Annotated in this window: 55 protein-coding genes (1 of these 55 only partly in view); 28 read left to right on the top strand and 27 right to left on the bottom strand. The window is 62.6% G+C overall.

Features of this window, described 5'->3' with window-relative positions; translation table 11 throughout:
- Positions 1-136: 136 nt before the first annotated feature.
- The 3 genes from OCA5_RS03770 to OCA5_RS03760 all read right to left on the bottom strand — a co-directional run bounded on the left by OCA5_RS03770 (position 137) and on the right by OCA5_RS03760 (position 1,714).
- On the bottom strand, positions 137-718 hold the full coding sequence (locus OCA5_RS03770; RefSeq protein WP_013912850.1) for a YqaA family protein: 582 nt from the start codon (positions 716-718) through the stop codon (positions 137-139).
- Between the two features lie 50 nt (positions 719-768).
- Positions 769-1,170: a phosphoribosyl-ATP diphosphatase gene (hisE, locus tag OCA5_RS03765; protein WP_012564502.1), complete on the bottom strand. Its 402-nt coding sequence runs from the start codon at positions 1,168-1,170 to the stop codon at positions 769-771.
- 127 nt (positions 1,171-1,297) lie between these two features.
- Positions 1,298-1,714, bottom strand: coding sequence for a hypothetical protein (locus OCA5_RS03760; RefSeq protein WP_012564503.1), 417 nt, complete (start codon positions 1,712-1,714; stop codon positions 1,298-1,300).
- 244 nt (positions 1,715-1,958) lie between these two features.
- Here OCA5_RS03760 and OCA5_RS03755 point away from each other — a divergent pair, with 244 nt between their 5' ends.
- From OCA5_RS03755 to OCA5_RS03735, 5 genes are all read left to right on the top strand, one after another.
- Positions 1,959-3,755 (top strand): glucan ABC transporter ATP-binding protein/ permease, encoded by a 1,797-nt coding sequence (locus OCA5_RS03755; RefSeq protein ID WP_012564504.1) that lies wholly within the window; start codon positions 1,959-1,961, stop codon positions 3,753-3,755.
- Between the two features lie 188 nt (positions 3,756-3,943).
- On the top strand, positions 3,944-5,422 hold the full coding sequence (locus tag OCA5_RS03750) for a D-alanyl-D-alanine carboxypeptidase family protein (protein WP_012564506.1): 1,479 nt from the start codon (positions 3,944-3,946) through the stop codon (positions 5,420-5,422).
- 284 nt (positions 5,423-5,706) lie between these two features.
- Positions 5,707-7,389 carry a long-chain-fatty-acid--CoA ligase gene (locus OCA5_RS03745; protein ID WP_013912849.1) on the top strand — a complete coding sequence of 561 codons (1,683 nt, stop codon included), beginning with the start codon at positions 5,707-5,709 and terminating at the stop codon, positions 7,387-7,389.
- A complete protein-coding gene (locus OCA5_RS03740) occupies positions 7,386-7,940 on the top strand; it encodes a DUF924 family protein (RefSeq protein WP_012564508.1) in 555 nt (184 codons plus the stop codon). The genes OCA5_RS03745 and OCA5_RS03740 overlap by 4 nt, the downstream gene beginning before the upstream one ends.
- A gap of 100 nt (positions 7,941-8,040) precedes the next feature.
- Entirely contained in the window at positions 8,041-9,417 is a 1,377-nt protein-coding gene (locus OCA5_RS03735) for a lipopolysaccharide biosynthesis protein (protein ID WP_012564509.1), read from the top strand.
- 181 nt (positions 9,418-9,598) lie between these two features.
- Here OCA5_RS03735 and OCA5_RS03730 read toward each other — a convergent pair whose 3' ends face one another.
- The 8 genes from OCA5_RS03730 to cysG form a co-directional block, all read right to left on the bottom strand.
- Positions 9,599-10,387: a 3-hydroxybutyrate dehydrogenase gene (locus OCA5_RS03730; protein ID WP_012564510.1), complete on the bottom strand. Its 789-nt coding sequence runs from the start codon at positions 10,385-10,387 to the stop codon at positions 9,599-9,601.
- Between the two features lie 97 nt (positions 10,388-10,484).
- Positions 10,485-10,988, bottom strand: a complete 504-nt coding sequence (locus OCA5_RS03725; RefSeq protein WP_012564511.1) for a CAP domain-containing protein — start codon at positions 10,986-10,988, stop codon at positions 10,485-10,487.
- A 270-nt stretch (positions 10,989-11,258) separates the two neighbouring features.
- Positions 11,259-12,305 carry a sulfate/molybdate ABC transporter ATP-binding protein gene (locus OCA5_RS03720; protein ID WP_012564512.1) on the bottom strand — a complete coding sequence of 349 codons (1,047 nt, stop codon included), beginning with the start codon at positions 12,303-12,305 and terminating at the stop codon, positions 11,259-11,261.
- Positions 12,295-13,173: a sulfate ABC transporter permease subunit CysW gene (gene cysW / locus OCA5_RS03715; protein ID WP_012564513.1), complete on the bottom strand. Its 879-nt coding sequence runs from the start codon at positions 13,171-13,173 to the stop codon at positions 12,295-12,297. The genes OCA5_RS03720 and cysW overlap by 11 nt, the downstream gene beginning before the upstream one ends.
- Before the next feature lie 8 nt (positions 13,174-13,181).
- On the bottom strand, positions 13,182-14,018 hold the full coding sequence (cysT, locus tag OCA5_RS03710; protein ID WP_041559609.1) for a sulfate ABC transporter permease subunit CysT: 837 nt from the start codon (positions 14,016-14,018) through the stop codon (positions 13,182-13,184).
- Between the two features lie 75 nt (positions 14,019-14,093).
- On the bottom strand, positions 14,094-15,083 hold the full coding sequence (locus OCA5_RS03705) for a sulfate ABC transporter substrate-binding protein (protein ID WP_012564515.1): 990 nt from the start codon (positions 15,081-15,083) through the stop codon (positions 14,094-14,096).
- A gap of 118 nt (positions 15,084-15,201) precedes the next feature.
- Positions 15,202-15,951, bottom strand: a complete 750-nt coding sequence (locus OCA5_RS03700) for a phosphoadenylyl-sulfate reductase (RefSeq protein WP_012564516.1) — start codon at positions 15,949-15,951, stop codon at positions 15,202-15,204.
- Entirely contained in the window at positions 15,948-17,372 is a 1,425-nt protein-coding gene (gene cysG, locus OCA5_RS03695; RefSeq protein ID WP_012564517.1) for a siroheme synthase CysG, read from the bottom strand. The genes OCA5_RS03700 and cysG overlap by 4 nt, the downstream gene beginning before the upstream one ends.
- Before the next feature lie 143 nt (positions 17,373-17,515).
- On the opposite strand from cysG, the gene OCA5_RS03690 reads away from it, so the two are divergent.
- The 4 genes from OCA5_RS03690 to OCA5_RS03675 all read left to right on the top strand — a co-directional run bounded on the left by OCA5_RS03690 (position 17,516) and on the right by OCA5_RS03675 (position 23,032).
- The gene (locus tag OCA5_RS03690; protein WP_012564518.1) at positions 17,516-17,833 is read left to right on the top strand and encodes a 2Fe-2S iron-sulfur cluster-binding protein; all 318 of its coding nucleotides are present in this window, start codon (positions 17,516-17,518) and stop codon (positions 17,831-17,833) included.
- A 20-nt stretch (positions 17,834-17,853) separates the two neighbouring features.
- Positions 17,854-18,648 carry a sulfate adenylyltransferase subunit CysD gene (gene cysD, locus OCA5_RS03685; RefSeq protein WP_012564519.1) on the top strand — a complete coding sequence of 265 codons (795 nt, stop codon included), beginning with the start codon at positions 17,854-17,856 and terminating at the stop codon, positions 18,646-18,648.
- Positions 18,649-18,666: 18 nt separating this feature from the next.
- On the top strand, positions 18,667-20,589 hold the full coding sequence (gene cysC / locus OCA5_RS03680) for an adenylyl-sulfate kinase (protein ID WP_012564520.1): 1,923 nt from the start codon (positions 18,667-18,669) through the stop codon (positions 20,587-20,589).
- 280 nt (positions 20,590-20,869) lie between these two features.
- Positions 20,870-23,032 (top strand): malate synthase G, encoded by a 2,163-nt coding sequence (locus OCA5_RS03675; protein WP_012564522.1) that lies wholly within the window; start codon positions 20,870-20,872, stop codon positions 23,030-23,032.
- A gap of 174 nt (positions 23,033-23,206) precedes the next feature.
- Here the strand turns inward: OCA5_RS03675 and OCA5_RS19250 are convergent, their stop codons facing one another.
- From OCA5_RS19250 to OCA5_RS03665, 3 genes are all read right to left on the bottom strand, one after another.
- Positions 23,207-23,365: a Thivi_2564 family membrane protein gene (locus tag OCA5_RS19250; protein WP_012564524.1), complete on the bottom strand. Its 159-nt coding sequence runs from the start codon at positions 23,363-23,365 to the stop codon at positions 23,207-23,209.
- A 117-nt stretch (positions 23,366-23,482) separates the two neighbouring features.
- The gene (locus OCA5_RS03670; RefSeq protein ID WP_012564525.1) at positions 23,483-24,127 is read right to left on the bottom strand and encodes a DUF2865 domain-containing protein; all 645 of its coding nucleotides are present in this window, start codon (positions 24,125-24,127) and stop codon (positions 23,483-23,485) included.
- Between the two features lie 47 nt (positions 24,128-24,174).
- The gene (locus OCA5_RS03665) at positions 24,175-24,972 is read right to left on the bottom strand and encodes a L,D-transpeptidase (RefSeq protein ID WP_012564526.1); all 798 of its coding nucleotides are present in this window, start codon (positions 24,970-24,972) and stop codon (positions 24,175-24,177) included.
- 284 nt (positions 24,973-25,256) lie between these two features.
- Between OCA5_RS03665 and OCA5_RS03660 the strand changes: the two genes are divergently transcribed.
- The 3 genes from OCA5_RS03660 to OCA5_RS03650 all read left to right on the top strand — a co-directional run bounded on the left by OCA5_RS03660 (position 25,257) and on the right by OCA5_RS03650 (position 27,333).
- On the top strand, positions 25,257-26,354 hold the full coding sequence (locus OCA5_RS03660; RefSeq protein WP_012564528.1) for an AI-2E family transporter: 1,098 nt from the start codon (positions 25,257-25,259) through the stop codon (positions 26,352-26,354).
- Between the two features lie 128 nt (positions 26,355-26,482).
- Complete coding sequence (locus tag OCA5_RS03655; protein ID WP_012564530.1) at positions 26,483-26,818, top strand: DUF883 family protein; 336 nt, start codon at positions 26,483-26,485, stop codon at positions 26,816-26,818.
- Positions 26,819-26,913: 95 nt separating this feature from the next.
- On the top strand, positions 26,914-27,333 hold the full coding sequence (locus tag OCA5_RS03650; RefSeq protein WP_012564531.1) for a phage holin family protein: 420 nt from the start codon (positions 26,914-26,916) through the stop codon (positions 27,331-27,333).
- Between the two features lie 99 nt (positions 27,334-27,432).
- Here OCA5_RS03650 and OCA5_RS03645 read toward each other — a convergent pair whose 3' ends face one another.
- On the bottom strand, positions 27,433-27,867 hold the full coding sequence (locus OCA5_RS03645) for a hypothetical protein (protein ID WP_012564532.1): 435 nt from the start codon (positions 27,865-27,867) through the stop codon (positions 27,433-27,435).
- Positions 27,868-27,966: 99 nt separating this feature from the next.
- Between OCA5_RS03645 and OCA5_RS19085 the strand changes: the two genes are divergently transcribed.
- Positions 27,967-28,116 carry a hypothetical protein gene (locus OCA5_RS19085; protein ID WP_012564533.1) on the top strand — a complete coding sequence of 50 codons (150 nt, stop codon included), beginning with the start codon at positions 27,967-27,969 and terminating at the stop codon, positions 28,114-28,116.
- A 22-nt stretch (positions 28,117-28,138) separates the two neighbouring features.
- Here OCA5_RS19085 and OCA5_RS03640 read toward each other — a convergent pair whose 3' ends face one another.
- Positions 28,139-28,942 carry a response regulator gene (locus tag OCA5_RS03640; RefSeq protein ID WP_013912848.1) on the bottom strand — a complete coding sequence of 268 codons (804 nt, stop codon included), beginning with the start codon at positions 28,940-28,942 and terminating at the stop codon, positions 28,139-28,141.
- Between the two features lie 231 nt (positions 28,943-29,173).
- Between OCA5_RS03640 and OCA5_RS03635 the strand changes: the two genes are divergently transcribed.
- Together OCA5_RS03635 and OCA5_RS03630 are read left to right on the top strand one after the other, a co-directional pair.
- Entirely contained in the window at positions 29,174-29,395 is a 222-nt protein-coding gene (locus OCA5_RS03635) for a NepR family anti-sigma factor (protein WP_193372367.1), read from the top strand.
- Positions 29,395-29,943 carry a sigma-70 family RNA polymerase sigma factor gene (locus OCA5_RS03630; RefSeq protein WP_012564536.1) on the top strand — a complete coding sequence of 183 codons (549 nt, stop codon included), beginning with the start codon at positions 29,395-29,397 and terminating at the stop codon, positions 29,941-29,943. The genes OCA5_RS03635 and OCA5_RS03630 overlap by 1 nt, the downstream gene beginning before the upstream one ends.
- A 133-nt stretch (positions 29,944-30,076) precedes the next feature.
- On the opposite strand, the gene OCA5_RS03625 is transcribed toward OCA5_RS03630, so the two are convergent.
- Positions 30,077-31,717 carry a CHASE domain-containing protein gene (locus tag OCA5_RS03625; RefSeq protein ID WP_012564537.1) on the bottom strand — a complete coding sequence of 547 codons (1,641 nt, stop codon included), beginning with the start codon at positions 31,715-31,717 and terminating at the stop codon, positions 30,077-30,079.
- A gap of 902 nt (positions 31,718-32,619) precedes the next feature.
- Between OCA5_RS03625 and OCA5_RS03620 the strand changes: the two genes are divergently transcribed.
- The 3 genes from OCA5_RS03620 (at position 32,620) to OCA5_RS03610 (ending at position 34,888) form a co-directional block, all read left to right on the top strand.
- Positions 32,620-34,158 (top strand): DEAD/DEAH box helicase, encoded by a 1,539-nt coding sequence (locus OCA5_RS03620; RefSeq protein WP_012564540.1) that lies wholly within the window; start codon positions 32,620-32,622, stop codon positions 34,156-34,158.
- An 18-nt stretch (positions 34,159-34,176) separates the two neighbouring features.
- A complete protein-coding gene (infA, locus tag OCA5_RS03615) occupies positions 34,177-34,458 on the top strand; it encodes a translation initiation factor IF-1 (protein ID WP_012564541.1) in 282 nt (93 codons plus the stop codon).
- A 217-nt stretch (positions 34,459-34,675) separates the two neighbouring features.
- Positions 34,676-34,888 (top strand): cold-shock protein, encoded by a 213-nt coding sequence (locus OCA5_RS03610; protein WP_002714433.1) that lies wholly within the window; start codon positions 34,676-34,678, stop codon positions 34,886-34,888.
- A 133-nt stretch (positions 34,889-35,021) separates the two neighbouring features.
- Here OCA5_RS03610 and OCA5_RS03605 read toward each other — a convergent pair whose 3' ends face one another.
- The 3 genes from OCA5_RS03605 to cpaB all read right to left on the bottom strand — a co-directional run bounded on the left by OCA5_RS03605 (position 35,022) and on the right by cpaB (position 37,165).
- Positions 35,022-35,609, bottom strand: a complete 588-nt coding sequence (locus OCA5_RS03605; RefSeq protein WP_013912847.1) for a TadE/TadG family type IV pilus assembly protein — start codon at positions 35,607-35,609, stop codon at positions 35,022-35,024.
- A gap of 20 nt (positions 35,610-35,629) precedes the next feature.
- Complete coding sequence (locus OCA5_RS03600; protein ID WP_012564543.1) at positions 35,630-36,193, bottom strand: TadE/TadG family type IV pilus assembly protein; 564 nt, start codon at positions 36,191-36,193, stop codon at positions 35,630-35,632.
- 153 nt (positions 36,194-36,346) lie between these two features.
- Complete coding sequence (gene cpaB / locus OCA5_RS03595; RefSeq protein ID WP_012564544.1) at positions 36,347-37,165, bottom strand: Flp pilus assembly protein CpaB; 819 nt, start codon at positions 37,163-37,165, stop codon at positions 36,347-36,349.
- Between the two features lie 343 nt (positions 37,166-37,508).
- On the opposite strand from cpaB, the gene OCA5_RS03590 reads away from it, so the two are divergent.
- From OCA5_RS03590 to OCA5_RS03555, 8 genes are all read left to right on the top strand, one after another.
- Entirely contained in the window at positions 37,509-37,673 is a 165-nt protein-coding gene (locus OCA5_RS03590; protein WP_012564545.1) for a Flp family type IVb pilin, read from the top strand.
- A gap of 316 nt (positions 37,674-37,989) precedes the next feature.
- The gene (locus tag OCA5_RS03585; protein WP_012564546.1) at positions 37,990-38,514 is read left to right on the top strand and encodes an A24 family peptidase; all 525 of its coding nucleotides are present in this window, start codon (positions 37,990-37,992) and stop codon (positions 38,512-38,514) included.
- 126 nt (positions 38,515-38,640) lie between these two features.
- On the top strand, positions 38,641-40,101 hold the full coding sequence (locus OCA5_RS03580) for a type II and III secretion system protein family protein (RefSeq protein ID WP_012564547.1): 1,461 nt from the start codon (positions 38,641-38,643) through the stop codon (positions 40,099-40,101).
- Between the two features lie 20 nt (positions 40,102-40,121).
- Positions 40,122-40,865 (top strand): CpaD family pilus assembly protein, encoded by a 744-nt coding sequence (locus tag OCA5_RS03575; RefSeq protein WP_012564548.1) that lies wholly within the window; start codon positions 40,122-40,124, stop codon positions 40,863-40,865.
- Positions 40,862-42,124: a CpaE/TadZ family protein gene (locus tag OCA5_RS03570; RefSeq protein WP_012564549.1), complete on the top strand. Its 1,263-nt coding sequence runs from the start codon at positions 40,862-40,864 to the stop codon at positions 42,122-42,124. Before OCA5_RS03575 ends, OCA5_RS03570 begins: the two co-directional genes overlap by 4 nt.
- A gap of 18 nt (positions 42,125-42,142) precedes the next feature.
- On the top strand, positions 42,143-43,612 hold the full coding sequence (locus OCA5_RS03565; RefSeq protein WP_012564550.1) for a TadA family conjugal transfer-associated ATPase: 1,470 nt from the start codon (positions 42,143-42,145) through the stop codon (positions 43,610-43,612).
- A 10-nt stretch (positions 43,613-43,622) separates the two neighbouring features.
- Positions 43,623-44,600: a type II secretion system F family protein gene (locus OCA5_RS03560; RefSeq protein ID WP_012564551.1), complete on the top strand. Its 978-nt coding sequence runs from the start codon at positions 43,623-43,625 to the stop codon at positions 44,598-44,600.
- 9 nt (positions 44,601-44,609) lie between these two features.
- Positions 44,610-45,587 carry a type II secretion system F family protein gene (locus tag OCA5_RS03555; RefSeq protein WP_012564552.1) on the top strand — a complete coding sequence of 326 codons (978 nt, stop codon included), beginning with the start codon at positions 44,610-44,612 and terminating at the stop codon, positions 45,585-45,587.
- Positions 45,588-45,620: 33 nt separating this feature from the next.
- On the opposite strand, the gene OCA5_RS03550 is transcribed toward OCA5_RS03555, so the two are convergent.
- Positions 45,621-46,424, bottom strand: a complete 804-nt coding sequence (locus OCA5_RS03550) for a tetratricopeptide repeat protein (protein ID WP_012564553.1) — start codon at positions 46,422-46,424, stop codon at positions 45,621-45,623.
- 147 nt (positions 46,425-46,571) lie between these two features.
- On the opposite strand from OCA5_RS03550, the gene OCA5_RS03545 reads away from it, so the two are divergent.
- Positions 46,572-47,945, top strand: coding sequence for a leucyl aminopeptidase family protein (locus tag OCA5_RS03545; RefSeq protein WP_012564554.1), 1,374 nt, complete (start codon positions 46,572-46,574; stop codon positions 47,943-47,945).
- A complete protein-coding gene (locus OCA5_RS03540; protein WP_012564555.1) occupies positions 47,938-48,801 on the top strand; it encodes a C40 family peptidase in 864 nt (287 codons plus the stop codon). Before OCA5_RS03545 ends, OCA5_RS03540 begins: the two co-directional genes overlap by 8 nt.
- A 187-nt stretch (positions 48,802-48,988) precedes the next feature.
- On the opposite strand, the gene OCA5_RS03535 is transcribed toward OCA5_RS03540, so the two are convergent.
- The 6 genes from OCA5_RS03535 to OCA5_RS03510 form a co-directional block, all read right to left on the bottom strand.
- A complete protein-coding gene (locus OCA5_RS03535; RefSeq protein ID WP_012564556.1) occupies positions 48,989-50,626 on the bottom strand; it encodes an ABC transporter ATP-binding protein in 1,638 nt (545 codons plus the stop codon).
- A gap of 5 nt (positions 50,627-50,631) precedes the next feature.
- Positions 50,632-51,804, bottom strand: a complete 1,173-nt coding sequence (locus tag OCA5_RS03530; RefSeq protein ID WP_012564557.1) for an ABC transporter permease — start codon at positions 51,802-51,804, stop codon at positions 50,632-50,634.
- Positions 51,801-52,910 (bottom strand): microcin C ABC transporter permease YejB, encoded by a 1,110-nt coding sequence (locus OCA5_RS03525; protein WP_012564558.1) that lies wholly within the window; start codon positions 52,908-52,910, stop codon positions 51,801-51,803. Before OCA5_RS03525 ends, OCA5_RS03530 begins: the two co-directional genes overlap by 4 nt.
- A gap of 3 nt (positions 52,911-52,913) precedes the next feature.
- Positions 52,914-54,776, bottom strand: coding sequence for an extracellular solute-binding protein (locus tag OCA5_RS03520; RefSeq protein WP_013912845.1), 1,863 nt, complete (start codon positions 54,774-54,776; stop codon positions 52,914-52,916).
- On the bottom strand, positions 54,773-56,650 hold the full coding sequence (locus OCA5_RS03515; RefSeq protein WP_012564560.1) for an extracellular solute-binding protein: 1,878 nt from the start codon (positions 56,648-56,650) through the stop codon (positions 54,773-54,775). The genes OCA5_RS03520 and OCA5_RS03515 overlap by 4 nt, the downstream gene beginning before the upstream one ends.
- 197 nt (positions 56,651-56,847) lie before the next feature.
- On the bottom strand, positions 56,848-57,319 hold the 3' portion of the coding sequence (locus tag OCA5_RS03510) for a c-type cytochrome (protein ID WP_012564562.1). 41 nt of this gene lie beyond the right edge of the window; the window shows 472 of its 513 coding nt (coding positions 42-513); the start codon falls outside the window, past its right edge; the stop codon is at positions 56,848-56,850.

The raw sequence follows: 57,319 nt of genomic DNA, 5'->3' as shown, positions 1-57,319 counted from the left end.
AAAAACGCGCCGCACACCACGAGACCGGCCGCGGCGCGGCAACTGCGGATGCCGAGATATCCGACCCATCGTCTCATGCACCGACCATAGCTTCCCTGCGCCGCCGCGCAAGGAAGTCCGCAACGTTCCGCGATGGTCAGAACAGCCAGAGCGCCGCGACGAAACCCAGCACCAGCACGATGGCACCGATCGTGACCCAGAAACCGAGACGCTTCTCGATATGGTGGCGGATCGTCGCACCGTAGCGGTTGAGCAGCACGGCGAGGACGAAGAAGCGCCCGCCGCGGGTGATCACCGAGAACAGCACGAACAGCCAGATATCGTATCCGGCAAAACCCGAGGTGATGGTGACGATCTTGTAGGGGATCGGCGTCAGACCCTTGAGCAGGATGATCCACGCGCCATACTCCGCATAGGAGGCGCGGAAGGCGTCGACCTGATTGCCGTAGCCGTAGAGCTGGATCAGCCACTGCCCGACCGAGTCATAGAGCAGCGCGCCGATCGCATAGCCGAGCACGCCGCCCGTCACCGAGGCGATGGTGCAGACCATCGCATAGATCCAGGCGCGCTGCGGCCTCGCAAGCGCCATCGGGATCAGCATGATGTCCGGGGGAACGGGAAAGAACGAGCTTTCCGCAAAAGACACTGCTGCCATCAACCACAGCGCGTAGGGCTTGTCGGCGGCGGCGATGCACCAGTCGTAGATCCGTCTCAGCATGCCGCGATGAACCACGCGCGCGCGCATTTGTCCATGCACGACATGATCGATCAGCCGCCAACCCGGCGCGGGAGCACAGGCGCGACGATCGCCTTGTGACGGGGGGCAACCGGAACAGGCCCGCGACCGCCGGCGGCTTTCGACTTTGGCAATTTTTCGGCAATGCCCTGCGCCTGCTCGCGGCGATCCATCTCGTCCCAGATATCCTGCGGCGAGATGCCGGCCTGCGCCCACAGCACCGTCAGATTGTAGAGAAGGTCGGCGCTCTCGCGGATGACCGCATCCTGCCGTCCGCCGACCGCATCGATCACGACTTCGATCGCTTCCTCGGCGAGCTTCTTGGCCATCTTCTCGGGCCCGCGCTGAAACAGCTTCGCCGTCCGCGAAGCGGCGGGGTCAAGGGTGCGCGCGGCGATCACCGCACGGTATAGCCGCTCCAGCGAATCACTCATGTTGTGAAGTTAAACGAACCACGTCGCCACAAGGTTAACGAACGGTGGACGCCGGGCAATGACATCCGGCGCACGATACATCCGGCCGCGACAACCATCGCAGCCGGACGCTCACGCAACGGGCCGATCAATACGGGTAATAGCGGTAGCCGCCGTAATAGCCTGGCCCGCCGTAATACGGACGCCCGTAATAGGGATCGCCGCCGTAGTAGTAATTGTCCCGGTAATAGTCGCGGCGGCGCGATTCCGCTATGGCCGAGCCGATCGCGCCGGCGGCCATGCCGAAGATCGCGGCAGCGGCGGCATCGTTACGGCGATGGGCGCGCCGTGCGGGACGGGAGCGTTTCGCCGCCCGCGCGCTCACATCGGTGAGCGCCGCAGAGGCGCCCGTGATCGCGACCGGCGCACGCGACAGTCCGTCGGACGCGGCCTGAGCCGGGCTTTGCGCCGACACCGCGACGAACATCGATGCCGCCAGCGCGCAGGCTGCGAGCTTGCCCGTCAACGAGATCGATTTGGTCGGAAACGCCATCGGAAATGCCATCTCGGCCCTCCTTCGGGGTGAGCATGATAACGAAACGTCCCGGAATACATGGGGTTCCCAAACCGCCAATCAAGCGGCCGGTCAGGCAGCCCCGTAAAGCGCCCAGAGCCTCGCAGAAGCTGGGGCATTTCCAACGCCCAACGTCGTCTGTCGCTTGTGCGACGCAGGGAGGTTTGTCAAAGTCGGTCAACACCGGCTTTGGCCCTCCTCCCGGGCCCGCATTAAGCCCTCCGTTCAGGCCCTCATGGCTCTTGTCCGTCTTTATCTGCGTGTCCTCGATCAGCTCGGCGACGAGGCCCGGCTTGCCTGGGTGCTGGCGTTCGCGAACCTCCTGCTCGCCACCGCGCAGTTCGCCGAACCGGTGCTGTTCGGCCGCATCATCGACGTGCTGTCCGCAAGCCCCTCGACCGGCGGCATCGCAGCGTCGGTGCAATCCCCGTGGCCGCTCCTTGCCGCATGGGTCGGCTTCGGCCTCTTCACCATCGTCTGCAACGCTATCGTCGCCTGGCACGCCGACCGCCTGTCGCACCGGCAGCGGCAGGCGGTGCTGACGAGCTATTTCGACCACATCATGCAACTGCCGCTCACCTTCCACACCGGCACCCATTCGGGCCGGCTGATGAAGGTGATGCTGCAAGGCACCGATGCGCTATGGCGGCTGTGGCTGTCATTCTTCCGCGAGCACTTCGCGGCCGTGCTCTCGCTCGTCGTGCTGCTGCCGCTCGCCTTCTACATCAACTGGCGGCTTGCCGGCATCCTGTTCACGCTGTGCATCGTCTTCACCGCGCTGACGACGCTCGTGGTGCGCAAGACCTATTCGCTGCAGATGGAGGTCGAATCCCATTACGGCGACCTCGCCGCCCGCGCCTCCGATGCACTCGGCAACGTCGCGCTGGTGCAAAGCTTCGTGCGGGTCGAGGCCGAGGTGCAGGGGCTGCGCGGCGTCGCCGACAAACTTCTCTCGGCGCAACTGCCGGTACTGTCGTGGTGGGCGCTCGTCGTGGTGATGACGCGCGCCTCGACCACCATCACCATTCTCGCGATCTTCGTCGTCGGCATCTTTTTACATCAGCAGGGCCTCGCCAGCGTCGGCGAGATCGTGATGTTCGTTTCCTTCGCCACCATGCTGATCCAGAAGCTCGAGCAGGTGGTCGGCTTCATCAACAGCATCTTCATGGAAGCGCCGCGGCTGCAGGAATTCTTCGACGTGCTCGACGCCGTGCCCGCGGTGCGCGACCGCCCCGACGCGATCGATCCCGGCCGCCTGCGCGGCCTCGTCGAATTCGATAACGTCTCGTTCTCCTATGACGGCAAGAAGCCCGCCGTCGCCGATGTCTCCTTCACCGCGCTGCCGGGCGAGACCATCGCGCTGGTCGGCGAGACCGGCGCGGGCAAATCCACCGCGATCGCGCTTTTGCATCGCGCCTTCGATCCGCAATCGGGCGCCATCAAGATCGACGGCATGGACATCCGCACCATCACGCTTGCGGCGCTGCGCCGGAACATCGGCGTGGTGTTTCAGGAAGCACTGCTGTTCAATCGCTCAATCGCGGAGAATTTGCGCGTCGGCAAGCCGGATGCGACCGACGAAGAACTGCGCGCGGCCGCGGCGGGCGCACAGGCCCTCGACTTCATCGAGCGCAGCGAACAGAAATTCGACACCAACGCCGGCGAGCGCGGGCGCATGCTCTCCGGCGGCGAGCGCCAGCGCATCTCGATTGCGCGCGCACTTCTGAAAAATCCGCCGATCCTCATTCTCGATGAGGCGACCAGCGCGCTCGACGCCGTGACCGAAGCCAAGGTCAACGCTGCGCTCGACACCGTGATGCAGGGCCGCACCGCGTTCGTGATTGCCCATCGCCTCTCCACCATCCGCAATGCCACGCGCATTCTGGTGTTCGACAAGGGCCGCGTGATCGAGAGTGGAACTTTCGACGAACTCGTCGCGCACGGTGGATATTTCGCCGAACTCGCCCGCGCACAATTCATGGTGCAGGAGAATAACCGCGCGGAATTGCCTGTTGCGGACACGAAATCCTGACAAATTCGCGCGATGACGAAATTTGGCCCAGTTCATGGCGGATAGGCTCGCAAAAGGATGCGGACGGGCTTTCTCCCGCGCCCAAGCCGGTATAGGTTTGCGGCACCGTTCCATCCTGACAGGGCCTTCACAGAACCGGGCCTTTTCTCGCGCCCGTCCATTGGCGCATCAACGAACCGGACTTCAGCGTGACTGATCTTGCTCTTCGTCATTCCGGCGCGTTTCGCATTTGGCTGATCGCAATCGCCGCTGCGCTGTCGTTGTCGCTCTGGGCGCGCCCCGCGCAGGCCGAAGCCTATCTCCTGATCGATGCAAGCTCCGGCAAGGTGCTGCAGGCGACCAACGCGACACAGCCGTGGTATCCGGCGTCGCTCACCAAGATCATGACCGCCTATGTCACGCTGTCGGCGGTGAAGCAGGGCCGCATCAACCTCGACACGCTCCTCACGGTGTCGCCGAATGCGCTGTCGCAGGCGCCCTCGAAGATGGGCTTCCCCGCCGGCACGCAGGTCACCGTCGATAACGCGCTGAAGATGATGATGGTGAAGTCGGCGAACGACATGGCCGTCGTGCTCGCCGAAGGCGTCGGCGGCTCGGTCGATGGTTTCAGCGCCCTGATGAACGAGACCGCACGGCAGCTCGGCATGACGCAGACGCACTACGTCAACCCGAACGGCCTGCCCGACGACCGCCAGATCTCCTCGGCGCGCGACCTCGGCATTCTCTCGCGCGCGTTCTATCGTGACCTGCCAGAGTATCAGTATTACGCGCATCTGCCCGGCATCAAATTCGGCCGTCGCATCACGCATAACTTCAACAAGCTGATCGGCCGCTATCCCGGCGCCGATGGTCTCAAGACCGGCTTCATCTGCGCCTCGGGCTTCAACCTTGTCGCCAGCGCCACGCGCAACGACCGCCATCTGATCGCCGTCGTGCTTGGCGCCTCGTCGTCGGCGCAGCGCACGGTCAAGGCCGCGCAGCTTCTCGAGAAGGGATTCAACGGCAGCAAGCTCGCCTGGCTGAAGCCCTCGCTCGGCACCGTCGAGCAGTTGCCGCCGGTCGATGCGCTGCCGCCGAACCTGCGCGATCAGGTCTGCGGGCCGCACCGCAAGCGCCCCGCCGCCGAGGATGAGGACGACGATATCGAGATCACGCTCGACAATCAGAGCGACGTCGCCAATCCGACCTACGCGCTTGCGAAGCTGCAGACCAACATCAAGGCGTCCGACATTCTCTCGGTGCCGGCCGTTCTCGCGCAGCCGGTGATCGTCTACACCGGCCCGGCGCGCACCGGCTCCGCGCTGATTGCAGCGGACGCCGAGGAAAGCGCGCGGCAGGCCGCGAGCATCGCTGCTCACAAGAAGCGCCGCAAGGCTGCGAAGACCGCGAAGAAGCCCGCCGCTCACAAGCCCGAGAAGCAGGAAGCCAAGCAGGACAGCAAGCCGGCGGCATCAAAGCACGCCGCGCCGAAACCGGCGGCATCGGGCAAGACCAAGCATGCGACGGCCTCCGCATCCGAACCTGCTGCGAAGCCCGCGGCAAAACCGGCCGCGAAACCGGCAGCCAAACCCGCCGCTCACCCGGCGCCGAAGCCGGCCGCAGCCGCTCCGGCAAAGCCGAAACCAAAGCCCACCGCCTCGCAAAAAGACTCCGCGCCCAAGACGTAAAGGGTGATTCGTCGCCATTGGATCACCCACCGGTCGTCCCCGCGAAGGCGGGGACCCGGTCTTTGAAGCATGGAGTCTTTGAAGTGTGGATTCCCGCATGCGCGGGAATGACTCGGAGAGAACTCTTCACCTGAGCGATCCGACTCTGAAATTATTCTGAGCGGGACGGCCTCGCCGACGGCGCGGCAAAATGTTGCGCGCGGCATGCGGGCACGTGGGCCATATGCCTTGCTTCGACAGGGCCGCTCTCCGATAGTCGGGCCGTCGCAGAATCGGGGGGAATGATGGAACGTGTCTGGCTCAAGAGTTATCCGCCCGGCGTTCCAGCGGAGATCGACACGAGCCGTTACGCCTCGCTGGTCGATCTGATCGAAGAGAGCCTCAAGACCTACGCTGACCGTACCGCGTTCACCTGCATGGGCACCTCGCTCAGCTATCGCGAGTACAACGCGTGTTCCGCAGCGCTCGCCGCCTATCTGCAAAGCCTCAAGCTCAGCCCTGGCGCGCGCGTCGGCATCATGATGCCGAACGTGCTGCAGCATCCGATCGCCTCAACCGCGATTTTGCGCGCGGGTTATGTCGCCGTGAACATCAATCCGCTCTACACGCCGCGCGAACTCGAAGTGCAGTTGAACGACAGCGGTGCCGAAGCGATCATCGTTCTGGAGAACTTCGCGCACACGCTGGAGAAGGTGCACGCCGAAACCGCGATGCGTCATGTCATTGTCGCAACGCTGGGCGATCTGATGGGCATGAAGGGATGGCTCGTCAATTTCGTCGTGCGCCACGTCAAGAAAATGGTGCCTGCGTTCTCGCTGCCCGGCGCGGTGGGCTTCAACGATGCGCTGACGCGCGGGTGTAAGGTGCCGTTCAAGCGGCCCACGCTCGGCCCGGACGACATCGCCTTCCTGCAATACACCGGCGGCACCACCGGCATCGCCAAGGGCGCGGTGCTGCTTCATCGCAACATCGTCGCCAACGTGCTGCAGAACGATGCATGGCTGCAGCCGGCACTGAAGAAAAAGCCCGTCGACGGCCAGTTTCTGCAGGTCTGCGCGCTGCCGCTCTATCATATCTTCGCGCTCAGCGCCTGTTTCCTGCTGACGCTGCGTGCGGGCGGCGCGAGCCTTTTGATTCCCAACCCGCGCGACATTCCGGGCTTCATCAAGGAATTGAAACGCTACCGCGTTCACAGCCTGCCCGCCGTCAACACGCTCTACAACGCGCTGCTGCATGCGCCGGGCTTCGACGAGATCGACTTCAGCGGCCTCATCGCCTGCGCGGGCGGCGGCATGGCGGTGCAGCGCGCCGTCGCCGAGGAATGGAAGAAGCGCACCGGCTGCGCCATCGCCGAAGGCTACGGCCTGTCGGAAACCTCGCCGGTGCTGACCTGCAATCCCTCCGACATCGAGGACTTCAACGGCACCGTCGGCCTGCCGGTACCCTCGACATTGATCTCGATCCGCGATGATACGGATAACGAAGTGCCGCTCGGCGAACGCGGCGAAGTCTGCGCCAGCGGCCCGCAGGTGATGCAGGGCTACTGGAACAGACCGGAGGAAACCGCGCAGGCGATGACGGCCGATGGTTACTTCCGCACCGGCGATATCGGACTGTTCACGCCTGAGGGTTATCTGCGGATCGTGGATCGCAAGAAAGACATGATCCTGGTGTCTGGCTTCAACGTCTACCCCAACGAAGTCGAGGAGGTTCTGGCAAGCCACCCCGGCGTGCGGGAATGCGCGGTGATCGGCGTGCCGGACGGCAAGTCCGGCGAGGTGGTGAAGGCTTTCGTCATCAGGAAGGACCCTGCACTCACCGAAGACGCCTTGATCGCCTACGCCGTCGAGCGGCTCAGCAAGTACAAGGCTCCGAAGCGCATCGAATTCCGCACCGAACTGCCGAAATCCAACGTCGGAAAAATTCTTCGCCGCGCGCTGCGTGACGAAGAGACTGCGAGGCAATGATCGTGACCACTCCCTTCTCTCCCGATGACGTGATCTCTTTCTGGCGCGAGGCCGGCGCGGAGCGCTGGTTCAAGGCGGACGCGGATTTCGATGCCAGCATCCGCGCGCGCTATCTCGGCCTGTGGGAAGAAGCGCGCGCGGGGAAGTGTGCGGACTGGGCTTCGAGCGCCGAAGGCATTCTCGCGCTCATCATCGTGCTCGATCAGTTTCCGCGAAACATCTTTCGCGGCAGTGCGGATGCGTTCGCCACCGATCCGCAGGCGCGCGAACTGACCGCGCAAGCGATCGCACAGGGTTTCGACCAGCAGATTCCGGCCGACCTGCGCGCGTTTGTCTACATGCCGCTGATGCATTCGGAAGACCCGAAGGATCAGCTCCGCAGCCTCGAGGTGTTCCGCGCGCTCGGCAACGCCAACAATCTCGACTTCGCGCAGATTCACGCCGACATCATCCGCAAGTTCGGTCGCTTCCCGCATCGGAACACCGTGCTCGGCCGGCAGACCACGGCGGAGGAAGCCGCCTTCCTCGCCAGCGGCGGCTTCGCGGGCTAGCCGAACCATATCTTAACGAATCCTTGCTAGCCGAAAGTCATTGCCGCTTCGCGCGGCGGATGACGCTTGGCCGCTTCCGCGGCGAAGGAACGATGGCACCTTGGCTTTCACGAACGCCGATCATCTGACGAACGATCCGTCGAGCCTGATCGACCGGCTGCGTCGTGCGGTCAGTGGCGACAGTGATACGTCGCTGACCAATCGCCTCGCCGGAACGGTGTTCGCCATTCGTGTGCTGAGCGCGGGCCTCGCCTATCTCGTGCTGATCCTGCTCGCACGCTGGATGACGGGTTCGGAATACGGCGTCTACGTCTATGTCTGGACCTGGGTGCCGCTGCTCGGCAGCGTGCTCGACTTCGGCCTCTCCGCCACCGCGCAGAAAGTGATTCCGGAATACCGCACCGACGGCAGCGTCGCGTTGCTGCGCGGTTTCCTGTTCGGCAGCCGCGCCATCGCATTCGTGGCGTCGAGCATAGTTGCCGTAGGGCTCGCCGGGCTCGTCTATCTGCTGACGCCGTGGCTCGAGCCCGAACTTCCGGCGCCGCTTTATATCGGATGCACAATCCTGCCGGCCTTTGTCCTCGCCAACATGCACGACGGCATCGCCCGCTCGCACGACTGGATGCGGCTCGGCCTGATGCCGCAATACATCGCCCGCCAGGGGCTCCTGATCGCCTTCGCCGCCGGCATGATCGGGCTCGGCATGAATCTGAGCGCAGTCGCCGCGATGGTGGCGAGCGCGATCGCGGCCTGGCTTGCGATGCTGGGTCAGATGTTCATCCTGAACCGCCGCCTGCACCATCAGGTCGTGCACGGCCCGCGCGCTTATGCGCTGGGCGACTGGCTGAAAATCTCGCTGCCGATCATGATGATGGAGAGCTTCTATCTGCTCTTGTCCTACACCGACATCCTGATGCTGCAGCACTTCCGCTCCTCGGAGGAAGTCGGCCTCTACTTCGCCGTGGTGAAGACGCTCTCGCTTGTCGCCTTCATCCATTTCTCGATCGCGGCGACGACCGCCCACCGCTTCACCGAATATTTCGCAAGCGGCAACACCGAGCGGCTGTCGGCCTATGTCGCCTATGCGATCAAATGGACGTTCTGGCCCTCGCTCGCGGCGACGCTCTTGCTGCTCGCGGTCGGCAAGCCGCTGCTATGGCTGTTCGGCCCGCAATTCACCAGCGGCTACGGCATCATGTTCGTAGCGGCGATCGGCCTCATCGCGCGCGCGGCGATCGGCCCGGTCGAGCGGCTTCTCAACATGAGCGGCCACCAGAACACCTGCGCGCTGACTTACGCGCTCGCCTTCCTGATGAATGTCGGGCTCTGCATCCTGCTGGTGCCGCGCTACGGCGGCTACGGCGCCGCGATCGCGACCTCGGCCGCGCTCGTGTGCGAGAGCATCCTGTTGTTCATCCTCACTAAGCGCAAGCTCGGTCTGCACGTCTTCGCCTTCGGCGGACGCAAGGTCTCCTGACGCTCGATTTCCAAGTACCTGGATCTAATTTACTTTTAGACGGAATCATCCACCCGTCATGCCCGGCTTTATGCCGGGCATCCACGTCTTAGGACGTTCGATAAAGCAAGACGCAAGACGTGGATGGCCGGGACAAGCCCGGCCATGACGAAATAGTATGTCCAACAAAACATAAAATGCTTTAAGCCGCGGTCCAGCCGCCGTCGATCGAGAGATTGGCGCCGGTGATCTGGCTCGCCTCGTCGCCGCAGAGATAGACCGCAAGCGCCGCGACCTGCTCGACGGTGACGAACTCCTTGGTCGGCTGCGCCAGCAGCATCACGTCCTTGATGACCTCTTCCTTGGTCATGTTGCGCGCCTTCATGGTGTCGGGCACCTGCCGCTCGACAAGCGGCGTCCAGACATAACCGGGGCTGATGGCGTTGCAGGTGATCTTGTGGGTCGCAAGTTCGAGCGCGACCGTCTTGGTGAGACCGGCAATGCCGTGCTTCGCCGCGACGTAAGCCGACTTGAACGGCGAGGCCACCAGCGAGTGCGCCGATGCGGTGTTGATGATGCGGCCCCAACCGCGCGCCTTCATGCCTGGCACCGCGGCGCGGATTGCATGAAACGCCGATGACAAATTGATGGCGATGATCGCGTCCCATTTGTCGAGCGGAAATTCCTCGACCGGCGAGACGAACTGGATGCCCGCATTGTTGATGAGAATATCGACCGAACCGAGCGTCTTTTCGCCGAGCCGAACCATCTGTTCGATCTCATCGGGCCTGGTCATATCGGCGGGCGAATGAACCGCCTTGACGCCGAACTCGCGCTCGATCCCCGACCGCTCCTTCTCGATATCGGCGGGCTCGCCCATGCCGTTCAGCACGATATTCGCGCCGGCCCGCGCGAGCGCCCGCGCATATGCCAATCCGATGCCGCTGGTCGATCCGGTGACGACCGCGGCCTTGCCTGCCAATGAACTCATGCCGTGCTCCTGCGCTCGGAAAATCTGCTTCCGAAACCGTGGAGCGGAAGCGGCGTGCCGTCAATCCCGACCGATGCAGGGGTGGTCAGCGAGATTTTTAGCGGTCCGGCGCGGCGAGGATCATGGTCCAGAATACTTTGTACTTGGAATTCGGCGCATAGACCGCCGCGATGCCCAACCGGTTCACGCCGGTCGCCAGCATGTTGGCGCGGTGCGAGGGCGAATCGCGCCAGCCGGAAAATGCTTCCGCCATGGTATGGTAGCCGGCAGAGATGTTCTCGACCGCCTTCGCGGCATTGAAGCCCGAGGCTTTGATACGCTTGCCGAGCGCGCCCGCGACATCGTGATCGAGCTTGTTCCGCGCTGCCATCGCGCGCGACTGCGCTTCCGCCGCCGCCATCAGTTCGGGATCGATCGTCACCGCGCCGAGGCCGTTGTTCTGGCGGTATTGGGAGATCATCGACGCCGCCGCGTTGGCATCCAGCCGGGCGCTGGCATTGGCCATGCTCGCATAGAACGAGGGCTGCTCGGTCGTGATATCGGCGCCGGAACAGCCCGCAAGCACGAGACAACCGAAAAGGACGACGAGAAATCGCGGCATGATGCAAAGCCCCCGGGAGAAGGCGTTCTTGCACATCAACCGTGGCTGAAAGGTGAACGGAGAGGATTTTTCCTCTTCCCAGTGATAGTGCGCTCCCTCTCCCCGTTTTTTACGGGGAGAGGGGCAAAGAGACGGTGAGGGGTAAAGGACCATGCACCCACAAAAAGGAAACAGCCCCTCACCCGGATCGCCACCATAGCGCGTCGCGAACGCGCAAATACGTTGATGGCGATCCGACCTCTCCCCGTTAGCACGGGGAGAGGTGAAGCGTCACACTCCCGCGAACAACCGGAAGCGGCGCGGCCGCAGGCCGACGATATCGCCCGGCTTGAGATCGCGGTCGCGCGGCGCATCGATCTCGATCAGGGTCTCATTGCCGCCGACATGCAGCGCGATATCCGCCCGCTGGGTCGGCCCGAAAGCGCGCACATGCTTGACGTCGCCCTCGAGCACGCCGCTGCCGGCCGGGCCGATCGCGACATCGTGACGGCGGATGAATAGTTTCGAGGGCCCGGACACACCGTTGGTGGACTGCAGGTCGAGCACCCGGTCGCCGAGGCGGATGCGTCCGTCCTGCACATCGACCGGCAACACGATGGATTCGCCGATGAAGCCATGAACGAACGCGCTCGCCGGATGGTCGTAGACCTCGTCGGGCGAGCCGACCTGCTCGATCTTGCCCTTGTCCATCACCACCACGCGGTTGGCGACTTCCAGCGCCTCCTCCTGATCGTGGGTGACGAAGATCGAGGTGACGTGAATTTCGTCGTGCAACTGCCGCAGCCAGCGGCGCAGTTCCTTGCGCACCTTGGCATCGAGCGCGCCGAACGGCTCGTCGAGCAGCAGGATGCGCGGCTCGATTGCGAGTGCGCGCGCCAACGCGATGCGCTGGCGCTGGCCGCCGGAGAGCTGGCTCGGGTAGCGATCCGCCAGCCAGTCGAGTTGCACGAGATCGAGCAGTTCCTTAACGCGGCTGCGGATCTTGTCCTCGCTCGGCCGCGTCGCGCGCGGCTGCACCCGCAGGCCGAAGGCGACGTTCTCGAACACGCTCATGTGGCGGAACAGCGCGTAGTGCTGGAACACGAAACCGACATTGCGCTCACCCGCGCCGCGCGACAGCGCGTCCTGCCCGTCGAAATGCACCGAGCCGGAATCCGGCCAGTCGAGCCCGGCGATGATGCGCAGCAGCGTGGTCTTGCCCGAGCCGGAGGGGCCGAGCAGCGCCAGCAATTCGCCGGTCTCGACCTTGAGACTGACATGATCGAGCGCCTTGAACGCACCGAACTGCTTGACGAGGTTATTGACTTCAATCGTCACGTGCGGGTCCTTCCACCAACCGGCCTTCGAGAACAGTCTTGGCAACAAGCGTTACGAGCGCCAGCAAAGCGAGCAGCGAGGCCACGGCAAAAGCCGCCATCAGCTGGTACTCGTTATACAAAATTTCCACCAGAAGCGGCATCGTATTTGTCTCGCCCCGGATATGGCCGGAGACCACCGACACCGCGCCGAACTCCCCCATCGCCCGCGCGTTACACAGCAGCACACCATAAAGAATACCCCATTTGATATTGGGCAGCGTGACGCGGAAGAAGGTCGCAAGCCCCGAGGCGCCAAGCGAAATCGCCGCCTCCTCTTCCTGCGTGCCCTGCTGCTGCATCAGGGGGATCAGCTCGCGCGCGACAAACGGGAACGTGACGAACGTCGTCGCCAGCACGATGGCGGGCGTCGCGAACAGGATCTGGATGCCGTGCTGCTGCAGCCAGACGCCGAACAGGCCCTGCGTGCCAAACAAAAGTATGAATACGAGCCCGGAGATCACCGGGCTCACCGAGAACGGCAGATCGATCAGCGTGATCAGCAGCGTCTTGCCCCTGAACTCGAATTTGGCGATCGCCCATGCCGCGACCAGACCGAACAGAAGGTTGGCGCTCACCGAGATCAGCGCGGTGATCAGCGTCAGCCGGATCGCGGCCAGCGTTTCCGAATTCGACAGCACGTCGAGATAAGCAAGCACGCCTTTCGAGAACGCGGTGGTGAACACCAGCACCAGCGGCAGCGCCACAAAGATCGACAGAAACGTGATCGCAAACGCGATGATGGCGATGCGCAGCACCCGCGGCTCCGATCGCGCCTCGGGATGCGCGAGCGGTGGGATGCGATGCGGGGCGAGAGAGAGAATGCTCATCGGCACCTTCAATGGCTTTGCGCGCCGCGGGTCTGCGCCCAGCGCTGGATTCGGTTGATGAGAAAGATGATGAAGAAGGCGACCACCAGCATCACGACCGCAATGGCGGTCGCATCGGCGTAGCGGAACTCGGAGAGGCGGATCACGATCAGCAGCGGCGCGATCTCGGAGACGTTCGGCAAATTGCCCGCGATGAAGATCACCGAGCCGTATTCGCCGACCGCGCGCGCGAAGGCGAGCGCAAAGCCGGTGAGGATCGCGGGCGTCAGACTCGGCACGATCACCTTGGTCACGATCTGCCAGCGCCGCGCGCCCAAGCTCGCGGCGGCTTCCTCCAGTTCGGGCTCGAGGTCAGCCAGCACCGGCTGCACCGTGCGCACCACGAACGGAATGCCGATGAAGATCATCGCGACGAAAATGCCGAGCGGCGTGAACGCAACCTTGATGCCGAGCCAGGCGAGCGGCGCGCCGAGCCAGCCGCGCTCGGAGAACAGCGCGCTCAGCGCGACGCCCGCCACCGCCGTCGGCAGCGCAAACGGAATGTCGACAATGGCGTCGAACAGCCGCTGGCCCGGAAAGCGGTAACGCACCAGCGCCCACACCACGATGACGCCGGCGATGAGGTTGACCACCGCGGCTGCCAACGCGATGCCGAACGAGATCGATAGCGCATGCAGTGTGCGGCGGCTCGTCACCGTCTCGATGAATTCGCCGATGCTCAGTTCGGTCGTCTTGAGAAAGAGACCCGCGAGCGGAATCAGGATCAGGATCGACAACCACGTCAACGTCAGCCCCAGCGTCAGGCCGAAGCCGGGCAGTACATTTCGTTTCGCCAAGGTACTCACGATGTTCGCCTGTTCAGAGCAAAGTGAGCTGCCGGGTCCATCTCGACCCGGCAGCCGACGCCAACTCAACGTGCTTCAGTTCTTGTAGATCTTGTCGAACACCCCGCCGTCGCCGAAATGCTCCTTCTGCGCCTTGGTCCATCCGCCGAACACATCGTCGATGGTGAAGAGATCGACCTTGGCGAAATTCGTGGCATACTTCTTGGCAATTTCCGGATCGCGCGGGCGATAGAAATTGCGCGCGGCGATTTCCTGGCTCTCCGGCTTGTACCAGTATTTCAGATAGGCCTCGGCCACGGCACGGGTACCCTTCTTGTCGACGACGCTGTCGACAATCGCGACCGGCGGCTCGGCCAGAATCGAAATCGACGGCACGACGATCTCGAACTTGTCCTGTCCGAACTCCTTGATCGCGAGATGCGCCTCGTTCTCCCAGGCGAGCAGCACGTCGCCGACGCCACGCTCGACGAACGTCACGGTCGAACCGCGCGCGCCGGTGTCGAGCACGGGCACGTTCTTGTAGATCCTGGCGACGAAATCGCGCGCCTTGTCTTCCGAGCCGTCCTTCTTCAGCGCATAACCCCATGCCGCGAGATAATTCCAGCGCGCGCCGCCGGAGGTTTTCGGGTTCGGCGTAATCACGCTGACGCCGGACTTGATAAGATCATCCCAGTCCTTGATGGCCTTCGGATTGCCCTTGCGAACCAGGAACACGATGGTCGAGGTGTAAGGCGCGGAGTTCTGCGGCAGGTCCTTCTGCCATTCCTTTTTCAGCAAGCCCTTGTTGGCGACGGCATCGATGTCGTAGGCGAGCGCCAGCGTCACCACATCGGCCTGCAGGCCGTCGATCACCGAGCGTGCCTGCGAGCCGGAGCCGCCATGCGACTGCTTGATCTCGACGCTCTTGCCGGTTTCCTTCTGGTAGGCCGCAGCAAATGCCTTGTTGAAATCCACATACAATTCGCGGGTTGGATCGTACGATACATTAAGCAGCGAATAATCGGCTGCGTGTGCGGCACCTGTAAGCAGAACTGCGGTAAGTGCCAGGAAGGTCCGACGGATCATTCAAGTCTCCTTTGAGGTGGAGCGAACGCCCACACCGATGGCGACTAGAGTCCGTGGCAAACGCTATTTCGTCAACGAAAGCGGATTTTTTTGTTAGGCACGAAGTTGGACGAACATCCTAAGAGGACTTGATGACGTGGATGCCGCATTCTGTTTTGGCTTTTCCACGCCAACGACCGGCGCGCGACTCTTCGCCGGCCTCTGTCCGGCTGGTACACGGCATGCAGCCCACCGAGGCGAAGCCGGAGGCAACGAGCGGATGCGCCGGCAGGTGCGCGTCGGTATATATCGCCTTCAGGTCATCCGGCGTCACATTGGCAAGCGGATTGAATTTCAGACGCCGTCCATCGAGTTCGACGACGGGAATCGCGGCACGCTCACCGCCCTGAAAACGCTTGCGGCCGTTGAGCCACGCCTCGAACGGCGCGAGCGCCCGAATGAGCGGTTCGACCTTGCGCAGGTAACAGCAGCGATCCGGATCGGAGAACCACAGATCGCGCTCCGCATCCTCGCGCGCGAGGTCATCCGGTAACGGATGGATCGTGCGCACGTCGCGCAGGCCGAGATACGCGGCGAGCGTATCGCGATAGGCCAGCGTCTCCTCGAACAGCCAGCCGGTATCGAGAAACACGACCGGGATCGCCGGATCGACATCGGCGGCATATTTCAGCAGCGCCGCGGATTCAGTGCCGAACGACGACACCAGTGCAAGCTTGTCGCGCCCGACGGCTTCGATCGCGGCACGAATGATTTCGCCGGGCGGAGCATCGCGCAATTCGGACTCGAGCGTCGCGACCTCCGCCGCCGACCATGCATGATCCGTCACCGCGACCGATGACTTGCTATCGACCAGATCAGGAGAGGTCATGCCACCGGTTCCAGCACGCGGGTGTCGCGCCGTATATCCTCAAGTTCGCGCACCACGCGCGGCCACGGCAACCCGTGCGAGACCACGTCACCGATGATGAGGATCGCGGGGCCGCCATCGATTTTCTCAACCAGATCGGGCAATTCGCTGAGCGTGCCGACCACGGCCCTGGCATCGGGGCGCGTCACCCGCGCGAACACGCCGACCGGCGTTTTCGCCGAGCGCCCTGCCGCCAGCAAGCCTGCGCGGATCGCCGGCGCAGCGGTGATGCCCATATAGACGACGATCGTCATGCCGGCGTCGGTCAGGAGCGACCAGTCCACCGCCGCGGCATCATGAGTCTTGTGCGCGGTGAGGAAGGTGATGCGCGTCGCCTGCTTGCGAAACGTCAGCGGCACCTCGAACTGCGCCGCCGCGCCGATGCCCGCACTGACGCCGGGGATCACACTGTAAGCAACGCCCGCTTCGCGCAGCGCCGCGACTTCCTCGCCGCCACGGCCGAAGATGAAAGGATCACCACCCTTGAGCCGCACCGCACGCTTGCCCTCGCGCGCGGCTGCGATCAGCAGCGCGTTGGTCGCGTCCTGTCCCATGCCGGGTTTGCCAATGCGGCGGCCGACCGAGACACGGGTCGCATCGCGGCGCGCACGGTCGAGCACCTCAGACGAGACCAGATCGTCGTAGAAAATCACGTCGGCATCCTGCAGCGCGCGCAATGCCTTTACCGTCAGCAGGTCGGGATCGCCCGGTCCCGCGCCGACCAGCGTGACGAAGCCGCGCTCGGCTGCGTAACTCTGCGGGTCGCGAATGTCGCGCAACGCGCGTTCCGCCTCTTCCGTGCGGCCCGCGAGAACCAGCGCACCGATCGGCCCGTCGACAATGCGCTCCCAGAACGTGCGCCGCGACGACATCTGCGGCAGCAGTTTCTGCATCGGCTTGCGCCAGCGGCCGATGAATGCCGCAAGATCGCCGATGCGCGCGGGCAGCACGCTTTCGATCTTCTCGCGCACCCGCCGCGCCACCACCGGGGAGGCACCGCCGGTGCCCACCGCGACGACGACATCGCCGCGATCGACCACCGCCGGAAAGATGAAACTGGAATGCGCGATGTCATCCATCACGTTGACCGGGATGCCCGCCGCCCGCGCCCGGCGGGCCACGGTTTCACCCAGTTCCCCCGCCCCGGCGCAGAGAATCGCGATGACACCATTCAGGTCGGCTGATAAAGGATCGCCGGCGCGTTCGACCCGGACCGCAGCCTCGTCATCGAGGCCGGCGTCGTAGTCGCCATCCACGGCAAACCACCTCACCCGCGCTCCCGCTGACAACAGCAGCCGCAGCTTTGCCCGCACCAGATCGCCTGCGCCCACCAGAAGAACGGGCCCGGTTTGAAGGTCGAGAAAGATCGGCAGGTAGCGCATGGCAACTCGGAGTTGAGATTCTTCGATTGACTAGAATTAATTTCTATATATGTATCTTCTAGATGCTTCAAACAGAAATTAATTCTCCTATAAAGCCATCCAGTCGAAGAATTTTTTCCTCCCCAATCAGTGAAACACGGGAAATGTATCTTCTTGTCCAGGACCGGGACGGCAAAGAACACAAACTGGAAAGCCTGGAGGGCTGGCGCGTGATGGAGGTCATCCGCGACTGGGGCCTCTCCATCAAGGCGGAGTGCGGCGGCGCGTGCGCCTGCGCCACCTGCCACGTCTATGTCGATCCGGAATGGACCGCGCGCCTCGCGCCGCCGAGCGACGAGGAAATCGACATGCTCGACGGGGCGTTCTTCGTCGAACCGAATTCAAGACTTGCCTGCCAGATCCTGATGACTCCCGAGATCGACGGCCTGCGCGTCACGTTGGCCCCCGGCACGGAGGAGTAGCGACGAACCAATGAGGGCGCATGGACCATCTCGATGAACTTGAAGCCAAGAGCATCTACATTCTCCGCGAAGGCTTCGCGCGCCTGAAACGACTGGCCCTTTTGTGGTCGCTCGGCAAAGACTCCAACGTCATGATCTGGCTTGCCCGCAAGGCGTTCTTCGGCAAGGTCCCGTTCCCCTGCATGCACGTCGACACCGGAAAGAAATTTCCGGAGATGTATGCCTTCCGCGATCACTATTCGAAAGAATGGGGGCTCGATCTGCGCATCGAGCCGTGCCCGCCGGTCGAGGCGGTCGATCCGACGCTGCCACCTGCCGCCCGCTCTGCCGCGCGCAAGACCGAAGGCTTGAAGCTTGCGCTCGCCAAGCACGGCTTCGACGGCCTGATCGCCGGCATTCGCCGCGATGAGGAAGCGACCCGCGCCAAGGAGCGTGTGTTCTCGCCGCGAGGCACGGAGGGCGGATGGGATGTGCGCGACCAGCCGCCGGAATTCTGGGATCAGTTCAACGCCTCGGTGCCGGCCGGCGCTCACTTGCGCATCCATCCGATCCTGCATTGGACCGAGGCCGACATCTGGGCCTACACCCAGCGCGAGAACATTCCGATCATCCCGCTTTATCTCGCGACTAACGGCAAGCGTTATCGCTCGCTCGGCGATCAGGACATCACCTTCCCGGTCGCATCAAACGCATCGAGCATCGCCGAGATCCTGACCGAGCTCGAAAGCACGAAAATCCCCGAGCGCGCCGGGCGTGCACTCGATCACGAAACCGAAGATGCCTTCGAGCGGCTGCGCGTCGCCGGTTATCTCTGAGAGGGGCTGCGCATCGTCATGAATATCCTCGCCACTCCGAATTCCGTGAAGGGCACCGCCGCGAAAACAACCGAGCGTCCGCAGGTTTCCATTGTGATCGTCGGCCATGTCGATCACGGCAAGTCGACGCTGGTCGGCCGCCTGCTGCATGAAACCAACAGCCTGCCCGAGGGCAAGCTCGAGATGCTGAAAGCCGTCAGCGAGCGGCGCGGCATGCCGTTCGAATGGTCGTTCCTGCTCGACGCGCTGCAAACCGAGCGCGACCAGGGCATCACCATCGACACCACGCAGATTCAATTCCGCACGCCCGCACGCGACATCGTGCTGATCGACGCGCCCGGCCACGCCGAATTCCTCCGCAACATGATCACCGGCGCGGCGCAGGCCGATGCCGCCGTGCTCATCATCGATGCGCTGGAAGGCGTGCGCGACCAGACGCGCCGCCACGGCTATCTGCTGCATCTGCTTGGCGTGAAGCAGGTCTGCGTCGTTATCAATAAAATGGACCGCGTCGATTTCAGTCAGGATCGCTTCGAGGAAATCGCGCACGAAATCCGCGAGCATCTCACCACGCTCGGCGTGACACCCACCGCCGTCATTCCGATTTCGGCACGCGACGGCGATGGCGTCGCGGCGAACACCGCGCGCATCGGCTGGTACACCGGCCCGACCGTGGTCGGCGCGCTCGATACGCTGACACCGATGCGGGCGCTGACGGAGTTGCCGCTGCGCCTGCCGGTGCAGGCGATCTACAAGTTCGACGACCGCCGCATCGTTGCGGGACGGATCGAGGCGGGCCAACTCGCGCCCGGCGACGAGATCGTCATCATGCCGGCGGGCAAGATCGCGAAGATCAAGACCGTCGAGAGCTGGCCCGTGACGCCCGTGAGCGGCGCGCAGGGCGCAGGCCGTTCGGTCGGCATCACACTCGACCGCGAACTGTTTCTCGAGCGCGGCGACGTCATCGCGCATCCGGCGACCGCGCCGCGCGACAGCCACCGGCTGCATGCCCGCATCTTCTGGCTGCACGAGACACCGCTGAAGACCGGCGACACCGTGCTGGTGCGCATCGGCACGATGGAAACGCGCGCAAGCGTCGTCGCCATCGAGCAGGCGGTCGATCCCGGCGAGCTGACGAGCCGCGAGAGCACATCGATCGCCCGCAATCATGTCGGCGAGATCGATCTCGCGCTGGCCCGGCCTGCCGCGGCCGATCCCTACACCGACAATCCGCGCAACGGCCGGCTCGTGATCGAGATCGGCGGGCGCATCGCCGGCGGCGGACTGGTGCTCAGCATCGAAGCCGGCAAGCGTGCCGCGCCGATCGATATCGTGCCGGTGGAATCCGCGCTGCAGCCGGAGGAACGGCTCGCGCGCTACCATCACGCGGGCGCCGTGGTGTGGTTCACCGGATTGCCCGCGGCCGGCAAATCGACGCTCGCCCGTGCGCTGGAGCGCCGCCTGTTCACGCGCGGCGGCGCGGCCGTGCTGCTCGACGGCGACACGCTGCGCGCAGGATTGAACGGCGATCTCGGATTTTCACCGGCAGATCGCCGCGAAAATATCCGCCGCCTCGCGGAAGTCGCGGCCCATCTCGCCCGCAACGGCCATATCGCCATCGTCGCCGCCGTCTCGCCTGCCGCGGACGATCGCGCGCAGGCCCGCCGGATCGCGGGCGATCTGTTCCATGAGGTCTATGTCGCCACCTCCGCGGAGGTCTGCGAGAGCCGCGACCCCAAGGGCCACTACGCCAAGGCCCGCGCCGGGCAGTTGCCGGCCTTCACCGGCATCGGCAATGACTACCAGCCGCCCGCGGTCTGCGAACTCGTGCTCGACACCGCAACACGCCCGATTGCCGAGTCTCTCGCCGAGATCGAGCGCATGCTCACCGCACGACACGTTCTGCGGGAGGAGCCGACCGATTTCGCGGCCAATATCTGAACGGAGGAGCCGGTTTTACCGCCCGAGGGGACCCACGCACCTTTTCCCATGACAAAATTGGTCTACCATTCAGTCATATTGTAAATTTTGTAAAATAAGATTTGCAAAATCGAAACATGAAGTCGTAACTCTGCACCCTTCGTCTAATACTTGATGTGCCGCAAAATGCTTCTCTTTGCGGAGGATTTCGCGTTAGATCGCCCCAATCCAATGCATTTCGGCGTACATTTCCTTCCATTTTCCGGAATGGCCGCCGACGGTTGTTGAGAATGGGACTGAAATGACTCGCACTGACATCGCCGGCCTGAAGATCGCTCCCGTCCTGGCAGACTTCATTGACAAAGAAGCCGTGCCCGGCACCGGAATTTCCGCAGAAACGTTCTGGAAGGGCGTCGCCACGCTGGTGAAGGAATTCGCCCCGGACAACCGCGCCCTCTTGCAGAAGCGCGACGACCTGCAGGCCAAGATCGACGAGTGGCATCGCGCCCGCCGCGGCAAGCCGTTCGACCTCGCCGCCTACACCGCCTTCCTGAAAGAGATCGGCTATGTCGTGCCCGAGGCGCCGACCAGGCTTGTCACGACCTCGAACGTCGACGACGAAATCGCACGCATTCATGGGCCGCAGCTTGTCGTGCCGCTCAGCAATGCGCGCTATTCGCTCAACGCCGCCAATGCGCGCTGGGGCAGCCTGTACGATGCGCTCTACGGCACCGACGCCATTCCCTACGACCCGAACTACAAGAAGAACGGCTACGACAAGAGCCGCGGCGCCAAGGTGATCGCCAAGGCGAAGGAGTTTCTCGACAAGTCGATCCCGCTCGCGAACGGCAGCCACGCCGACGTCACGGGTTACGCCATCGAGAACGGCGAACTGGTCGCGAAGCTCGCAGACGGCACCAGCAAGCTGAAGGACCCCGCGCAGTTCATCGGCCACAAGGGCAGCCTTGAGGCACCCTCGGCGATCCTGTTCGTCAACCATCGCCTGCACATCGAGATCGCGATCGACCGCACCGGCGCGATCGGCAAGGACGATCCGGCCGGCGTCAACGACATCATCATCGAATCCGCCGTCACCACCATCCTCGACATGGAAGACAGCGTCGCCGCCGTCGATGCCGAGGACAAGGTGCTGATCTATCGCAACACGCTCGGCCTGATGCAGGGCACGCTCGAAGCCGAATTCGACAAGGGCGGCAAGACCGTGCATCGCGCGCTCAATGCCGACCGCGCCTATACCGGCCGCAACGGCAAGCCGCTGACACTGCCCGGCCGCAGCCTGATGTTGGTGCGCAACGTCTCGATCCACATGTACACCGACGCCGTGCTCGACGCCGATGGCCACGAGATTCCGGAAGGCATTCTCGATGCCGCGATCACCGCGCTGCTGGCGCTGCACGACCTCAAGGCGCGCCGCAACAGCCGCGCCGGTTCGGTCTACATCGTCAAGCCGAAGCTGCACGGCCCGGAGGAAGTGGCGCTGACGGTGCGCCTGTTCGGCCGCGTCGAGGAGTGCCTGTCGCTGCCGGCGAACACGCTCAAGATCGGCATCATGGACGAGGAGCGCCGCACCACGGTCAACCTCAAGAACTGCATCCAGAACGCCGCGGAGCGCGTCTGCTTCATCAACACCGGCTTCCTCGACCGCACCGGCGACGAGATCCACACCTCGATCGAGGCGGGCCCGCTGGTGCGCAAGACCGAGATGAAGTCGAGCATCTGGATCAAGGCCTACGAGGACTCCAACGTCGACACCGGCCTCCTCAACGGCCTGCCCGGCCATGCCCAGATCGGCAAGGGTATGTGGGCCGCGCCCGACAAGATGGCGGACATGCTGGCGCAGAAGATCGCGCATCCGCAGGCCGGCGCCGCCACCGCGTGGGTGCCCTCGCCCACCGCCGCGACGCTGCATGCGATGCACTATCACCTCGTCGATATCGACGCGCGGCAGAACGAACTGAAATCGCGCCCGCGCGCCAAGCTCGCCGACATCCTCACCATTCCGCTCGCCAACTCGAACTGGTCGTCCGACGACGTCAAGGAAGAGCTCGACAACAACTGCCAGAGCATCCTCGGTTATGTCGTGCGCTGGCTCGATCAGGGCATCGGCTGCTCGAAGGTGCCGGACATCCACAATGTCGGTCTGATGGAAGACCGCGCCACGCTGCGCATCTCGAGCCAGTTGCTCGCCAACTGGCTGCACCATGGCGTGATCGAGCGCGAGCAGGTGATGGAAGCCTTGAAGCGCATGGCGCTCATCGTTGACAAGCAGAACGCGGGCGATCCGAACTACAAGCCGATGGCGCCCGGCTATGACGGCATCGCCTTCCAGGCCGCCTGCGACCTCATCTTCAAGGGGCGCGAGCAGCCGAACGGCTACACCGAGCACATCCTTCACGCCCGGCGGCGCGAGATCAAGGAAGCGGCGCGAAAGCTCGCATCCTGACGCTCTCCTGATTGCTGAAATCAAAAAGCCCGGCTCACGCCGGGCTTTTTTTATGCTCGTGTCATTTTTCATACTCGTGTCATTGCCGGACTTGACCTGGCAATCCATCCCTTTTGCATGATGGATGCGCGGATCAAGTCCGCGCATGACACCCATTGATCTGTGGAGAGAGCTCTACAGCGTGATGTATCGCACCAGCGACAGAATGCCGATGATGATGACGACGATGCGAAGGATCTGCTTCGCGCGCCCGTCCACCGGCAGCATGTTGACGAGATAGAGAACCAGAATAACGATGACGAAGGTAATCAATGCGCTGATGAGCAGGGCCATGAAAATTCCCGTGAAGTCCCGTTGTTGACCGTGGCGGCCCAAACGGCCACCCGCACGTCAACGCCGCCGGGAACCCGCGGTTCCACGCATCAGACGAAGGACTATAAGCAGCGTCCCTTACTGCGCCGCCATCACCGGAATGCCGGTGAAGCGCGACGCCGCGGTCCGGCTCTCGGCCGGGCTCGTCTTCAGGGTCTGCCTGGATTTACCGCCATTGGCGACCAGCGTGCCATCACCGGTCGCAACCAGATCGCCCTTGCGCAGCGTCGGGTCGTTGCTGACATCGATATGCGCGAGGCCGCCCGTGGTTTTGCCGTTGCAGGTGCAGCCGCTCACGAGCTCGGTGCGATAACGGAAGGCATTGGGCAGCGCCGAGTACGGCTTGCCGGTCTCGGTGGCGGCACTGTCGATGTCACGCCCGAACACCACGCGGGTCTCGCTCGCCGGACAGAGATTCTGGCAGGTCTCGGCCTTGCTCTGGCCGCCGGTCGCGCTGATCGGGAAGTAGCGGCCATCGCAGGTCCGCACGCAATAGGCCGCGCCCGAACCCGAGGCGACACGCGGACGCGGCGCGACGTCACCATCGCCGAACGGCAGACCGAACGGCATCGACGGCGCCTGATGACGCGGCGAGGTAAAGCCGCCGAACAGATCCGAGAAGAAGTCACCAGCCGCGGCGGGCGAGCCCGGCAACGCCGCTGCGATCATCAGGCTTGCTGCGGCAAACACCGTGCGCGCGATCCATCTGCGGCTGTCCTGCATGCGACTGTCCTTCAACTCTTTCGTTACCGCGTCCTACAGGCCGATTGTTAATTGAGCGTCGTCAGTTGCAGCGGCTTGAGCGACCTTCCTGTCGCGCTGGTGAACGAAGCCTGCGCGGGCCTTGCGCGTTTTGCTTCAAATTGCGGCGAACTGCCCTTCGGCAGCACGACCACCTTGGCGCCGAGCTTCACGCGGCTGAAAAGATCGGTGACATCCGCATTGGTCAGGCGGATGCAGCCGCTCGAGACGAACTTGCCGATGGTGGAGGGATCGTTGGTGCCGTGGATGCGGTAGTCGCTATGGCCGAGATACATCGCCCGCGCACCGAGCGGATTGCCCGGCCCGCCCGCGACGAAGCGCGGCAGATAAGGCTGGCGCGCAATCATCTGCGCCGGCGGATGCCAATCCGGCCATTCCGCCTTGCGCGAAATGCTCTGCACGCCCGACCAGGTGAAGCCCTCGCGGCCGACCCCGACGCCGTAGCGAATGGCGCGATCGTTGCCGAGAATGAAATAGAGATAGGTGTGGCGCGTATCGACGATCAGCGTGCCCGGTGCTTCGCGGCTCGGATAATTCACCACCGCGCGCCGCAGCCGATCCGGTAACGCGGCGTCTTCGGACATCGTATCGCGCGATTGCACGGCATCCGGCTGCACGCCCCAAGCCGGCGCGCTTTGCGAAAAACCTGACGGCGCGGCGTAGCTCAATGTCTGCGCGGACGCAGGCGTTGCGAGTAGCGCCGCCGCGAGAACCGACGCGGCCGTGCCCGATGCAAACGATACGCGCCGCGTAAAACCCCTGACCCAAACGACCGGATTGCCCGTCTGCGTACTCATGGTACTCATGGCCGCCTCCACGCCCCCGAGGCGGGAGCGGGAAGCCAATGCGCGGATGGGCCCTGTGGTTCCTTAACCCATATAGGTGATGGCCTCACGCGCCGACTCCGCGCGCATGCGCAAGCCACGGAACCATCCCGCCCCGCGCGCCGTTATCACGCCCGCGAGTGCGGCTTTTTCTGTCACCGGCAATGTCGCCGGAGATGAGAGCTGTTGCCCATCGATGAGGTGGCACGCCTTGCAGGCAGTCGAAGCGAAAGGCCCTCACCGGATGTGGAGCGAACGGACCGCCGATGCGTGAGCATGCGATCGAAGCCGCAGGCGAGGCCGTTCCGGAAAGCGAAGCCGCTTCTCCTCCCATCATTCAGCGCGCGGAGATCGTTACCTTCTGCCTCGTCGCGCTGCTCGTTCTGTCCATCGTCGCGGTGCTGTATGTGGCGCGCGGATTTTTCCTGCCCGTCGTCACCGCCGTCATTCTCGGCACCATGCTCTCGCCCGCGGCGAAGCGCCTCGAGGCATTGCGGATTCCGCGCCCGGTATCGGCCGCGCTGATCGTGGTGCTAACCTGGATCGCATTCGTCTTCATCATCGGATTGATTTCCGTGCCGGTGGTCGAATGGTTCGACAAGCTCCCCGAACTGGGGCCGATCCTGAAGAACAAGCTGCACGTGTTCGATCGTCCGCTCGCGATCTGGCAGCAATTGCAGGTGCTGCTCGGATCGCCCGAAGGCGCGGAGCAGCCGTTCCAGTTTCCAAAGGTGGCGTGGGTGCAGCCCACCATCGAATTCCTGTCACCGACCTTCACCGAAATCCTGCTGTTCTTTGCGGTGCTCGTTCTGTTCATCGCAAGCTGGCCGGACCTGCGGCGCGCGCTGGTGATGAACTTTCAGGACCGCGACTCCCGGCTGCGGACACTGCGGATTCTCAACGCCATCGAAACCAAGCTCGGCGGCTACCTGCTCACCGTCACCGTGATCAACGCGGGCCTCGGCATCGCAACGGGCCTCGCCTGCGCGCTCGCGGGTACCCCGAACCCGGCAGGTCTCGGTGCGCTCGCCGCGACGCTGAACTTCATTCCGATCATCGGCCCGATCCTGATGTTCGTGGTTTTGCTCGGCGTCGGCATCGTCGCCGCGCCAACGCTCTCCGGCGCGCTGGTCGCGCCGCTCGCATTCGCGGCTTTCGCTTTCGTCGAAGGCCACTTCGTCACGCCGGCCATCATCGGGCGCAGGCTCGCGCTGAACGCGCTGGCCGTGTTTCTCGCGCTTGCGTTCTGGACCTGGCTATGGGGACCCATGGGCGCGTTTCTGTCGTCGCCGCTACTGATCGTGGGACTGATTATCAAGGAGCATATGCTCCCCGAACGCGAGCAATCGTTGCCGCCGGATTGAGGGTTTTCCCCGATGGCGCATCGGGAACCTTCCGCAGCCACCCTGCGTTTGTGCAGCACACGGCCCCGCTCCGCCTGGAGCATTTCAAAAAACGTCGCGCGTACCGACGGTAACGGGAAAACAATCACATGACCGACCAAGCCAATTTCGACCGCCTCCAGAAAGATTTTGAAGCCGTCAAGAAAGACGTTTCAAACCTCACCAAACAACTCAGCGACACGCTGAACACGCTTGCAGGCACCGCCCAGGCGGGCGCCCGGCGCGGCTATCGCAAGGCCCGCGCGCAGGTCGATGCCGCGGTCTCGGACGCCGCCGAGCAAGGCAGCGCGGCGCTCGACATGGCGCAGGAGGCCGCGAGGTCGATGGAAGAAACGCTGGAAGAAGCGATCACCGAACGCCCGATCGCAGCACTCGGGCTCGCGCTCGGCCTCGGCTTTCTGATCGGCGTGACGTGGCGGCGCTGACGCGCATTCCCTTTCGAGGCGGGCGCCATCGCGGCCGCCTCTTTTCGTTGACCCGATCTTTTCGTTGATTCCAGTGCAGTCCCCCGAGGCCATTCATGCTCGACAAGTTCGTTGACGACCTGAAGGAGAGCGCCGGCACCATGGCGCGCCTCACCTCGCTCGCCGTTGCCGCCGCCGTCTGTCTTTTCATCACCACCGGTTTTCTCTGCGCCGCCGCCTTCATTTTCGTGCTGGAGCGGCATGGCGCGATGTATGCCTGCCTTGCCGGCGCGGCGGTGTTCTTCGTCTGCGCGGCGCTCGCGGCGATCTGTTACGAAATGCGCAAGCGTGCGATCAAGCGGAAGCCGGTGGAAGCGGCGAAATCGTCATTACAGACGGCGCTCAGCGATCCGATCGTGGTCGCGGCCGCGTTGCAGGCGGTGCGTGTGGTCGGCATCAAGCGGCTGGTGCCGCTTCTGGCGATCGGCGGCATCGCACTCGGCCTGATGGCAAAGCGCTCATCCGCGAAAGAGTAACGTGTCGTTTCTGACATATCGCATCGCTAAAAATAAAACGCGCCTGACTTGAAATCAGGCGCGTTTTATATCGTGTCGCTCACCCACGTCGGCAAACGATCAGGTCACGCAGCGCGCGGGCTGCATCAGTTTCGCCGCAGGCGCCAGCACGCTCACCGCAGGCTCGCAGGCCACGCGCTTCTTGCTCGAAGATGCGCGTTCCTTCGGCTCTTGCGCTTTCTCGCTGGTGCCCGTCTTCGGCAACACGATACGCATCACCACGGAACTGTCGGCAGAACCCGGCAGTCCGACCGAAAGCGTGACATGGCCCATCTCGCCGATCACGCTCGGCGATGCCAGGCGATCGCCTTTCGCCGCGCGCGTCACCTGCGGCATCACGAGAGGTGCCTTGGATTGCGCTTCGGATTGAGCTTGAGGTTGCACCTGCAGGCTCGCCGCCTGCAGATTGCTTCTTGCGGAAAGATCGAGGGGCATGGTGCTGAACGCGAGCGCCGCTGCAGCCGCACCTAAAATTCCTGAAGCCAACTGGATCATGGACGTCGTCGCTCTCTACCTGCATCGACGTGCGATGCCTCGAACAACGATTCCCGGAAGGCTTCGTTCCTGCGGCGTGACGGACCGGGGATAGGCTTTTTGGCGCAGGCTGCTATCCGTCTGGCGCAATCCCCGCCCTATCTGGCCCGCCGCAAACGCGCCAAAGCCGGCAGCCATGAAAAAGCCGTGCTAACTCGGCGGGGAATCGAAATGACACAAAAAAGCCCTGCTAAGCAGGGCTTTCCGTGAAATCAGGTTTTCGCTTGAGATTTCAAGCGACTGTCGTGCGCGGATAGCGGTTTCGCGAATTCCGCTGGAAGAACAGCGCCTGGCTCGCCACCGCCGACACCATTGCCGGCTGGAACGGCTTCGAGATCAGGAACGCCGGCTCCGGCCGCTCACCGGTCAGGAAGCGTTCGGGGTAAGCCGTGATGAACACCACCGGCACCTCGAAGGTGCGCAGCAGTTCGTTCACCGCATCAAGCCCAGAGCTGCCATCGGCAAGCTGAATGTCCGCGAGAATAAGCCCCGGCTGTTTCGACTTCGCGAGCGCCAGCGCATCGCTATGGGTGCGCGCAACGCCGATGACGTTGTGGCCGAGATTCTTCACGAGGCTTTCGAGATCCATCGCAATGAAGGTCTCATCCTCGATGATGAGAACATCCGTTGCGATTTCCGCAGCGAGCTCGCGGCCCGCTGTATCGGCCAGCGCGCGAACTTCCGTCACGCTCGTTTCCAGAATGAAAGCAACCTCTTCTTCCGAGAAGCCTTCCAGCGACAGCAACAAAAACGCCTGCCGTGCCGGCGGCGTGATGTTGGAGAGGCGCCGCTCGGACGCCGCCTGCGGCATCGGCTCGCCTTCTTCGTTCAGCGCCACCGAATTCCAGATGCGGGTGAAAAGCCGGAATAACCCGACCCGCGGGCCACGACTTTCATCCAGCAAAGAGGGATCCTGCAATAAAGCTTCCAGCATCGCACCGACATATGAATCGCCGGACGCCTGGCTTCCTGTCAGCGCACGCGCGTAGCGGCGCAACAGGGGCAAATGTTCAGCAACAAGCTGAGAACGGGACATACCCCCTCCATTTGAATCAAATCTCGACATCATGGTCGCAGGCTGATCGGGACTATGTGCCCGAAGCCACGTCCCTATCTACCCCCAACCCCGATTAAAGTTCCCTCGCGTCGGAACTTTCTCTCGGGAAACGCATTACGTTTTGTGAGAATGGCCCCGCAAGGGACCCGGCTGGCTGAAAAAGCATTCTCCCTTAAGGAGTTAACCAATGGCGACAGCATGGATTCAACCATGAAAGACCCCAAGCCGCTTTCCCCCAGGTCAGCCCCTAAAGGTGGCCTCAATTCCGAAATTCAAGCCCGGATCGGCCATCAACTTCGCGCGATGTATGACGACGTCGTCAAACAAGGCGTGCCGGATCGTTTCGCCGAGTTGATCCGAAAGCTGGATGCCGGGGAAGGCCCGCCGGCCGACATGGAGGGCCTGCCGCAAAACAGTGCTGGGAGGGAGTGATGCCTCTCACAAACGCCCTACGCGATGAAATTCTGGCTGCTGTGCCGAGTCTCCGCGCCTTCGCTATTTCGCTGAGCGGAAAGAGCGACCGCGCCGACGACCTCGTGCAGGAGACGCTGCTGCGCGCTCTCGCCAACATCGATTCATTCCAGCCCGGCTCGAATTTGCCGGCCTGGCTGTTCACGATCCTGCGCAACCTGTTTCGCTCCGACTATCGCAAACGGCGGCGCGAGGTGGAGGATGCCGAGGGCAGCTACTCCAAGACGCTGAAGTCGCAGCCGACGCAGAGTTCGCACCTTGAGTTCGAGGAATTCCGCGCCGCGCTGGAAAAGCTGCCGCAGGACCAGCGCGAGGCTCTGATCCTCGTCGGCGCCTCCGGCTTCTCCTACGAGGATGCGGCGGCGATCTGCGGATGCGCAGTCGGCACCATCAAGAGCCGCGTCAACCGCGCGCGCTCGAAGCTCAGCGCCATGCTCTATGTCGACGGCACCGAAGACTTCGGCCCCGACAGCACGGTGCGAGCCGTTATCGGTGGCAGCGGCAACTGACCGCTGCCACCCTTTACCTAAACACGAATCGGAAAAGCGATGGGCCGCTATCTGTTGCTATGGCTACTTGGCATCCCGCTGCCCGTTCTTTTTCTGATCTGGGCATTCGGCGGATTGAACTAATCAATCGTATCTAGCGCGTGGCACGTACGATATAGCTGGTGCGGCTCTTTTCGTTCTCATCGACGACCGTCACCATCGGCGCGGTCAATTCATAGACATAGCTGACGTCGGTGAAGTAGCGCTTCGAGGTACCGCCGAGCGCTTCGGGCGCGACACGGTCGAGCAGCACGATGCCGAAATCGCTCTCGGGGCGGCGGGTCGCGATGCTGGTGTTGAACTCTTCCCAATGGAATTTGAACACTGCCTCCTGCCCCTCACCGGTGACGGTCCAGTTCGCGACGATATGAGGATGCTTGCCGACCAGCGAGAGACCTTCGTCGGAATGCGACGCCAACTCAAAGAACAGCAATGACAGGCTCTGCGCCGCACGCGCCGACACCGTAATATCGGGGCCATCGAGCGCAATGCGATCGCCATGCGGGATCGCCCGTGAATCGAACAGGCCCTTCAGCTTCACGCCCTGCCACTGGCTGTCGCTCAACAGCGTCACCACGTTCGACATCGCATGGATGCGGCCAATCAGAAGCTCGCGGGCGATATCGATATCGGTGCCGTGGCGGAGCGTTCGCGTGACGATCGACTGGATCACGGCCAGGATGTTTTTGACGCGATGGTTGAGTTCATCGATCACGGCCGTCAATCGACGTTCGAAGCCGATGCGGGCCTCGATCTCGCGGCTCAAGCGGACGTTGTTGTAGGACACATAGCCGAACAGCGAACACAGCACGGCCGTTACCGCGAGGCCGATCAGGCCCGCGACCAGCGCCAGATTTTGCGCGCGCTGCGTCGTATCGGTCTTGGCATAGTAGTCCAGCGTCCAGTCCCGCCCCCCGAACGAGACATTGCGCGCCGTGACCAGATCGTCATCCGAGCGCGCTGCAGTGCTGACAATCTCGCCGCCTTCGAGCGCGAGTTCAGTGGATGCGGAACGCGGGTCACGCAACGCCACCGCAAACAACGACAGATCGTCATTGCTGAGCATCAGCGACAGCCGGTAAGACGTCGCGACAAAGCCGAGAAGAGAGTTCGTCTCCTCCCGCATCACCGGCACCGCCAGCACGATGCCGAGCGGCCGATCGGGCGGCAACAGCCGTAACGGATCGGATGCCGTCGGCGCGCCTGTCGCTGCCGCCTTCGCCAGCATCGGCCCGATCACCGGGTCCTGATCGTAGGCCCGGCCCGGCTGGCTCATGGTCGTCGCATCCTGCGGCTCGACATCCATCAGAACGTCGACACCTTTCGCCGCCACAGCAGGTGCAATCGGCGCGTCGTCGAACGATCGGATTTGCGGATTCTGGAAGTCCGCGCTTTTGAGTTCAGCTTCGGCGGCCGCAAAGTCGGACGGCAACAGCCGCGCAATCCAGCCCGTCATGACGAAATCGGTTTTCAGCACATAGATCGACGAGCGCAGCGGCTGCAGCGCGCGGGCCGAGATCGCGGTGGAAGGACGAAACACGCCGGCGGAGACCCGTGCCAGAACCTCGCGCTCGCTGAGGCGCTCCTGAACCAGGCTTGCATGGGCATCGATCTCGCGGACGAGCGCCGTGCGATCGATAACGCTCTCCTGCTCATAGATGCGATAGGACACCAGCCCCGAGACCAGCACTCCGATAACAGCGATGAGACCGATAAAAAATCCGACCCGAAGCACGCTTATCGACTCTCGCAAAATGAATTGTCAGGAAGGTGTCTCAACTCGCCGCGCCTCCTTCAGCCAAGGAACGGGACAAGGAACGGGACGGAAAACAGAAGCCGGGATCGTAGGGAAAAGGCACTTCGAAAGGACGCAAACACCAACTTCAAAACTCCACTCATTTCCGGTTCGGACATTCTGACGGGAAAAACTTTCGCCAACCTTCCGTGCAGGCGACCTGGCACCGGGGCGACGTCATCAATCCCTCAGAAAGCAGCAAGACACTGCCTGAGTCCGGCCGGACGATCCCATCAGGCCTAGGCGGATTAAACCTTTCAAATCAAAATGGTTCCAATCTCAAGACGATCGCACCGCTTTAAGCCTGCCCCGATTGAGGGCCTTCACAGACGACGACCGTCTTTCGACGCCACCGGACAGGGTCTGCGGAGAAAATCACCGGATCGTTGTCGTTATCATCAGCCCGAGCACAACGATGAACAGGCCAAACAGCACCGCGGCGAGCAGAAGGTCGCCGTAATCCACTGATTTCCTGTGAAGCTTCAAACGCATGACTATCAAACCGGGAAACGCGGCTGCAGTTCCGGGCGCTGGGATTCATCCTTTGGACCTGCATTCATCGTAAACGGCATCTTGAGAGCAGCCCGCTTCGGCACGATAATTCTGCGGCGCAGCATCTTTAACCTTGAAAGTGCCGCCTTTGTCCGTCATAGCACTGCACACGACCTTGAGAATCATCAGGTCCTTGCGAGCCGCGTGTTCGGACACCCTCTGCGGTTTCTGGCTTGCCCCTTATCCTCCCGGACCGACACCTTCAGCACGCAGGTGTCTTCAAGACACCAGACAATGCCCGAATCCGTAAAGGATGGCCGGGCCTCATCGATTCATACAGAAAGCGTCCCTTGACCTCTTTTCAGGATTTCGGTCTCGCCGAGACCATCACGCGTGCCCTCAGTGAGGAGAACTACGTCACCCCCACCCCGATCCAGGCCCAGACTATCCCGATCGCCATTACCGGTCGCGACGTGATCGGCATCGCCCAGACCGGCACCGGCAAGACCGCGTCCTTCGCGCTGCCGATTCTGCACCGCCTCCTCGAGAACCGGGTTCGCCCGCAGCCCAAGACCTGCCGCGTACTGGTCCTGAGCCCGACCCGCGAACTGTCGGGCCAGATCCTCGACAGCTTCACCGCCTATGGCCGCCATCTGCGGCTTAGCGCAACCCTCGCCATCGGCGGCGTGCCGATGGGCCGTCAGGTCCGCGCATTGATGGGCGGCGTCGAAGTGCTGGTCGCAACTCCCGGCCGGCTCCTCGACCTCGTGCAAGGCAATGCGCTGAAGCTCGGCCAGGTCGAATTCCTCGTGCTCGACGAAGCCGACCGCATGCTCGACATGGGCTTCATCCACGACATCCGCAAAATCGTGGCGAAGCTGCCGCACCGCCGCCAGACGCTGTTCTTCTCGGCCACCATGCCGAAGGACATCGCCGATCTCGCCGAGCATATGTTGCGCGAGCCGGCTCGCGTGGCGGTGACGCCGGTGTCGTCGACCGTCGAACGCATCGCCCAGCGCATCATCCAGCTCGATTCCAGCGCCAAGCCGGCAACCCTGTCGGAACTGCTGAAGTCGGAGCCGGTCAACCGGGCGCTGGTCTTTACCCGCACCAAGCATGGCGCCGACAAGGTCGTGCGCAGCCTCGTCAAGGCCGGCATTCCCGCGGAGGCCATCCACGGCAACAAATCGCAGAACCATCGCGAGCGCGTGCTGGCCGCGTTCCGCAACGGCGACATCCGCACGCTGGTGGCGACCGACATCGCCGCCCGCGGCATCGACGTCGACGGCATCACGCATGTCGTCAATTTCGACCTGCCCAACGTGCCGGAAACCTACGTCCATCGCATCGGCCGCACCGCTCGCGCAGGCGCCGAGGGCACCGCAATCTCGCTTGTTGCCGGGGAGGAGAATGCCTATTTGCGCGACATCGAACGATTGATCCGCATCACCCTGCCGCGCGAAGACCGCCGGACCGGCGGTCAATCCGAGAGCGCCGGACAGGCCGCTCCCCGGGGGCGCGATAACCGCCACCGCCACGGCGCGCCTCGTAACGGCGGCGCTCCCCGCAACGGCGCCTCCCACGGCCGCCCCGGCGGCTCCCGGCAAGATCACAACCAGGACCGTCCGCATAAATCGGCCGGCCGCCCGGCCGCCGACGGCGCGGGCAACCCGCAGCGCTCGAACCGGCATCGCCCCGGGGCAGGCCCGCAGCAGACCCGGCAGGCCCAGCCGTCCGCTCCCCGGTCAGAACAGACCCGGCATGAGCGAACTCGCCCGTCGCAAGCGGGCCAGGGAGGCGGTATACAGGGCGTCGCTTTCCTCCACCGCGGCAGCGCGCCTGCGCGCCCCGCAGAGCAACCTCGCAGAACCCGGCGCCCGCAGCGCTGAGTCAAACCGGAGACCTGTATGGCTAAAGAAGAACTGATCCAATTTGAAGGATTGGTGACGGAAATCCTTCCCGATGCCCGCTATCGCGTCCAGCTCGATGCCGGCCACGAAATCGTGGCCTACACCGCAGGCAAAATGAAGAAGAACCGCATCAAGACGCTGGCGGGCGATCGCGTGACCATCGAGATGTCACCCTACGATCTTGAAAAAGGCCGCCTCATTTTCCGCCATAAGGACGAACGCCCCGCGGGCGGGCCGCCTCGCTCCACGCCTCCGCGCGGACAATTCCGCCGCCGGTAAGCCTCAGGCGCCCCACGCCCGCCTGCCTCCAAAATCACCGGAGGCAGGATTGTTTTGGGGCCCTATTTCGCCTAACATACGCGCCATCGAATTTCGGCCGGACGACAATAGCTATCCTCGGTATAGCCGGTTAGCGCTGACGACCTCTTCCAAATTTCGATCTCACCAACCCGTGGCGACACGGGTTATTCGACATCTACTTGAGAGGACTACCCACGTGAGCATGGGAACAGTGAAGTGGTTTAACGCGACCAAGGGCTACGGCTTCATTCAGCCGGATGATGGTGGCAACGACGTGTTCGTGCACATCAGCGCCGTTGAGCGCGCTGGCCTCGGCACGCTGCGCGAAGGCCAGAAGATCAGCTACGAAATCGTCGCCGATCGCCGTTCGGGCAAGTCGTCGGCCGACAATCTTCGCGCCGCCGGTTAAGCAGTTCGACGCTGATCATTCTATCGAGACTACTAAGGCCGCGCTCTGCGCGGCCTTTTTAGTTTCATGCGATGCTTCTAACCAGCAAGCCATGCTGCAATCCTGGCGACGCCATTGAAAGACACGCGCCGCCTCAATTGCAGGTCGCAGCCGATGGATTTGTCACCGAATCCGTCTCGCGCGGGCGCGTAAAGGTTCTGTCTTTCAAATGAAACGTCGGCGGCGAAAAACTGCCACCGCTTACTCCCGCAACCGGCGTGTAATCGTAACTCACCTCACTCATGATGAGATAGGTGCCGCCGATCCTGATTCCATCCGGGACAAGCTCGGTCACAACATCGTTGCAGCCGCGCGCTGTCGCGTTCAACGATGCACCCCACTTGACCTTGGCGACCAGCGTCGTCGGCTCGATATAGACTTGTGAAATCTTCGCCTGCACGGGCGCACTCGGATAAGGCGCCATGACCGCGGACGATATGTTGAACGCGTTAGGAATGTCGCTCGCTTCGAGCTTTTGTGCCTGCGAGATCAAATCGGATAGCGTGCGCGTCAGAATGATAACCTTCCGATAGACGGCAACGCCGGTCGAGACACCGATGGTGCCCAAAAACAGCATCAGAATAACCGGGAGAATAACGGCGAACTCGACAGCCGCGACACCACGCGTATCGCGCATGAGGCGGGGCACATTCAGCCGTTCGGCTATCCATCGTATCGACATTCGCACAATCCAAACCGCACTTAAGACGATGATGACGATGGCTCGACGCGAAACGCCACGGTCGAGGTCAGCAACCGCTTGTCCGTCCCGATATTTATCAGCGAGAATCCGAGGTTCGTAAAAATAAGCGGCCACTTATAAAACGCCCGCACTACAACGATGTTGCTGCTGTTGGGGTCAGGCGGCTGATAAAGAAAATTACTGGAGATGGGATTCCCTCCTCCATCGAAGAACGGCGGAACGGTGAAGGGTTGGCCGGCGGGATAAGACCGCACGTCAAGAATGACACCGTCGCATGCCAAAAGAACGCTCACCCGGTTGCACAAATTGGTGCGCACCTGCTCGCCTGTCAGGTTTTGGTCCTGGGCCTGATGAGTGAAGAGAAGGCGCGCGGTGTCCTGCGTGCCCGTCTCGAGAATCTGATTTGCAAAAAACACCAGCGCGACTTCGACAATGGCGAAGATCAAAGCGAAGAACAGCGGCGCGACAAGCGCGAACTGAACTGCCGCGCTTCCCTTCCGGTTCGCACCAAATCTGCGCAAGGCATTGCTCAAACGCAGCCTTCGCAGCGACGGCACGGTCATCGTAATTCCCTCTATCGAGCCACTAAATAGCTACCGTGAAGCTAGCCGATAGAGATTGTCGAATGCTTGCAGGCGATGCCGACAAAGCAAGGGGCGGTATTAAGGAATTGGAAACCAATTCTTTCAGGGGTGGGGTAGCAGCAAAGGCGAAGGCTAGCCGCCTTCGCTGCCGCGCTTCTTGCAGGACGAGGTGCAGTTGTAGATTTCGCGATCAACGCCACGATAGACGGTGATCACCTTCTCGTCCGTGGCTTCCTCGACCTCGTTCTGCTTGTTGGCATCGACGAGGCTGCGCAGTGCAAGCGTCAGCGTTCCGCTCTGGCGTGAGCGCGTCAGCATTTCGGCTTGGGCGGGCTTGAGCTCAAGCGTCGCGGTCTTGCCGACAACGACCTTCTGGCCGTTCTTTTCCTCGATCGTCTGGTCGATCGCGAGCACTCTCACGTCGGACAAGATGATTTCCGAGCTGACCATCTCGCCACCGTTGCTGTCCGGATTCCGCTGGCGGCGTGACAGCATCACGTCGACGCGGTCGTTCGGAAGAATAAAGCCGCCGGCTCCGGTTTCCGGGGAAATCTCGGTCGATACCGCACGCATTCCGCTGGGCAGGATCGCTGCCATGAAGCCCGAACCATTGCTCTTGACGAGCTTGGTTTCGCGGATCGGCTCGCCGGCCAGGAACGGCGAGCGCGCAATGGAGCCTGTCAGATCTGCCACTGCGCTGGCGCGCTCACTCTTGCGAATAAAGCTCGAGCTTGCCGTGGCTGCGGGCCAGGTCTGCCACGTCATGTCCTCGGCTTTAATCGTCTGTCCGAGCGGAATATCGGCCTTCGCGACCAGAACATCCGTCGTTTCCAGTTTCGGCGCGGGTGCTGCAACCTCGGCCGGTTTCTGATCCGACCCGCTCGCAAGGAAGGCCGCAACGCCCCCCGCAGCAACGGCAATAGCCAGCACAACAACACGCGCGGTGTTCATCTGCTTACTCTCTTACGCAACAACACAAGGGCTCACACACAGCCCGGTATGGCAAATCTGACGTTAATTGATGAACGAACTGCAAATATTCAAGAAGGCGCCAAGCGCCCTTTCATCTCACATGCAATGGCGCCAGCATGCCAACCAATCAAATGCGATATATTCCTTTAACGCGACATTTACCGTGCACAACAAGAGCCGGATATCCGGGACTTTCTGCAATCGAATTAACTGCGCTGCAATTCATCGATTTTATTTTCGCAGTCGGCCTCGGCGGCGCCCTACCCGCTCCGGATGGGCCAACTGAGAACGACAGCCACACGTATTTTTTATGGAGTCACCTATGACCAACTTGTTCGCCCGCTTCGTGAAGGACGAATCCGGCGCTACCGCGATCGAGTACGCGCTGATCGCCGCCGGCATTGCCGTTGTGATCATTGCCGCCGTGAACGGCGTCGGAAGCGCAATCTCCAGCAAGTTCGAAACGATCAAGAGCAGCCTTCAGTAAACGAACGGCCGCCGCTTCTGATAAAGGCTTCGGGCAACCGAAGCCTTTATCATTTCCGGCCTTTCACCTGCAGCCTCTCGCCTGCCACGCGGAATCCTAACCCGGCCTTCGTGCACCCATGAAGCCATTGCGGCCGAAAATAGCCACTCTCGAGCCTCTTCGCGCCAGCGCACCTGTCGAGGGCATTGGTATTGTCTGCGCGGCCCTCGCGCTCGCCTGCCTCGTTGTTGCGATCGAAATCGCCCGGATTTGGTGATTGTTCACACCTGACTTCTAGGTTGGTTGGAACGATAAGGCAGAATTCTCACGGGGCCTCATGCTGCTCGATCTCGCGCGTCTGTTCCTGTTTCCCGCGCTCATGGCCTTTGCCGCCGTCAGCGACATCCTCACCATGACCATCTCGAACCGCGTGTCGCTCCTGCTGATCGGGGGCTTCTTCGTTCTCGCCGGTCTCACCGGAATGAACCTCGAGACGATCGGATGGCATGCGGCCGCGGGAGCGACCGTCCTTGTCGTCGCCTTCACCTGCTTCGCCTTCGGATGGATCGGTGGCGGGGACGCCAAGATCGCGGCCTCCGCCGCGCTGTGGTTCGGGTTTGCTCACCTACTTGATTATCTCGTGGCGGCCTCGATCGTCGGCGGCGCCCTCACGCTCATTATTCTTCAGCTTCGTCGTTGGCCGATGCCGGCATTCCTCACCTCGCAGGACTGGCTGGTGCGGCTGCACGACAAGGCAACCGGCATCCCCTACGGCGTCGCTCTCGCGGCGGGCGCGATGCTTGTCTATCCGAACACCGAGTGGGTCAGGTTGGCCGCTTTCGCAACAAGCGCCTTGCATTGAGCGAGGCGCATAAAGCTCCCGTTAACTCGATTTAGATACGCCTCATTAACCATGCTTTGACGAATAGCTGGTCAAATCCCCACACAGCGACAGAGCCGTCGCCGCGTGATGTGGAAAGTGAAGCGTATGAAGACCGCCCCCTGGATTGCCCGCGCATTGTCGGCTGCGGCCATCTCCGTTTTCATCCTTGGCTCCGCGCCTTCATCGGCTCTCGCAACCGATTACTCCGCCAGCTCGGCAAGCACGTCACATGCCGATTCCCTGAATGCGCGCGCGCTGCGGCTTGGCATCAGCAAGTCGCTGGTCGTCGACCTGCCCCGCGACGTCAAGGACGTGCTGGTGGCGGACCCCAAGATCGCCAATGCGGTCGTCCGCTCCTCGCGGCGCGCCTATATCATTGGCGCTTCCGTCGGCCAGACCAACATCATCTTCTTCGATGCCGACGGCCAGCAAATGGCGGCCTATGACGTCGCCGTCACCCGCGACCTCAACGGCATCCGCACCGCGATCCATCAGGCTTTGCCGCAATCCGACATCCAGGTCGAAGGGCTCGGCGACGGCGTCGTTTTGAGCGGCACCGCGGCCAACCAGGCTGAGGCGCAGCAAGCCTACGAACTCGCGGCGCGACTGATCGGCGGCCCCTCCAAGGCGGGCGAATTGATCGTCAACAACATCGCCGTGCGCGGCCGCGATCAGGTGATGCTGCGGGTCACCGTCGCAGAAGTCCAGCGCAGCATCATCAAGCAACTCGGCGTCGATCTCAGCGGCAGCTTCAACTACGGCACGGCCGTGGTGGACTTCAACAACACCAATACCTTCACCGCACTGGGCCGCCGCCTTGTCGACAACAATGCGGTCTCCGCCGCGTTCGGTAACGGCACCGTTCCGTCGGTGAAAGCAACGCTGCGTGCGATGGAAAGCGCGGGCGTGATCCGCACCCTCGCCGAGCCGAACCTCACGGCGATTTCCGGCGAGAGTGCGACCTTCATCGCAGGCGGCGAATTTCCGATCCCGACCGGCATCACCTGTCAGACCGCGGCCGGCGGTTCGACCGGACCCTGCCAGCCCTCCATCGCCTTCAAGAAGTTCGGCATTTCGCTCAACTTCACGCCGGTTGTTCTGACCGAGGGGCGAATCAGCCTGCGGGTCATGACTGAGGTTTCGGAAGTGTCGAGCGACAATTCGATCTCCGTCAGCGGCCTCACCATCCCCTCGATCAAGACCCGCCGCGCCGAAACCACGCTGGAAATTCCCTCGGGCGGCTCAATGGCAATGGCCGGTCTCATCCAGGACCAGACCAAGCAGGCGATCAACGGCCTGCCAGGCCTCGCGCAGGTGCCGGTTCTCGGCACGCTGTTCCGCAGCCGCGACTTCATCAACAACCAGACCGAGCTGATGGTGCTGGTAACGCCGTATGTCGTGCGCGCTGTGGCGCAGAAGGATCTGTCGCGGCCTGACGACGGCTTCGCCTCGGCTTCGGACCCGCAGTCGGTCCTGCTCGGCAACATCACTCGCATTTACGGCGTACCCCGCCGCGGCGGCCCGGTCGCCAGCTATCGCGGCAAGTACGGCTTCATCACCGATTAAGGTTGGACAGGACGTCGACCATGAGCAAACGCGTATCCAACCTTGCTTCGACCACGGCACTCGCCGCGCTGACGCTGATCGGTGCTGCCGCACTCGGCGGCTGCACCCATCGCAGCCAGGAGGCCGAAATCGTCACCGGCTCGCTGCCTGTCGATTATCGTGCGCGCCATCCGATCGTCATTCAGGAAGCAGCCAAGACCACCGAGATTTTCGTCGGTCACGCCCGCGGCGGACTGACCACGGCGCAGCGGACCGATATCGCGGGGCTCGCCCAGGCATGGCTCAGCGAAGGCACCGGCGCCATCACCATCGATACCCCCACGGGAACGCCGAACGCGCAAGCAGCCAGCGTCACCGTTCGTGACATCCAGAACATGCTCGTCGCGGCTGGCATTCCCGCGCGCGGCGTCAAGGTTCAACCCTATCATCCGAACGATCCGCGCCAATTCGCGCCGGTGCGCGTGCGCTATGCCCGCATCATCGCCGATGCCGGCCCATGCGGCCTGTGGCCGGAAGATCTCGGGCCTTCGGTGAAGAACAAATCGTATTTCGAAAACCGGCCCTATCAGAATTTCGGCTGCGCCTATCAGCGCAACATGGCCGCGATGGTGGCGAACCCCGCCGATCTTGTTCAGCCGCGCGCGGAATCGCCGTCGAACTCGGCCCGGCGCTCGCAGGCCTTTACCAAGTATCGCAACGGTCAGCCGACGTCGATCGATTACCCGGAGGCTGAAAAAGCCAAGCTCAGCACGGTAGGCAAATGATCAGTTACGCGCGTCAGGGTCAGCAGGACGACACCACCGAAGCCGGCGGGGAAGAGCACATCGCTCCCGCGCCGCGCGTGTCCGTGCAGGCGTTCTGCGAAACCGTGGAGACGGCCGCCGCCGTGCAGGCGGCCTGCGAAGACCGGCGGCTTGCCAAAGCCCACCTCAAGATTCAGATGGGTGGCCTCGCCGCTGCAATCGAAGCCTATCGCACGGCGCCGACACCCAACGTCATCCTGCTCGAAACCGACAACCAGACCGACATTCTGCCGGGGCTCGATCAACTCGCCTCAGTTTGCGATGCCGGCACCCGTGTCATCGTTGTCGGCCGCATCAACGACGTCACGCTTTATCGGGAGCTCGTCCGCCGCGGCGTCAGCGATTACATCATCCTGCCGGCCGGGCCGCTCGATATCGTTCGCTCGATCTGCAGCCTGTTCACCTCGCCGGAGGCGAAGGCCGTCGGCCGCGTCATTGCCATCGTCGGCGCCAAGGGCGGTGTCGGCGCCTCGACTGTCGCCCATAACGTCGCGTGGGCCATTGCGCGCGACCTCGCGCTCGATTCCGTGGTAGCCGACCTCGATCTCGCCTTCGGTACGGCCGGGCTCGACTACAATCAGGACCCGCCGCAGGGCATCGCGGATGCGGTGTTCTCTCCTGATCGTATCGACACTGCGTTCCTCGACCGCCTGCTGTCGAAATGCACGGATCATCTCAACCTTCTTGCGGCGCCCGCGGCACTCGACCGCGTCTATGATTTTGGCACGGATGCGTTCGATGCAATTTTCGACACGTTGCGCACCACCATGCCCTGCATCATCCTCGATGTTCCGCATCAGTGGTCAGGCTGGACGAAGCGCGCGCTGGTTGGCGCCGACGATATTCTAATCGTTGCCGCGCCCGATCTCGCCAATCTGCGCAACACCAAGAACATCTTCGATACGCTGAAAGCAGCACGCCCCAACGATCGCGCGCCGGTTTATTGCCTCAACCAGGTCGGCGTTCCGAAGCGGCCCGAAATCAAGGCGAGCGAGTTCGCCAAGGCGATCGAGAGCGATCCGATCGTCTCGATCCCGTTTGAGCCGCAGATCTTCGGCACCGCCGCCAACAACGGGCAGATGATTGCCGAAATCTCGGCCAATCACCGGACCACAGAAATGTTTCTGCAGATCGCACAGCGCCTCACCGGCCGCGGCGATTCCAAGAAGACCAGTAACTCCCTGTTCAGCCCCCTGCTCGGGAAATTCCGCCGGAAGTAATCGGCTCGAGGCAAGATCGTGTTTGGCAAGCGTAGCGGAGGAGAGACGGGCTTCCACCCTGGAGGCGCCGTCACCACACCGGCGGAGGCACCACCGCCTGCACCGGCGCGCGCGCCTGCCGTCGAGGTGCCCAAGGCTGCCGCGCCGCCGCTCGCTCCCGCACGCGCGCCCGCACCTCCGGTCAACGATTCCCGCCGCTCGGACAACTATTATCAGGTCAAGGCGACGATCTTCGGTGCCCTGATCGAAGCGATCGACCTCGCCCAGCTCGCCAAGCTCGATGTCGAATCGGCGCGCGAGGAAATCCGCGATATCGTCAACGAGATCATCGCGATCAAGAACATCGTGATGTCGATTGCCGAGCAGGAAGAACTGCTCGACGACATCTGCAACGACGTTCTGGGTTACGGCCCGCTGGAGCCGCTGCTCGCGCGCGACGACATCGCCGATATCATGGTGAACGGCTCCGACACCGTGTTCATCGAAGTTGCGGGTAAGATTCAGAAGACCGGCATCCGCTTCCGCGACAACCAGCAGCTTCTCAATATTTGCCAGCGCATCGTGAGCCAGGTCGGCCGTCGCGTCGACGAATCCTCGCCAATCTGCGATGCCCGTCTTGCCGACGGCTCCCGCGTCAACGCCATCGTGCCACCGCTTGCAATCGATGGCCCTGCGCTCACCATCCGCAAATTCAAGAGGGACAAGCTCACCCTCGATCAGCTCGTACAGTTCGGCGCGATCTCGCCGGAAGGCGCGCAGATCCTGCAGATCATCGGCCGCTGCCGCGCCAATGTGCTGATCTCCGGCGGTACTGGCTCCGGTAAAACCACGCTGCTCAACTGCCTCACCAACTATATTGATGAGGACGAGCGTATCATCACCTGCGAGGACGCGGCCGAACTGCAGCTCCAGCAGCCGCATGTCGTCCGCCTCGAAACCCGTCCGCCAAACATCGAAGGCGAAGGACAGGTGACGATGCGCGATCTCGTCAAGAACTGCCTGCGTATGCGTCCCGAGCGCATCATCGTCGGCGAAGTCCGCGGACCGGAGGCGTTCGACCTCCTGCAGGCGATGAACACCGGCCATGACGGCTCGATGGGTACGCTGCACGCGAATAATCCGCGTGAGGCTCTGTCGCGCTGCGAATCCATGATCACCATGGGTGGCTATGCGCTGCCTTCGCGAACCATCCGCGAGATGATGTGCGCCTCGATCGATGTTATCGTTCAGGCCGCGCGCCTGCGTGACGGCTCCCGCCGCATCACCCACATCACCGAGGTGATGGGCATGGAAGGCGACACGATCATCACCCAGGATATTTTCGTCTACGACATCCTCGGCGAAGACATCAACGGCAACATTCTCGGCCGCCATCGCTCGACCGGTATCGGACGCCCGCGTTTCTGGGATCGCGCGCGCTACTACGGCGAGGAGAAGCGGCTCGCAAGCGCTCTCGACGCCGCCGACGCGCCCGACCCGAACCGGTGAGGGGTGATCGATGAACCTTCAAACCCTCGCGATCGCATTCATGAGCGCGGTCACGCTTGGCGGCCTCGCCTGGGTGTTCCTCTACCCTGCGCTGTCGGGCGAACGGCAGGCTGAAAAGCGACGCGCGTCCCTTGCCCGTCCGGAGAACATCGCGCGTCGCGTCGAGCGCAATCCGCAGCGTTCGCGCCGCGAGCAGGTCGAGGATACGCTCAAGGACGTCGAGAACCGCGCCAAGCAGGCGAAGAAGGTGCCGCTCAATATCCGCCTTGAGCAGGCGGGCGTGAACTGGACCAAGCGGCAGTTCATGATCGGCTCGGCCGTGCTTGGGATCGCGACCTTTCTCCTGTTCTACATAGTGGACGCGAACTTCCTTGCGACCATCGCCTTCGCTGGCGCAGCCGGGTTCGGCTTGCCGCGCTGGGTTCTGAATTTTCTCAAGAAGCGGCGCGAGAAGAAGTTTCTCGATGCACTGCCCGATGCCGTCGACGTCATCGTGCGCGGCGTCAAGGCCGGCCTTCCCTTGTTCGATTCGCTGAAGGTCGTCGTCAACGACTCGCCCGAACCGCTGCGCTCGGAGTTTCGCGCGATCATCGAGACCCAGAGCATCGGCATGCCGCTCGGCGAGGCCTGCATGCGCCTTTACGAACGGATGCCGCTGCCGGAAGCGAACTTCTTCGGCATCGTGGTCGGCATCCAGATGAAATCCGGCGGCAATCTGTCGGAGGCGCTCGGCAACCTCTCAAAGGTGCTGCGCGACCGCAAGAAAATGAAGGCAAAGATTCAGGCGATGTCGATGGAAGCGAAAGCCTCCGCCGGCATCATCGGCTCGCTGCCGCCGGCTGTCATGATGATCGTCTACTTCATGTCGCCGGACTATATCTCGCTGTTGTGGACGGAGCCCGCGGGCCGCGTGATGCTCGCGGTCAGCGGCGCATGGATGTTCGCGGGCGTCATGATCATGAAGAAGATGATCAACTTCGATTTCTGAGGACTACCAATGCTCGACCTGTTGATCGACAAGCTTCACGACACTCAGTTTCTGACGATGACGTTTGCCGCCATCGCCGCCAGCGCCACGGCCTATGCGCTGATCTCGCCGATGTTCGCAGGCGATGGCCTCGCACGGCGCATGAAAGCGGTTGCAAGCGAGCGCGAGCGGATGCGCCAGCGCGAACGCGAACGCATGAACCGCAATGAAAAGGTGACGCTGCGGCAAAGCCCCAAGCAGGTCGTGCAGCGGGTCGTCGAAAGATTCAACCTTGGCAAGTGGCTCGCTCAGGAGGAGGCCAAGGAAAAGCTGATCATGGCAGGCTATCGCGGTCATGCGCCTTACGTCACGTTCCTGTTCTTCCGCCTCGTCGCGCCGGTCGTATTCCTGATCGCCACTGCGCTCTATATCTTCGTGATTCTCAATCTCGAGCAGACGATGACGATCAAGATTGGCATCTGTATTCTGGCCGCCTGGCTCGGCATGCAGGCCCCGATGCTGTTCCTCAAGAACGCCATCAGCAAGCGGCAACTGTCGATCAAGCGTGCATTTCCCGACGCGCTCGATCTCCTCTTGATCTGCGTCGAATCTGGCATGTCGATTGAAGCAGCCTTCCGCAAGGTCAGCGTGGAGATCGGCTCGCAGTCTGTCCCACTCGCGGAAGAACTGACGCTGACGACCGCCGAGCTCTCTTATCTGCAGGACCGCAAGATGGCCTACGAGAACCTGCAGAAGCGCACGGGACTCGAAGGCGTGAAGTCGGTTTGTATGGCCCTGATGCAGTCGGAGCGCTACGGCACGCCGCTGGGGCAGACGCTGCGCGTCATGGCACAGGAAAATCGCGACATGCGCATGAACGAAGCGGAGAAAAAGGCTGCGAGCCTGCCGCCGAAGCTCACCGTGCCGATGATCGTGTTCTTCCTGCCGGTGCTGTTCGTGGTGATCCTCGGGCCGACCTGGATCAAGGTCGCGGCTTACATGAAGTAAGCGGCGCGCCGCTGTTTATCCGGCAGCGATATCTCAGGAACGCGCCGGAGCCTGACGCCCCTGTGGCGCGACTTTGCCGCCCTGCCCGCTGCTCAGCATATCCTTGAGATAGGCGACATTGGCGGCGGCCTCGTCAGGCGGCAGGTCCGCCTGCACGATCGCCTCAGCTTCCGTGAAGCGGCCCTGCAGCCCGAGCGCAAGACCGAGGTTCTGCCGGATACGCGAATCGTTGGGTGCGAGTTGTTGCGCGCGACGCAACGTCGCCTCCGCTCGGGGCAGTTCCTTGGTCAGCACATAGGACATGCCGAGGTTCGACAGCACAGACGGCTCGTCCGGCCGGATTTTCAGCGCATTCGCATAATAGCGCCGCGCCTCGTCGGGCTTGCCCATTTGGTCGAGCACCGCGCCCTGGGTCGAGAGAATGCGCCAATCCGGATTGGCCGGCGTATGCGCGCGCGACAGTACATCGAAGGCGAGCTTGAAATTGCCGTTCTCGGCGAGCGCACGGCCATAGGCGCCGAGCACCTCACGATTGCCGGGATGCGCAAGGTTCGCCTGTTCGAGCACCGCCACGGCCTGCTCACGCTGGCCGTTGGCACGCAGCGCCTGGCCGTAGCGCAACGCGCTGTCGAGATCCTTCGGGTTGGCGCGATATTTCTCGCCATAGACCTCGGCCGCGCGTTGCGGATCATTGGCGGGCGCGGCAACGCTCGCCTTGCTGCCAAGCGAGCCGGTGATGTCGCGACCCGCGGTCTGACAGCCGGCCAGAGCCACAGCCGCGACCGTCAGAAAACCGACGGAGCCAAGAAGCCGGGCAACACGGGAGGATGGACGCATGGCGCGTTCGCTCGGGATTAAGTTCGGGACGGCAGAAGCCGTCTCCAGCAGTAAATTGTTAACCCTAATGAGTGGTTAATTTTGCGGGCGGCGTGCTACACCGAACCGGCGCGTTGCGCTGCCCTCCCATGCCCTTCGAGTTCATCGATGCCGAATTTCTTTTCCGCCCCGTCCGCCGCCTCCACACCGATCCTGTTCGCCACCAAAAACACCTGGGATGCTGTCGCTGCCAGCCTCCCCGCTCTTGCGCGCGCGTTCGCCATCGCAAGCGGCTTCACCGCAAAACCCGGCGAATGCCTCGCGCTGCCGGGCGAAAGTGGCCAGCTCGCTTCCGTCCTGTTCGGGCTCGAGGACGATCCGGCCAAGGCTAACCCATTCCACGCCGGGCAGTTGCCGGCGAAGCTGCCCGCAGGCGTCTATCATTTCGGCAACGCGCCGCATGATGCGCGGCTCGCCGCGCTCGGCTTCGCGCTCGGCAGCTATCGCTTTGGCCGCTACAAGAAGGCGGAGCCTTATGCGGCCAGTCTGGTGCCGCCGGAGGGCACTGACGCTACCGACCTCACGCGCATGGCCGAGGCAGCGATGCTGGCGCGCGACCTCATCAACACGCCGCCGAACGATATGGGCCCGGACGAGCTCGCCGCCGCCGCAAAGATGCTAGCGGATGAATTCGGAGCGGCCTATCGCTGCGTTATCGGCGACGAACTCGCGCGGGAATTTCCGCTGATCCACGCCGTGGGCATGGCCTCGCCGCGCGCGCCGCGACTGATCGACTTCACATGGGGCGAGGCTTCACATCCCAAAGTGACACTGGTCGGCAAGGGTGTCTGCTTCGATACCGGCGGCCTCGACCTGAAGCCATCGAGCGCCATGCTCATTATGAAGAAGGACATGGGCGGCGCGGCCAACGTGCTGGCACTCGCCCGCATGGTGATGGACGCGAAGCTGAAGGTGCGGTTGCGGGTGCTGATCCCGGCGGTCGAGAATGCCGTCTCCGGCAACGCCTTCCGCCCGCTCGACATCTTCCCCTCGCGCAAGGGCCTCACCGTCGAGATCGGTAACACCGATGCGGAGGGCCGCCTCGTGCTCGCCGACGCGCTCACGCTCGCCTGCGAGGAAAAGCCCGATCTCTTGATCGATCTCGGCACGCTGACCGGTGCGGCACGCGTGGCGCTCGGCCCCGATCTGCCGCCGTTCTACACCAACGACGAGGCGCTTGCCGCCGACGTCACCCGCCATGCGCAGGCGGAAAACGATCCGCTGTGGCGGCTGCCGCTGTGGCAACCTTACGATGCATGGCTCGACTCAAAGGTGGCTGACCTCAACAATGCACCGTCCGGCGGCTTCGCGGGTTCGATCACCTGCGCGCTGTTCATGCAACGCTTCGTCACCGCCGAGACGCGCTGGCTGCATGCCGACATCTACGGCTGGACGCCGAAGGCGAAGCCCGGCCGCCCCGAAGGCGGCGAATGCCAGGGTGCGCGCGCATTCTACAAGCTGCTGAGCGAACGCTATGGCTGAGACGGCATTCGATCCGCGATTCATGCCGGCGCGGCCGGACCTCGCCGCCTCTCATCTGCGCGGCCGGGTCGAGGCCGCACGCTTCGTTGACGGAGAGGAACACGAGGTGTTCGACGCCATCGCACCGGTGCAATGCGAACCTTCTCATGACGCGACGCAACTGACGCAAGCGCTGAAAGGCGAGCGCGTCACAATCTATGATCGCGATGGTGAGGGCTGGGCATGGGGTCAGCTCAACGACGACGGCTATGTCGGCTGGTTGCCGGAGGCCGCCCTCGTGCGCCCGCGCACCACGCCGACACATCGCGTTGCGGCGCTGCGCACCCTCGCCTTCCCGGGCCCGTCCATCAAGCTGCCGCCGGTCGAGAGCCTGCCGCTTGGCGCACGCGTAGAAGCCGTCAAAGAGAACGGCATTTTCGCCGTCACGCCGCAGGGCCATTACATTCCCGCGCAGCATCTCGTGTCGCTCGGCAAACATGAAAGCGATTTTGTTTCTGTAGCAGAGCGCTTCATCGGCACTCCTTATCTCTGGGGCGGGAAGAGCAATATGGGCATCGACTGCTCGGGCCTCGTGCAGGTTTCGCTTGCCGCTGCGGGCATTCGTGCTCCGCGTGACAGCGATATGCAGGAAAAGGCGCTCGGTGAGGTCGTGCCACCTGCGCAGTGGACACAATTGCAGCGCGGCGATCTCATGTTCTGGAAGGGCCACGTCGCGATCGTCAGCGATCCGGCCACCATCGTCCACGCCAATGCCTACGCGATGGCAACTGTGCATGAGCCGCTTGCGGAAGCCATTGCGCGGATCAAGGCCGCGGGCAGTGACGTAACGAGCGTGAGGCGGCTGGCACCGCAATAGACCAATAGACCTCTCGCCGTCATGGCCGGGCTTGTCCCGGCCACCCACGTCTATCATTTTATCTCACGGAGCAGCAGGCGCGGACTTGATCTGCGCATCCATCTTTCTGAAAAGATGGGTTGCCGGGTCAAGCCCGGCAATGACATTCCAGGGTAAAGCATCTCCAGGGGTAAAGTATCAGCTTCGATCACCCTTCCGGTGCAATCGCCGCATCCGTCTCGATGTTGAACGCCGCAGCAAACAGCGCGCGGGTATAATCGGTCTTCGGATTCTTGAACAACGACGCCGCCTCGCCTTCCTCGACGACTTTGCCCTGCCGCATCACGATCAGGTGGCTCGCGAGAGAAGCCACCACGCGCAGATCGTGCGAGATGAACATGTAGGTGAGATCGCGCTTGCGCTGCAGATCGCGTAGCAGATCGACCATCTGCGCCTGAAAAAGCATGTCGAGCGCACTCGTCGGCTCATCAAGCACGACGAAATCCGGCTCCAGCACGATGGCGCGCGCGACGCTGATGCGCTGGCGCTGGCCGCCGGAGAATTCGTGCGGATAGCGGAAGCGGACTTCCGGATCGAGCCCGACGTCTGAGAGCGCCTTGACCACCCGCGCTTCACACTCCGCCTCCGGCAACGAGGGCTGATGCACGCTCAAACCTTCCGCGATGATGTCGCTCACCGACATGCGCGGGCTGAGCGCGCCGTAAGGGTCCTGAAAGACAATCTGCATGTCGCGCCGGAACGGCCGCATCTCCTTGAAACGTAACCCCTGAATGGGTTTGCCGAGAAACACGATCGGCCCCTCAGATGCAATCAAGCGCAATAGCGCGAGGCCGAGCGTGGTCTTACCCGAGCCGGATTCACCGACGACGCCAAGCGTCTCGCCTTTCCGCACCGCAAGCGACACACCGTCGACCGCTTTGATGTGGCCGACCGTCTGACGCAGCAGCCCGCGCTTGATCGGAAACCAGACCTTGAGATCGTCGGTCTGCATCACCACCGGCGCTTCAGGGCGCGGCGGCGCAGGGTCAGGTTTCGGTTCGGCGGCAAGCAACGCCTTGGTGTAATCATGCCGAGGTGCGGTGAACACCTGCTCCACCGGTCCCTGCTCGACGATCTTGCCGTTGTTCATGACACAGACGCGATCAGCAATGCGTCGTACAATGCCGAGATCATGCGTGATGAACAGCATGCTCATGCCGAGCCGCGCGCGAATTTCGGCGAGAAGCTTGAGAATTTGCGCCTGAACCGTTACGTCCAGCGCCGTGGTCGGCTCGTCCGCGATCAGCAAATCGGGTTCGTTGGCGAGCGCCATCGCGATCATCACGCGCTGGCGCTGCCCGCCGGAGAGCTGATGCGGATAGGCGCCGAGCCGCGTCTCCGGATCGGGAATGCCAACCTGCGTGAGCAACTCCAGCGTTCGCGCGCGCGCTGCCTTGCCGCGCACGCCACCATGCAGGACCAGCGCCTCTCCGATCTGATCCTCGATCGTATGGAGCGGATTGAGCGAGGTCATCGGCTCCTGAAAGATGATAGAGATGTCGTTGCCGCGCACGCCGCGCATCTCGTTCTCATCGAGCGGCAGCAGATCCCGCCCTTTGAAGCGAATGCTGCCCGAGGGGTGAAACGCGCTTGGGTAAGGGAGCAGCTTCAGCACCGACAGCGCGCTGACGGATTTTCCCGAGCCGGATTCACCGACCAGCGCAACGCATTCACCGCGGCCGATCGAGAACGATACCTTATCGACGGCGACCGACGTTCGGCCGCCCTGCCGGAATGCAACCGACAGATCCTGAACATCAAGCAAGGGTTGCGAAGTCGTGTCCATCGCCCTCACTCGAACGTCTTGCGTGGATCGAAGGCGTCGCGCACCGCCTCACCGATGAAGATCAGCAGCGACAGCATGATCGCAAGCGAGAAGAAGCCCGAGAAGCCGAGCCACGGCGCCTGAATGTTGGCTTTGGCTTGCGCCAGCAATTCACCGAGCGACGGTGAGCCGGGCGGCAGGCCGAACCCCAGGAAGTCCAGCGCCGTCAGCGTCATCACCGACGACGAGACGATGAACGGCAGGAAGGTCATGGTCGCAACCATCGCGTTCGGCAACAGGTGACGGAACATGATCACGCGATCGGACACGCCGAGCGCGCGCGCCGCCTGGATGTACTCGAAGTTTCGCCCGCGCAGGAATTCCGCGCGCACCAGCCCGACCAGCGACACCCATGAGAACAACAGCAGGATGCCGAGCAGCACGAAGAAGCCGGGCACCAGAACGGACGAGAGAATGAGAAGAAGATAAAGCGACGGGATCGCAGTCCACACCTCGATCAGCCGCTGGAAGGTGAGATCGATCCAGCCGCCGAAATATCCCTGAATGCCGCCCGCCGCGATGCCGATGATCGACGACACGATCGTCAGCGCAAGACCGAACAGCACCGAGATGCGGAAACCGTAGATCAGTCGCGCCACCACGTCGCGCCCCTGATCGTCGGTGCCGAGCCAGTTGTATTCAAGATCGCTGCAGCCTTTCAGTCCCTTGCGTTCGACAACCGAGGCGCATTCCTTCTCGGTCAGCATCCAGGTCGGCTTCGAGGGCGCGGGCGTCGGTAAGTCGAGATTATGCGTATCATACGAATAGCGGATCAGCGGCCAAACGATGAGTCCGCCCTTCTCCGCGATCAGCTTTTGCAAATACGGATCGCGATAATCCGCTGCGGTTTCGAAGTCTCCGCCGAAAGCCGTTTCCGGATAGGCGACGAATGCCGGGAAATAAAGGCCGCCATCATATTGAATAAGAAACGGCCGATCGTTGGCGATCAGTTCCGCAAACAGCGAGACGATGAACAGGATCGAGAAAATCCAGAACGACCAGTAGCCGCGACGGTTCGCCTTGAAATTCTGCCAACGACGGCGATTGAGCGGCGACAGCCGCAGGCTGCGCTGCGACGCCGGCACCGCTTCGCCGAGCGGCGAGATGCTTTGCGTCTCGATCGGCGGCGTGACGCTCATGCCTGTCGCGCCTCGAAATCGATCCGTGGGTCGACCCACATGTAGGCGAGATCGGAGAGAAGATTCACGACAAGACCGACCAGCGAGAAGATGAACAGGGTGCCGAACACCACCGGATAATCTCGGTTCAGGACGCTTTCAAAGCCAAGCAGGCCGAGGCCATCGAGCGAAAAGATCGTCTCGATCAGGAGCGATCCCGAGAAGAACGCATGAACGAATGCGCCGGGAAAACCCGCGATCACGATCAGCATCGCGTTGCGGAAGATATGGCCATAAAGCACACGATTCTCGCCGCAGCCCTTGGCGCGCGCGGTCATCACATACTGCTTGCGGATTTCGTCGAGGAACGAGTTCTTCGTCAGCAACGTCATGGTGGCAAACGAGCCAAGCGCCATCGCCAGAAGCGGCAGCGTCAGGTGCCAGAAATAATCGATGATCTTCCAGTACCAGGGAAACTGCGCCCAGCCATCAGAGGTGAGGCCTCGCAGCGGGAAAATGTCGTAGAACGAGCCGCCCGCAAACAGGATGATAAGCAGAATCGCGAACATGAAGCCCGGGATCGCGAAGCCGATGATGATGACGCCGGAAGTCCAGATATCGAAGCGCGAGCCGTCCGCCACCGCCTTGCGAATTCCGAGCGGGATCGAAATCAGGTAGGTCAGAAGCGTCATCCAGATGCCGAGCGACATCGAGACCGGCAGCTTCTCCTTGATGAGCTGCAACACGCTGATGTCGCGGAAATAGCTCTTGCCGAAATCGAAGCGAGAGAAATCCCACACCATTCGCACGAAGCGTTCCGGCGCGGGCTTGTCGAACCCGAATTGCTTTTCCAGGCTCTTGATAAATTCCGGATCGAGGCCCTGGGCACCACGATATTTGGAGTTCACCGCATCCATTGTGGCACCCGGCGCACCACGCGCACCGAGGTCACCGGCACCGCCGCCGGAAATGCGCGAGGTCGCGCCCGTATCGGCGCCGGAAAGCTGCGCGATCACCCGCTCCACCGGACCGCCCGGCGCGAACTGCACCACGACGAATGACACGAACAGGATGCCGAGCAGCGTCGGCACCATCAGGAGAATGCGGCGGGCGATATAGGCGGCCATCGGCTATCTCGTCTGCTCGGGCTTCGCCGCCTTGGCGGCGTCATGCCACCACAGGTCCGGCACGCCGACACCGGCATAGCGCGGCAGCTTCGGTGGATGTCCGAATACATCCCAATACGCGATGGGGTGATTGTTGCGATACCATTGCGGCACCCAGTAGCGGCCGGCACGAAAGACGCGATCAAACGCATGGCAGGCAACGCGCAATTCGTCACGACTGTTCGCGGCAATGATCTTCTCGATCAGCGCATCGAGTGCAGGACTCGCGATGCCGGACAGATTGTTCGAACCCTTGATGGCCGCCGCCTGCGAGGAGAAAAAAGTGCGCAGCGCCTCGCCCGGCGTCGAGGCCATGGAGAAACGCTCGATCGTCACATCGAAATCGAAATCGTCACGGCGTGCGCGATACTGCACCGGATCGACGACGCGCAGGCTCGCGTCGATACCAAGCACACCGAGGTTCTTGATGTAAGGCGCGTGATGCGGCTGGAACGAGGGCTCATCAAGCAGGAATTCCAGCGTGAAGCGCCGCCCCGATGACGAGACGCGCTTGCCGTCCTTGATCGTCCAACCCGCCTGCTGCAGAAGCTGCGACGCCTTGCGTAGCAGCGCGCGATCCTGCCCGGAGCCGTCAGTGACCGGCGGCACGAACGGCGCGCCGAACACCTCGTCAGGTACCTGCCCGCGGAACGGCTCGAGCAGCTTGAGTTCATCCAGGCTCGGCGCACCGGACGCCATCAGATCGGAATTCTGAAATGGTGACACCGTGCGCGCATAGGCGCCGTACATGATGGTCTTGTTGGTCCACTCGAAATCGAAGGCGCAGCCGAGCGCCTCACGCACGCGCGGGTCCTTGAACTGCTCACGCCGCATGTTGAGAAACCAGCCCTGTGCACCCGATGGCGTTTCGTCAGGCAAGGTTTCGCGCTTCACCCGGCCATCCTTTACGGCCGGAAAATCGTAACGCGTCGCCCAGACGCGGGAGGTGAATTCCTCGCGGTAGAGATAATTACGGCCGGTGAAGCCCTCGAAGGCGACGTCGCGGTCACGATAGAATTCGTAGCGGACGGTATCGAAGTTGAACGCACCCTTCGCCACCGGAAGGCCGTATCCCCACCAGTCCTTGACGCGATCGTATTCGATATAGCGACCGACCTCGAACTTGCCGACCTTGTAAGGCCCCGAGCCGAGCGGCGCGTCGAGCGTCGATTCCTCGAAATTATGCTTGGTGTAATAAGCCTGCGAGAAGATCGGCAACGAGGCCACATAGAGCGGCACGTCGCGCGCACGGTTCGGCGCGAACGTCACCGTCAGCGTATCGTCATCCACCGCCTCGGCCTTGATCACATCGCGCATCTGCTGGCGGATGATCGGGTGGCCCTTCTCTTTCAAGGTGTTGAGTGAGAAGGCCACGTCCTTCGCGGCGATCCGCGTGCCGTCATGAAAGCGCGCCTCGCGCCGCATCCGGAAGCGATACGTCAGCCCGTCCGCGGAAATCTGCACGCCACTCGCGGCAAGGCCATACATCGCATCGGGCTCGTCGCCGGAGCGTGTCATCAGCGTGGTGAAGGTCTGCTCCATGCCGATCGCGCCGTCACCCTTGAGGATGAAAGCGTTGAGCGAGTTGAAGGTCTGAAACGACTGGTTGTAGGAGCGGCTCGAAGGCACCGTCGAAAACAACCCGCCCTTCGGCGCATCGGCGTTGACGTAATCGAATTGCGTGAAGTCTTTCGGATATTTCAGGTCGCCGAAGGCCGACATGCCGTGCGCGAATTCACCCTCGGTGGCCGATGCCGGCCTGACGGCAAGAGCGGCTGCGGCAGCGCCGCCAAGCACCAACACATGACGGCGCGAAACCCGCCTCAAGAGCGTCGCCCGGTCTTGCCGGCCTTCTCCGCATCGAACCACCAGATATCGGGGAATGCGGACATGCCGTATTTCGGCATCTCGGCAGGGCGACCGAAACGATCCCAGCGCGCGGTACGCGTCTTGCCATAGGTCCACTGCGGCACCACGAAGTTATGCCACAGCAGCACGCGGTCGAGCGCCTTGGTAGCAGCGACAAGATCCTCGCGATCGGTGGCGAAAATCACGCGCTCGATCAGCTTGTCGATCGCAGCATCCTTGATGCCAATGAGGTTGCGCGAGCCCGGCATATCGGCCGCTTGCGAGCCCCAGAACTCACGCTGCTCGTTGCCCGGCGACAGCGATTCCGGCCAGGAATTCACGACCACATCGAAATCCCAACTGCGCAGTCGGTTCTCGTATTGGGTCGCGTCCACGGTGCGGACGGTGACCGTCATGCCCATGCGCTCCAGCGAGGGCTTGAAGAACAGAAGCACGCGCTCGAAGTTCGGATCGTAGGCGAGAAGCTCGAGCTCGAACGGGGCACCGGTTCGGGAATCGACGAGCTTGCGCTCCTTGATCTCGTAACCCGCCGATTTGAGAAGCCTGAGGCCTTCGCGCAAATTGCTGCGTACGTTCTCGGACGAACCGCCAACCGGGTTGGTGTAGGCCGCGGTGAATACCTCAGGCGGCACTTGGTCGCGGACGGTTTCGAGAATCTTGAGTTCACGCTCTGACGGCAACCCGCTGGAAGCAAGCTCGGTGCCCTCGAAATAACTCGCGATCCGGGTGTACTGGCCGAAGAAAATCTGCCGGTTCATCTCCTCGAAATCGAACGCGTAGTTCATCGCGCGGCGCACGCGCGGGTCCTTGAACTTGTCGCGGCGGATGTTGAAGACAAACGCCTGCATGATGCCCATGGTGCGGTTGGCAAATTCCTCAAGCACCACGCGCTTTTCTTTCACGGCAGGAAAATCGTAAGCCGTCGCCCAGTTCTTGGCGCTGTTCTCGCTGCGCCAATCGATCTGGTCGCCCTTGAAGGCTTCGAGCGCGACGGTCGTGTCACGGAAATATTCGTAGCGCAGTTCGTCGAAATTATCGCGGCCGACATTGACGGCAATCTCGCGCCCCCAATAATCCTTGACGCGTTCGAGAACGATCGAGCGCCCCGGCACAAAGCTCTTGATCTTGTAGGGGCCACTCGCAAGCGGCGGCTCGAGCGTCGTGGCGCCGATGTCACGCACCTTGCCCGAAGCATCCGTGCCTTCCCAGTAATGCTTGGGCAGTACCACCAACTGGCCGACGATCTGCGGCAGCTCGCGGTTGCCGGGCGCATCGAACGTGAACTTTACATCGCGCTCGCCGACCTTCTCGACCGTCGTGACGTGACGGTAATAAGCGGAATAGAACGGGTGATACTTCTTGAACGCGTTAAGCGAGAAGATCACGTCCTCCGGCGTCACCGGCTTGCCATCGTGCCACTTGGCTTCATGACGCAGGCGATACGTCACCGACGAGAAATCGGCCGGGTAGCTGATCGCCTCGGCGAGCAGACCGTATTGCGTCGACACCTCGTCAAGCGCGGAGACCGTCAGCGCCTCGTAGATCTGGTTGATGGAGCCGATCGCACCTTTCACGCCGGCGACGACAATGTTGAAATTGTCGTAGGTGCCGATCGACGTCAGCCGCACGACGCCGCCCTTCGGCGCAGACGGATTGACGTAGTCGAAGTGTGAAAAGTTGGACGGATACTTCACCTCACCGAACAGTGACAGGCCATGCGTCCATGCATCAGCAGGCGCCGGCGCGGCAAAAGCCGGGCGAACGGAATTCAGGAGAGGAAGTGATGCGGCGTAGGCGCCGCTGCGAAGAAGTTGGCGTCGGGAAATCGGCAACCGTCAAAATCCTGTGGTTGTGAAATAACGCACTGCCGCAGAGCGCGACCGCTTCACCGTCCGTGGTCATTATGTCGGTTTTTGGATGTGATTCCAGTCCGTTCAAACGCAAAATCCGCGCGAGGTTGTCGCGCGGATTCTTAAAAATCGTTCAGATCGGAAAGCGCATCCCGAAAACCGGGCGCGCGGGTGCGGCCTTACTTCAGGGTCTTCATATAGGCAATCAGGTCGGCGCGCTCGCTGTCCTTGCTGATGCCGGCAAAACCCATCGCGGTGCCCGGGACGAAACCCTTCGGGCTCTTGATGAACTGGTTGAGGTCCTCGATGGTCCAGCTTCCGCCCTTCGCCTTCATGGCAGCGGAGAAGTTGAAGCCGCGGCCCTCGCCCTTCGGCTCATCGATGACGCCAAAGAGGTTCGGGCCGACCTTGTTCGGGCCGCCCTTGTCGAAGGTGTGGCAGGCTGCGCACTTCTTGGAAGCCGCCTGGCCCTTCTCGACCGACGCGTTCGCGAGCAGCTGCTCGATCGGCACCTCAGCCGCCTTGGTCGCCTCGGCGCCACCGCTTGCATCTTCCTTCACGGCAATTTCAAAGCCCGGCTTTTCCGGCTTCTGCGGTGCGAAGATCGCCTGTGCGGCAAAGTTCGTGACCAGCAGAACAAGGCAAGTGCCG

Source organism: Afipia carboxidovorans OM5, assembly GCF_000218565.1.
GTDB lineage: Bacteria > Pseudomonadota > Alphaproteobacteria > Rhizobiales > Xanthobacteraceae > Afipia > Afipia carboxidovorans.
The sequence above is the reverse complement of the archived record's forward strand: the minus strand, read 5'-3'. Positions and strand labels throughout refer to the sequence as shown.

Coding starts and splice junctions, on each gene's coding strand:
- OCA5_RS03770 (WP_013912850.1), bottom strand. CDS start 718: ATGCTGAGACGGATCTACGACTGGTGCATCGCCGCCGCCGACAAGCCC.
- hisE (WP_012564502.1), bottom strand. CDS start 1,170: ATGAGTGATTCGCTGGAGCGGCTATACCGTGCGGTGATCGCCGCGCGC.
- OCA5_RS03760 (WP_012564503.1), bottom strand. CDS start 1,714: ATGGCATTTCCGATGGCGTTTCCGACCAAATCGATCTCGTTGACGGGC.
- OCA5_RS03755 (WP_012564504.1), top strand. CDS start 1,959: ATGGCTCTTGTCCGTCTTTATCTGCGTGTCCTCGATCAGCTCGGCGAC.
- OCA5_RS03745 (WP_013912849.1), top strand. CDS start 5,707: ATGGAACGTGTCTGGCTCAAGAGTTATCCGCCCGGCGTTCCAGCGGAG.
- OCA5_RS03740 (WP_012564508.1), top strand. CDS start 7,386: ATGATCGTGACCACTCCCTTCTCTCCCGATGACGTGATCTCTTTCTGG.
- OCA5_RS03730 (WP_012564510.1), bottom strand. CDS start 10,387: ATGAGTTCATTGGCAGGCAAGGCCGCGGTCGTCACCGGATCGACCAGC.
- OCA5_RS03725 (WP_012564511.1), bottom strand. CDS start 10,988: ATGCCGCGATTTCTCGTCGTCCTTTTCGGTTGTCTCGTGCTTGCGGGC.
- cysW (WP_012564513.1), bottom strand. CDS start 13,173: ATGAGCATTCTCTCTCTCGCCCCGCATCGCATCCCACCGCTCGCGCAT.
- OCA5_RS03705 (WP_012564515.1), bottom strand. CDS start 15,083: ATGATCCGTCGGACCTTCCTGGCACTTACCGCAGTTCTGCTTACAGGT.
- OCA5_RS03700 (WP_012564516.1), bottom strand. CDS start 15,951: ATGACCTCTCCTGATCTGGTCGATAGCAAGTCATCGGTCGCGGTGACG.
- cysG (WP_012564517.1), bottom strand. CDS start 17,372: ATGCGCTACCTGCCGATCTTTCTCGACCTTCAAACCGGGCCCGTTCTT.
- OCA5_RS03690 (WP_012564518.1), top strand. CDS start 17,516: ATGTATCTTCTTGTCCAGGACCGGGACGGCAAAGAACACAAACTGGAA.
- cysD (WP_012564519.1), top strand. CDS start 17,854: ATGGACCATCTCGATGAACTTGAAGCCAAGAGCATCTACATTCTCCGC.
- cysC (WP_012564520.1), top strand. CDS start 18,667: ATGAATATCCTCGCCACTCCGAATTCCGTGAAGGGCACCGCCGCGAAA.
- OCA5_RS03675 (WP_012564522.1), top strand. CDS start 20,870: ATGACTCGCACTGACATCGCCGGCCTGAAGATCGCTCCCGTCCTGGCA.
- OCA5_RS19250 (WP_012564524.1), bottom strand. CDS start 23,365: ATGGCCCTGCTCATCAGCGCATTGATTACCTTCGTCATCGTTATTCTG.
- OCA5_RS03670 (WP_012564525.1), bottom strand. CDS start 24,127: ATGCAGGACAGCCGCAGATGGATCGCGCGCACGGTGTTTGCCGCAGCA.
- OCA5_RS03665 (WP_012564526.1), bottom strand. CDS start 24,972: ATGAGTACCATGAGTACGCAGACGGGCAATCCGGTCGTTTGGGTCAGG.
- OCA5_RS03660 (WP_012564528.1), top strand. CDS start 25,257: ATGCGTGAGCATGCGATCGAAGCCGCAGGCGAGGCCGTTCCGGAAAGC.
- OCA5_RS03655 (WP_012564530.1), top strand. CDS start 26,483: ATGACCGACCAAGCCAATTTCGACCGCCTCCAGAAAGATTTTGAAGCC.
- OCA5_RS03650 (WP_012564531.1), top strand. CDS start 26,914: ATGCTCGACAAGTTCGTTGACGACCTGAAGGAGAGCGCCGGCACCATG.
- OCA5_RS03645 (WP_012564532.1), bottom strand. CDS start 27,867: ATGATCCAGTTGGCTTCAGGAATTTTAGGTGCGGCTGCAGCGGCGCTC.
- OCA5_RS03640 (WP_013912848.1), bottom strand. CDS start 28,942: ATGTCCCGTTCTCAGCTTGTTGCTGAACATTTGCCCCTGTTGCGCCGC.
- OCA5_RS03635 (WP_193372367.1), top strand. CDS start 29,174: ATGAAAGACCCCAAGCCGCTTTCCCCCAGGTCAGCCCCTAAAGGTGGC.
- OCA5_RS03630 (WP_012564536.1), top strand. CDS start 29,395: ATGCCTCTCACAAACGCCCTACGCGATGAAATTCTGGCTGCTGTGCCG.
- infA (WP_012564541.1), top strand. CDS start 34,177: ATGGCTAAAGAAGAACTGATCCAATTTGAAGGATTGGTGACGGAAATC.
- OCA5_RS03605 (WP_013912847.1), bottom strand. CDS start 35,609: ATGTCGATACGATGGATAGCCGAACGGCTGAATGTGCCCCGCCTCATG.
- OCA5_RS03600 (WP_012564543.1), bottom strand. CDS start 36,193: ATGACCGTGCCGTCGCTGCGAAGGCTGCGTTTGAGCAATGCCTTGCGC.
- cpaB (WP_012564544.1), bottom strand. CDS start 37,165: ATGAACACCGCGCGTGTTGTTGTGCTGGCTATTGCCGTTGCTGCGGGG.
- OCA5_RS03590 (WP_012564545.1), top strand. CDS start 37,509: ATGACCAACTTGTTCGCCCGCTTCGTGAAGGACGAATCCGGCGCTACC.
- OCA5_RS03585 (WP_012564546.1), top strand. CDS start 37,990: ATGCTGCTCGATCTCGCGCGTCTGTTCCTGTTTCCCGCGCTCATGGCC.
- OCA5_RS03580 (WP_012564547.1), top strand. CDS start 38,641: ATGAAGACCGCCCCCTGGATTGCCCGCGCATTGTCGGCTGCGGCCATC.
- OCA5_RS03575 (WP_012564548.1), top strand. CDS start 40,122: ATGAGCAAACGCGTATCCAACCTTGCTTCGACCACGGCACTCGCCGCG.
- OCA5_RS03570 (WP_012564549.1), top strand. CDS start 40,862: ATGATCAGTTACGCGCGTCAGGGTCAGCAGGACGACACCACCGAAGCC.
- OCA5_RS03560 (WP_012564551.1), top strand. CDS start 43,623: ATGAACCTTCAAACCCTCGCGATCGCATTCATGAGCGCGGTCACGCTT.
- OCA5_RS03555 (WP_012564552.1), top strand. CDS start 44,610: ATGCTCGACCTGTTGATCGACAAGCTTCACGACACTCAGTTTCTGACG.
- OCA5_RS03550 (WP_012564553.1), bottom strand. CDS start 46,424: ATGCGTCCATCCTCCCGTGTTGCCCGGCTTCTTGGCTCCGTCGGTTTT.
- OCA5_RS03545 (WP_012564554.1), top strand. CDS start 46,572: ATGCCGAATTTCTTTTCCGCCCCGTCCGCCGCCTCCACACCGATCCTG.
- OCA5_RS03540 (WP_012564555.1), top strand. CDS start 47,938: ATGGCTGAGACGGCATTCGATCCGCGATTCATGCCGGCGCGGCCGGAC.
- OCA5_RS03535 (WP_012564556.1), bottom strand. CDS start 50,626: ATGGACACGACTTCGCAACCCTTGCTTGATGTTCAGGATCTGTCGGTT.
- OCA5_RS03530 (WP_012564557.1), bottom strand. CDS start 51,804: ATGAGCGTCACGCCGCCGATCGAGACGCAAAGCATCTCGCCGCTCGGC.
- OCA5_RS03525 (WP_012564558.1), bottom strand. CDS start 52,910: ATGGCCGCCTATATCGCCCGCCGCATTCTCCTGATGGTGCCGACGCTG.